Here is a 56,588-nt window from a genome sequence, read left to right as displayed (position 1 = left end):
TGATTGGCGGCCGCGGTGACGTTTTGTAGCTCGGCGAGTGTGATGTACCACTCGTAGTCACCATCGGCCATACCTCTACCTCCGTTTATGCGTGAATCGAATTATAAATCTACAAATTGCTCATTTCCGCAATATGCCTGATCCGGAGCAGCATTGAGATCCATGGCGATGGCTCCGAGTACCCGCGGCACCACCTCGAACGTGTACGGCGCAGATCCGGTGCCGCACCGGACGGGTACTGCCGGATACCGCAGGCTCACCGGCGCGCTGTTCGCCGCCGGTCTTGCCACCTTCGCGGCGCTCTACGGAACACAGGCCGTGCTGCCGGCGCTGTCCGCGGACCTCGGAGTCAGCCCCGCCGCGTCTGCGCTGACGGTCTCGGTGACCACCGGGATGCTCGCGCTGTCCATCATTCCGGCCAGTGTCCTTTCGGAACGATTTGGCCGCACGCACGTCATGCTGGTGTCGGCCATCGCCACCACCATCATCGGATTACTGCTCCCGGCCAGCCCGACATTTGCGGTGCTACTGATCGGCCGTGCTGCCGAAGGTGTTGCACTGGCAGGCATTCCGGCGGTGGCGATGGCCTTTCTGGCCGAGGAGGTTCATCCGGGATCGCTTGGTTCGGCGATGGGCAGATACATCGCGGGGACGACGGTCGGCGGGCTTGCCGGACGCCTGGTGGCTTCTTCGGTGCTCGATGTGAGCAACTGGCGGATCGCGCTACTGGGCAGCGGTGCTATGACTTTGGTGTGCACGGTGCTGTTCGCCGCGTTGCTTCCCAAGTCGCAGTTCTTCGTGCCGAAGAAGGTCAGGGTGGGCACCACGGTGCGGATCCTCGGGATGCACCTGCGAAATCCGGTCCTGCTCATCATGTTCGGGCTGGCGTTCCTGCTCATGGGCGGGTTCGTCACCGTGTACAACTATCTGGGCTATCGGCTGGTCGCGCCGCCGTTCGGGCTGCCCACGGCCGTCGCCGGACTGCTCTTTCTGCTCTACCTGGCCGGAACCATGTCCTCGGCGGTGGCCGGACGGCTGGCGGATCGCCGGGGCAGGGGACTGGTTCTCATCGCCGCGATCGTCATTACCGCCATCGGGTTGGCGTTGACCGTCCCCAACTCTCTTGCCGCGGTGATCGTCGGGGTGGGTGTGTTCACGGCCGGTTTCTTCGCCGCGCACACCGTCGCGAGTGGCTGGGTCGGTGCCGTCGCGCAGCGCGACCGGGCCGAGGCGTCGGCGTTGTATCTGTTCAGCTACTACCTGGGGAGTTCGGTGGCGGGTGCGGTGGGCGGGCTGGCCTATCAGGCCGGTGGCTGGGCGCTCACGGTGCTCTTTGTGGGCACGCTACTGGCAATTGCCCTGGTCCTGGCGGCTGTCATGCTGCTCCGAAACCGGTTTGGCCATATCAACGCACCCGAATAGAATCGCCGGTATAGACACCGATCCGGCCATCACCGGGGAGTCTCCGGAAGAAAAGTTCCGTGCCGTGCGCGGATACCCAGTAGAACCGGACGGGCAGGCCCGTCACAGCCGTCAGTGAGCGGCCCCGGGCAGTGTGGGGCAAGCGGGGTGGTACCGCGGAGGTACGCCGACGGCGTCCCATCGTCCCCGTGCCAGCGAGCACAGGGAGATGTACCGACTATGTCTGATGGTCTTAGCGCAAGCGGCTCATCCACAGACGCGTACCCGCGGACCGAGCTAGGCGCCGATCAGCGCAGTGGATCCCCGAATCTTCCCGCGCTGGAAAAGCAGGTGCTGCGCTACTGGGAAGCCGACGACACCTTCCGCGCCAGCATCGCCCATCGCGACGGTTCCCCGGAGTACGTCTTCTATGACGGTCCGCCGTTTGCCAACGGGCTGCCTCACTACGGGCATCTGCTCACTGGATACGTCAAGGACATCGTTCCGCGTTATCAGACTATGCGGGGCTTTCAAGTGGATCGCCGATTCGGTTGGGACACTCACGGTTTGCCCGCCGAGCTGGAAGTCGAGCGGCAGCTGGGCATCACCGATAAGTCCCAGATCGATTCGATGGGCATCGCCGAGTTCAACGAGGCCTGCCGCGAATCGGTGCTGCGCTACACCAAGGAATGGCGCGAGTACGTAACCCGGCAGGCACGCTGGGTGGACTTCGACAACGACTACAAGACGCTGGACCCGACCTTCATGGAATCGGTCATCTGGGCGTTCAAACAGTTGTGGGACAAGGGTTTGGCGTACGAGGGCTATCGCGTGCTGCCGTACTGCTGGCGCGACGAGACGCCGCTGTCCAACCATGAACTGCGCATGGACGACGACGTCTACCAGAGCCGTCAGGATCCCGCCGTCACGGTCGGCTACCGGATCGCCGGCAACGAGAACACCCGATGGGCGACACTCGACGGCGCGCGGTTGCTGATCTGGACCACCACGCCATGGACATTGCCGTCCAATCTTGCCGTTGCGGTGAATCCCGAGGTCACCTACGCGGTAGTGAAACCGGAAGATTCCGAGGATCGCTATTTGTTGGCGCAGGCCCGGATTGGCGCGTACGCCCGTGAGTTGGGCGAGGAGCCCACGGTGTTGGACACCTACACCGGTGCGGAACTGCTGGGGCTGCGGTATGTGCCGCCCTTCCCCTATTTCCAGCAGGATGCCTCGCCCAACGCCTTCACCGTGCTGTCCGGGGACTACGTCACCACCGACGACGGCACCGGCATCGTGCACATGGCTCCCGCTTACGGTGAAGAGGACAAGAACGTCACCGACAAGGCGCAGATCACCCCGGTCACGCCGGTTGACTCCAAGGGCCGATTCGACGCCACCGTGCCCGATTACCAGGGGCAGCAGGTGTTTGATGCCAACGCGCAGATCATCAAGGACCTCAAGAACGGGACCGGTGCTGCGGGTGTCAATGGCGCGGTTCTGCTGCGCCACGAGACCTATGACCACTCGTACCCGCATTGTTGGCGTTGCCGAAACCCGTTGATCTACCGGGCGGTCTCGTCGTGGTTCATCAAGGTGACCGAGTTCCGCGATCGTATGGTCGAGCTCAACGAGCAGATCACCTGGTACCCGGAGCACGTCAAGCACGGTCAGTTCGGCAAGTGGCTGGAGGGGGCGCGGGACTGGTCCGTTTCCCGTAACCGCTACTGGGGCAGCCCCATTCCGGTGTGGAAGTCCGACGATCCGGCCTACCCCCGCATCGATGTGTACGGCAGCCTCGACGAGCTGGAACGCGACTTCGGGGTGCGGCCGGACAATCTGCACCGTCCGTACATCGACGAGCTGACCCGCCCGAACCCGGACGACCCTACGGGCAAGTCCACCATGCGCCGAATCCCCGACATCTTCGACGTCTGGTTCGACTCCGGCTCAATGCCTTACGCGCAGGTGCACTACCCATTCGAGAACGCGGAGTGGTTCGAGAAGCACTTCCCGGCCGATTTCATCGTGGAATACATCGGTCAGACCCGTGGCTGGTTCTACGTCATGCACGTGTTGGCGACAGCGCTCTTCGATCGGCCGGCGTTCCGTACCTGTGTGTCACACGGCATTGTGCTGGGCAACGACGGCCAGAAGATGAGCAAGTCGCTGCGCAACTATCCGGACGTCAACGAGGTGTTCGACCGCGACGGTTCCGATGCGATGCGCTGGTTCCTGATGGCATCGCCGATCCTGCGCGGCGGCAACCTCATCGTCACCGAACAAGGCATCCGCGAGGGCGTGCGGCAGGTCATCTTGCCGCTCTGGAACGCGTGGAGCTTTTTGCAGCTGTACGCGCCCAAACCCGGTGTGTGGCGCACCGATTCAACCCAGGTGCTCGACAAGTACATCCTGGCCAAATTGGCGCGGCTGCGCGATGACCTCACAAAATCCATGGATGACTGCGATGTTTCCGGTGCCTGCGAACAGCTGCGGCAGTTCACCGATGCGCTCACCAATTGGTATGTGCGACGGTCACGTTCGCGGTTCTGGGATGAGGACCCGGATGCGATCGACACCCTGCACACGGTGCTGGAGACGACGTGTCGCCTCGCGGCACCGCTGCTGCCGATGACCACCGAGGTCATCTGGCGGGGATTGACCGGGGAGCGCTCGGTGCATCTGACCGACTGGGTATCGGAATCGGTGCTGCCCGCCGATGCTGATCTGGTGGCCGCCATGGACGAGGTGCGCAACGTGTGCTCGGTGGCGTCGTCGTTGCGTAAGGCCAAGAAGTTGCGAGTACGCCTGCCGCTGCGCACCTTGACGGTCGCGGTACCCGATCCGAAGCGGTTGGAGCCGTACACCGCACTCATCGCCGATGAGCTCAACGTGAAATCCGTGGAACTGACCGACGATATCGCGGCCTACGGCAAGTTCGAGCTGACGGTCAACGCACGTGCGGCGGGCCCGCGCTTGGGCAAGGACGTGCAGACGGTCATCCGGGCCGTCAAGTCCGGCGATTGGAGCCAGCAGGCCGACGGCACTGTCGTCGCAGCCGGCATTACCCTGCTGGAGGGCGAGTTCGACTCGAAACTTGTTGCTGCCGAGCCAGATTCCACAGCAGCGCTGCCCGAGGGTGGCGGGCTGGTCATCCTGGACGACACCGTCACCGAGGAGTTGGAGGCCGAGGGCTGGGCCCGCGACCTGATTCGCGAGCTGCAGGATCTGCGCAAGTCCACCGGCCTAGAGGTGTCGGACCGCATCGAGGTCGTGCTGGACGTTCCGGCCGAACGTCGCGCGTGGGCGCATCGGCACCGTGATCTGATCGCCGGCGAAATTCTCGCCACCACATTGGAAGTCAGTGAAGACGGCGCGAACATGCCATCGCCCGCCACCGATCTCGGTGACGGGGTTCGGGTGTCGTTGCAGAAGGCGGCTGGCTGAGCCCGCGCGGCCGGAGTCTCCTGCGCCCGGCTACGAGCGACAACGATGGCACGTCGACGTGCTTGTCGCTCGTAGCCGGGCACCCCGGCGACTGCTGAGCCGGACCCCCAGCCTTAGGCGGCTTTCACGGCGCGCCAGCGCTGATTACCGCCGTCGAGATGGTGTTCGATGTTGGTGAAACCGGCCGCGCGCAGGCGAGCCGGTAGCGAGGTGGTCGGCACCGGGTTGTAGGTGTCTCCGATGTGCAACAGCCGGAAGAATGTGGAGTGCACGCCATCGCTACCCGCGAAGACGCCGCCCGGCGCCAACACTCGGTGGGCCTGCGCGAACAGTTGATCTTGTAGGTCAGCGGTGGGGACGTGGTGCAGCATGGTGAAGCACACCACCGAGCTGAATCGATCGTCGTCGAACCCCAGCTTGGTGCCATCGCCCTGGATCACCGTCGCCTGGTCGCCGTAGAGCCGCTGGAGCCGCGAGGCCATCACATCATCGATCTCTACCGCCGTGAGCTGCGGTGTGCGCTTGGTCAGCACGCGCAGGTTCGCACCGTAACCCGGGCCGATCTCCAGGGCGTCCGCACCGAGTTCGACTCCCTGCAGCGCCCACGGGAGGAGCTGCGATTCGGTCTTGCGGGCCCACATATCCGAGCTACAGCACCACCGATGCACCAAATTCATTGCCATGACATCAGGCTAGGGACGCGGCCGCTGTCCGAGTACCGTGATTCGGCCATATCTTGTCGAGGTTCGGTCACGGGGGTGTCGGGGCTGCGCAATACGATGATCGCGTGTGTGCTGCCGGTCGATGGGTTCTGCACCTCGACATGGACGCCTTCTTTGCCTCGGTCGAGCAGTTGACCAGGCCAACTCTGCGTGGCCGTCCGGTCCTGGTCGGCGGAACCGGTGGCCGTGGCGTGGTGGCCGGCGCCAGTTACGAGGCCAGGGTGTTCGGCGCCCGGTCGGCGATGCCGATGCACCAGGCGCGGCGGCTGGTGGGTATCAATGCCGTGGTCTTGCCTCCCCGCGGTTCGGTGTATGGCGTGGCCAGCAGGCATGTGTTCGCGACGGTGCGCTCGATGATTCCCGTGCTGGAACAGCTGTCCTTTGACGAGGCGTTCGGGGAGCCCGTCGAACTAGTAGGTGCTGCAACAGGTTCAGTCGCGGAATACATCGCCGAGCTGCGGGCGCGCGTGCTGAAAGACACCGGGCTGACCGCGTCGGTTGGAGCGGGCTCGGGCAAGCAGATCGCCAAGATCGCGTCGGGATTGGCCAAACCCGACGGGGCGCGGATCATCGCGCCGGAGGAAGAGCGATCGCTGCTCGACGGCCTACCGGTGCGCAAGTTGTGGGGCATCGGCCCCGTCGCGGAAGAGCGCCTAAACAGGCTGGGCATCACCACCATTGGCCAGTTCGCGGCGCTCCAGCCCAGCGAGGCCGCCTCGGTGCTGGGCGCCACGCTGGGTCCGGCGTTGCATCAACTGGCCTGCGGAATCGATGAACGCCCGGTGGCCGAGCGGGCCGAGACCAAACAGATCAGCGCGGAGTCCACGTTCCCGGACGACCTGACGACTCTCGATCAACTTCGCGAGGCCATCGAGCCCATCGGTGTGCATGCCCACCGGCGCCTGATCAAACACGGCCGGGGCGTCCGGACGGTGACGGTGAAGCTGCGCCGTTCGGACATGAGCATCCTGACCAGGTCGGCAACCTTGCCTTACGCCACCACGGAACGCGCGATATTGATGTCGGCGGCACGCCGGCTGCTACTCGACCCGGTCGAGATCGGACCCATTCGCCTTGTCGGCGTAGGATTTTCGGGGTTCTCTGATGTGCAGCAGACCTCGCTGTTCCCCGATCTGGAGCAGACCGACGCCATCGCACACACCGACGAGGCGCCGTCCGCCGCCGCGCCTGTCCGGAAGGTTGCCACCTGGGGGATCGGGGACGATGTCGACCATGCTCATTTCGGGCACGGCTGGATACAGGGCACCGGCCATGGCGTGATGACGGTCAGATTCGAGACGCGAAGTAGCGGACCGGGAATCGCCCGCACCTTCGCGGTCGATGACCCCGAGGTGGCCCGTGCCGACCCGGTGGCCAGCCTGGACTGGCCGGGGGAGTCAGCCGAGGCGCTCGACGACGGAGACGAGATCGGAGCCGGTGGCTAGGGCCGCCATCAACAGCACGCGAGCCTGCCCGGCGCGAAGATGGGGCACCATCACCGCCCCGGCATCGACCAACCGCTGGCCCGGCGCATAACCCGGAGTCAGGGTGCCACCGGGCACCCGGGTGGTCACCAAGACGTGCATACCGTTCTCGACCTGGCGGGAAACGGAGTCGATGACAACATCATTGGAATTGCCCGCACCCATGGACTCCAGCACCAGGCCCTGTGCGCCCGCATCTGCGTAGGCGTCCAGCGCGACCGCGTCGGCCCCCGGGTAGAGGCTCACCACGTCGACGCGCGGCAGGGCGGGACGGGTCACGGTGCCCAGGAACGCCGGGGGTGCCTGGGCGCTACGGACGAACTGGCCATCGCGCACCTGGCCGATCGGTGCGACTCCGGCGAATCCGGCGGCATCGGTCAAATCGACCTTGCGGATACCCGCGGCCGGGTACACCCCTCCGGCGAAGCACACCACCACGCCGAGCGCCTGGCCGCTCGCGGCCACGGTCAACGCATCACGCAGATTGCCGGGGCCGTCGGATTCGGGGTGGTCGCCGCTGCGTTGGGCGCCGGTCAGGACGACGGGCACCGACACCGCGCATGTCAGCGCGAGCCACAGGGCGGTCTCTTCGAGCGTGTCCGTGCCGTGCGCGATCACCACGCCGGTCGCGCCACCGGCCACATGACCACGGACGGCGGCGGCGATCTGCTGCCACCGTTGCGGTGTCATCTCCGCGCTGTCGATTGCCATCAGATCGTCGACGCGTACGTCGCCGCACCCGGTCACCGCCAGCAGATCGTCCCCCGAACTGGCGTGCCGGGCGATGCCGTCGGTACCGACTTCGGTCGCGATGGTTCCGCCGGTTGTCAGCAGGACAAGGGCCGGTGAGGAGTCTTGTGAGCCAAGAGCGGGGGACACAGCGGCGATCATCGCAGACAGGCTGCGCAAAGCGTCCCGCCGAGTAGGGGATGATGGGGGATGTGAGTGATGAGCCCGAAACCGCCCCGAAGCCCCAGCGGCGGATAAAACTGCTGCTCATCGTGGCAGCGGTCGTGCTCGTGTTGGACGTCGTCACCAAGGTCCTTGCCGTCAGATTGCTGCAACCAGGCAAGCCCGTGCCCATCATCGGCGACACCGTGACCTGGACGCTGGTGCGTAACTCGGGTGCCGCGTTCTCCTTCGCCACCGGCTACACCTGGGTGCTGACGCTGATCGCCATCTCGGTCGTGGTGGGAATCCTGCTGATCGGTCGACGGTTGGTCTCCACGTGGTGGGCAATCGGCTTGGGCATGATTCTTGGCGGCGCACTGGGCAATCTGGTGGACAGATTCTTCCGGGGCCCCGGACCGCTGCGCGGGCATGTGGTCGACTTTCTCTCGGTCGGCTGGTGGCCGGTGTTCAATGTCGCGGATCCCTCGGTGGTGGGTGGAGCGATTCTGTTGGTGGCGCTGTCACTGTTCGGCTACGACTACGACCGCGAAGGGCGTTCCACGCCCGGAGCATCGGATTCCGAAGGGCGTTCGACGCCCGCACCGGAGGCGTCCAGCGGCGACCACGCGGACGTAAAAACGGACCAAGAGGACAGCGAGAGCGCCGACGCGCAGGCTTCCCAGACCAATCCGTCATGACCTCGCGTTCTCTGCCGGTGCCCGACGGCCTGTCCGGTATGCGTGTCGATGCCGGGCTGGCCCGACTCCTGGGACTGTCGCGCACTGCCGCGGCAGCCCTGGCCGAAGAGGGCGCGGTGCTGCTGGACGGGGTCGCCGTCGCCAAGTCCGAGAAACTGACCGCGGGCACGTGGCTGGAAGTCACGCTGCCCGAGCCCAAGGCCCCTCCGGAGAACCGCGTCGAGGCCATCGAGGGCATGAAGATCCTTTACGCCGATGACGACCTGGTTGCCGTGGACAAACCGGCAGGTGTGGCCGCCCATGCGTCGGTCGGCTGGACCGGCCCGACCGTGCTCGGTGGGCTCGCCGCGGCGGGGTTCCGGATGACCACCTCCGGCGCGCCCGAACGCAAGGGGATCGTGCACCGTCTGGATGTCGGGACCTCCGGAGTGATGGTTGTCGCGCTCTCGGAGAAGGCTTATACCGAGCTGAAGCGCGCCTTCAAGTACCGTCGCGTCGAGAAGCGGTATCACGCGCTCGTGCAAGGGCATCCGGACCCATCCAGCGGCACCATCGACGCGCCCATCGGCCGCCATCGCGGCCACGATTGGAAGTTCGCGGTCGTCGAGGACGGTCGCCATTCCATCACCCACTACGACACCCTTGAGGCCTTCGTGGCGGCCAGTCTGCTCGACATCCACCTGGAAACCGGCCGCACCCACCAGATCCGGGTGCATTTCTCGGCGATCAAGCATCCCTGCTGTGGTGATCTGACCTACGGCGCGGATCCGACGCTGGCGGCCAAGCTTGGGCTGGAACGTCAATGGCTGCACGCCAAGTCATTGGCGTTCGCACATCCGGGAGACGGTCGCTGGATGGAGATCACCAGCGAATACCCCGAGGATCTGGCCCACGCGCTCGACACCCTGCGATGAGTGGTGCTGCCACCGCCGTTGAACAGAGTCGCCGCCTGAAGTCCGGGTATCTGTTCGGCGCCGCCGCCTACTTGATATGGGGACTGTTCCCGGCGTTCTTTCCGCTGCTGGGACCCGCCACCGCCGCGGAGATTCTGGCGCACCGGATGGTGTGGACGCTGCTGTTGATGGTGTCCGTGGTCGCCCTCTCGCGACGGCTGCGTGAGCTGGTCACCATGGGGCCGCGGAACTGGGGCTTGCTCGTCGGCGCCTCGGTGCTGATCGCCCTCAATTGGGGCGTGTACATCTACGCTGTCAACGCCGGACATGTGCTGGACGCCGCGCTGGGGTACTTCATCAACCCGCTGGTGACGGTGCTGCTGGGTGTGTTGATCTTCCGGGAACCGCTGAGCCTATGGCAACTGCTGGCTCTTGTGTTGACCTTCACCGCGGTCGCGGTGCTGACCATCAGCTACGGTCAGCTTCCGGTCATCACCTTGATCCTTGCCGTTTCGTTCGCGGGCTACGGGGCCATCAAGAAAACCGTGACTGTCGATCCACGGGTGAGCCTGACCGCCGAGGGCATCGTCGCCGCGCCCTTCGCGCTCGCCTACCTGGTGTTTCTGGGCATGACCGGGCAGCAACATTTCTTGGGGCATGGTCACGGGCATACCGCGTTGCTGGTGCTCAGCGGTGTGGTGACAGCTCTGCCATTGTTGATGTTCGGTGTTGCGGCACAGCGCATTCCCTTGGTCACCCTCGGGTTGCTGCAGTATCTGACGCCGTCCTTGCAGATGCTGTGGGGTGTGCTGGTCAAACACGAGGCGATGCCGCCTGAGCGCTGGGCGGGATTTGTCTTGATTTGGGCGGCACTGGTGATTTTCACCGTCGACACCGTGCGCGGCTCGCTGATCTTGCGACGCCGGGCGAGCACACAAGCTACGGTTCCGCAGAGCGATATGGCTCGGGCAAACGGGAGGGACTGAACGTTGCGACAGATGATCATCGGGGTGGCCGTTGTCGCCGCCGCGTTATCCGGCTGTGCGTCACCGCAAGCGCAGCCCAACACGGCCGAGCCGCGGGCCGCGGACGCGCGCATCGCAGCCGCGACGGCAGATGCGATACCGGCGCAGAACACGGTGCGGGCTTTGAAGGTAGGGGGCAAGCAACCCGGTTTCGTACCGTCGGGCGACGCGAGGGTCACGGTCGACGGCACGGTGTTGAACATGCCTGGCCCCGTCTACTGCTTTACCAACAAAGGTGTGACCCAGTTGCTCATCAACGTCGGACCGAAGAAGGTTTCCGGGGGCCACGCGATGGTGAAGCTCGACCCGAATTCGCAGGCGGTCCAGATGTTCGATATCCAGACAGCTGAACTCATCATTTTGCTTCGCGAGGAAGACAACGTCGGCGAGCAGATCACGGCGACCAAGGACGGCGACAGCTTTCATATCGAGGGAGAAGGGCCCGCCATCGACAGCGGTGTCAAGAAGACCATGACCTACGTGGTCGACGTCAATTGCGCGCCGGGCTGGAACGCGGGCTGACCGTTGCTGGCGGGACTTTTGTGACCGTTGTGAATCGGGTAGCTGGATGAGCCTGACGACACACCCCCGACACGCCCGGGTCTGTCAGACCTCCGCAATAAACTGACCCCTCTAGCGATTGACGCCCCAATCCTGGGTCGGTACGAAAGGCACGTGTGAGCTCCTCGAATTCTTCGTTCGTGCACCTGCACAACCACACCGAGTACTCGATGCTCGACGGTGCGGCGAAGATCAAGCCGATGCTGACCGAGGTCGAACGGCTGGGCATGACCGCGGTGGGTATGACCGACCACGGAAACATGTACGGGGCCAGCGAGTTCTACAACGTCGCGGCGGCCACCGGCGTCAAGCCCATCATCGGTATCGAGGCCTACATTGCTCCGGCGTCGCGCTTCGATACCAAACGTGTCTTTTGGGGCGACCCGGGCCAAAAGTCCGATGACGTCTCCGGCTCGGGTTCGTACACCCATATGACGATGGTTGCCGAGAACGCCACGGGCCTGCGCAACCTGTTCAAGCTGTCCTCGTTGGCTTCCTTCGAGGGTCAGCTGGGCAAGTGGGCGCGCATGGACGCCGAGCTCATCGCCGAGCACGCCAGTGGCGTCATCGCCACCACCGGATGCCCGTCGGGTGAAGTGCAGACCCGGCTCCGGCTCGGCCAGGAAGCAGAGGCACTCGCCGCCGCGGCCAAATGGCAGGAGATCTTCGGCAAGGAGAACTTCTTCCTGGAGCTGATGGACCACGGGCTGTCGATCGAACGACGGGTGCGCGAAGGTCTGTTGGAGGTGGGCAAGAAACTCGGCATTCCGCCGCTGGCCACCAATGACTGTCACTACGTCACCAAGGACCACGCGCACAACCACGAGGCGTTGTTGTGTGTGCAGACCGGGAAGACGCTGTCGGATCCCACGCGCTTCAAGTTCGACGGCGACGGCTATTACCTCAAGCCCGCGTCGGAGATGCGGGACCTGTGGGATGACGCCGTTCCCGGTGCCTGCGACAACACGCTGTTGATCGCCGAACGTGTGCAGTCCTATGAGGATGTCTGGAACTTCAAGGATCGGATGCCGGTGTTCCCGGTACCCGACGGCGAGGATCAGGACTCCTGGCTGCGTAAGGAAGTCGATCGCGGGCTGGCGCGTCGCTTCGAGGGCATCGCCGGTGGAGTGCCCGACGAGTACTTCACCCGTGCCCACTACGAGCTGGATGTCATCAAGCAAAAGGGCTTCCCCGCATACTTTCTCGTCGTCGGCGACCTCGTCTCGCACGCGAAAGAGGTCGGCATCCGTGTCGGGCCCGGTCGTGGTTCGGCGGCGGGATCGCTCGTCGCCTACGCGCTCGGTATCACCAATATCGACCCGATACCGCATGGCCTGCTGTTCGAGCGCTTCCTCAACCCGGAACGTCCGTCGGCGCCCGATATCGATATCGACTTCGACGACCGCCGCCGCGGTGAGATGGTCCGTTACGCCACCGATAAGTGGGGCAGTGATCGGGTCGCGCAGGTCATCACGTTCGGCACCATCAAGACCAAGGCCGCGCTGAAGGACTCGGCGCGAATCCACTACGGGCAGCCGGGTTTCGCGATCGCCGACCGCATCACCAAGGCGCTGCCGCCGCCGATCATGGCCAAGGACATCCCGGTATGGGGTATCACCAACCCCGAACACGAGCGGTACAAGGAGGCCGCCGAGGTTCGCGGTCTGATCGACACCGATCCCGATGTGCGCAACATCTATCAGACGGCGCTCGGCCTGGAGGGTCTGATCCGTAACGCAGGCGTGCACGCCTGCGCGGTCATCATGAGCTCGGAGCCGCTGACCGAGGCCATCCCGCTGTGGAAGCGCGCCCAGGACGGCGCCATCATCACCGGCTGGGACTATCCGTCGTGCGAGGCCATCGGCCTGTTGAAGATGGACTTCCTGGGTCTGCGCAACCTCACCGTCATCGGCGATGCTCTGGACAACATCAAGGCGAACCGGGGCATTGATCTTGACCTCGATCATCTGCCGCTCGATGATCCGGCGACCTACGAATTGCTCTCCCGCGGTGACACACTGGGTGTTTTCCAGCTGGACGGCGGGCCGATGCGTGACCTGCTGCGCCGCATGCAGCCCACCGGGTTCAACGACATCGTCGCCGTGCTGGCGCTGTATCGCCCGGGCCCGATGGGCATGAACGCCCACAACGATTACGCCGACCGTAAGAACGGCCGTCAGCCCATCAAACCGATTCACCCCGAGCTGGAAGAGCCGCTCAAGGAAATCCTCTCCGAGACCTATGGCCTGATCGTCTACCAAGAGCAGATCATGTTCATCGCCCAGAAGGTCGCCTCGTACTCGATGGGTAAGGCCGACGCGCTGCGCAAGGCCATGGGTAAGAAGAAGCTGGAAGTCCTCGAGGCGGAATACAAGGGCTTCTATGAGGGTATGACGAACAACGGTTTCTCCGAAGGCGCGGTGAAAGCGTTGTGGGACACCATTCTTCCGTTCGCCGGCTATGCGTTCAACAAGTCGCACGCCGCCGGCTACGGCCTGGTGTCTTTCTGGACGGGCTACCTCAAGGCGAACTACCCGGCTGAATACATGGCAGGCCTGCTCACGTCGGTCGGTGACGACAAGGACAAGGCGGCCGTGTATCTCGCCGACTGTCGCCGCCTGGGCATCACCGTGCTGCCACCGGATGTCAACGAGTCCGTGCATAACTTCGCCTCGGTGGGTAAGGACATCCGCTATGGGCTGGGCGGTGTACGAAATGTCGGTGCCAACGTGGTGCAGTCGCTCATTGCGACCCGCGAGGAAAAGGGCGCCTTCACCGACTTTTCGGATTATCTGCACAAGATCGATATCGCCGCCTGCAACAAGAAGGTCACTGAATCGCTGGTGAAGGCGGGTGCCTTCGACTCGCTCGGGCATCCCCGCAAGGGGCTTTTCCTTGTGCAATCCGATGCTGTCGACTCGGTGCTCGGCACCAAGAAGGCCGAAGCCATGGGGCAATTCGACTTGTTCGGCGGTGGGGATGACAGTGCGGAGTCTTCGTCTGTGTTTGCGATCAAGGTGCCCGACGACGAGTGGGAAGAAAAGCACAAGCTGGCCCTGGAGCGCGAGATGCTGGGCCTGTACGTGTCCGGGCACCCGCTCAATGGGGTGGCGCACCTGCTGGGCCGTCAAACCGACACCCAGATTCCCACGATCCTCGAAGGCGATATCGCCAACGACACCCAGGTACGTGTCGGCGGCATCCTGGCCTCGGTCAACCGTCGTGTCAACAAGAACGGAATGCCCTGGGCCTCAGCTCAGCTCGAAGATCTGACCGGTGGTATCGAGGTGCTGTTCTTCCCGCAGGCCTACTCGGTGTACGGGGCGGATATCGCTGACGACGCCGTGGTGCTCGTCAGCGCGAAGGTCGCGATCCGGGATGACCGCGTCTCGCTGATCGCCAATGATCTGGTGGTCCCGGATTTCTCGCAGGCGGCCGATGACCGCCCGGTCGCGGTGACCATGCCCACCCGGCAGTGCACCATCGATAAGGTGACCGCGCTCAAGCAGGTGTTGGCGCGGCATCCCGGTACCAATCAGGTGCACCTGCGATTGATTAGTGGAGAGCGCGTCACCACGCTGGAGCTCGATCAGTCGCTTCGGGTGACCCCGTCGTCGGCCTTGATGGGCGATCTCAAGGCGTTGCTCGGTCCGGGCTGTCTGGGCGGCTAACTCGCGGCGTCGTCGGTGCCATCGAGCCATTCGGCTTGATGGGCCACCACGCCGGTCAAAATTGTGCGCGCGGTCGCCAACAGTTCGGCGACGCGTGGCGAGGTCAAGGTGTACAGCACCGATAAACCCTCGCGACGGGCCGTCACCAGGCCAGCGCGCCGCAGCACGGCGAGCTGCTGCGAGAGGTTCGCCGCCTCGATGCCCACTTCCGGCAGCATTTCCGACACTGCCTGGTCGCGCTCGCTGAGCAGCTCCAGCACCCGGATACGCACCGGATGACCAAGTGTCTTGAAGAAGTCCGCCTTCATTCGGTACAGCGGCTGACGTGCGTCCATAGCAAGCTCATCTCACCACACAACAATGTGCAAAGATTAGCAACCCGGCAATAATGCTGGATAGAGGCACTTGTATAGTTCCTGACGGCTCTCGCCGGGGCCTTACCTGTATTCAGCAGGGCTGTCTGCTGCCCACTCCGGCGAGAGCCGCCTAGCGCTCAGGAGTTCTGTATGACGACCGACCGGCCAAGTATCGGACAGTTCATCACCTACGCCTACGGACGGCGGCTGCCCGACTCGATGCGGGACTGGGTGGCCAACGATCTGTCCGGGCCCGGCGCGATCCGGCGGCACATGGTCCGATATGTGATCCCGCCGCACTTCATTCTCGCGCCGTTCTGGCTCTTACCCGGCGGAACACTGTTGCACGTCGCCATCACCCTGCCCATCTATGTCTGGGCGATCCTGATGACCCACGCACTCAACAAGATCTGGCGCCGCTACCGGTTGGCTCAACACGATCTGGATCCGAAGTTGGCCGATATCGGTAACCGGGAGAAGCATGCACGTAAGCACGAGGCATATGCCCAGCGTTACGGAGCTCGCCCCGAGTCCAGCGATACCTACTCCAGCAGCGACCCCATCTGAGTTGTGATCAGCGCTTCGCCTCGGTCCACGGCTCGTCATTCTTCTTGCGTCGCGCCGCCTCGTCGCGGCGGTCCTTGGCCCACTGCTGCTCGAATGTCAGTCCGGGGCGTGCGCTGGGGATGCGATTCATCGCCGTGCTGAGCCAGCGTGGTGGGGTGGCCGGTTCCCATTGTGGAAATGTGGTGCTCAACGAGTACATGGTCTTGAGGGCGACAAATACGCTGAACAAGGCCGACGGCGCATCGGTGACCGCGACGGCGAACATTCCGAAGATCAGCGTCAGATGCACCACGGCCACTCGCAGAAATCCGCGACTCGCCAGCACCTCCAGCTGCCAAAAGGTCCACCGGCGTAGTGAGGGAAGGTCGACAAGAAAGTCGGCGGCAAGCGCGATGAGTACCTGAAGGCATCCGAAACCCACACTGCGCCAATCAATACCGATCAGTTCTGCCTTCCCGTTGTGGGTGAGTAGGAGCACGATCACTGCCAGAAAGAATCCGTGGGCTGCCGAGAACACGAGAGTGGTGAACAGGAACCCCGTGACGAAAGAGGTGCGTGCGTAGCGGCGATCGGGCCCCGGCGCCTCATACCGGAAATGCCCACGGCGGGGGTTCCACCGTTTGTGCAGCAGCGCGCGAAGGGCGACGAACAGCGACGCCACCACGGTCTCGAACCAGTAGACGGCGAGGGTTGTCCCGGCGGTCCACCCCCCGATGAACCATCCGGTCAGGGGAATCGCGTTCACCACGATCATCGTGGCCAGGTGAAGGATTCGGTTGAAGGTTCCTGGTGTTTCCCGTCCCGGAACCCAATCCTGGGAGATCATCGCTAGCTCAGAATGTTCACGGCACGGGCCAGCACCAGCGCGACCGTGGAGAGCGCCACCATCGACTGCAGGGTCATCAGCATCTTGGCCCACCGTGACAGCGGCATGGTGTCTGTGGGGGAGAAGGCCACCACATTGGTAAAGCTCACGTAGAGATAGTCAGGGAACTTCGGTCGCCAATCCGGCGGTGCGAGTTCGGGATTGGCCATCTGCGGAAACATGAAATCAGGATGTGGCCGCTGGGTGGTGCGCCGCGCGAACGGGCCGCCGCGGTCGAACTCCCAGTACCACATGCCGAAAACGATCACGTTGGTGATGAAGATCGCCAGCCCGCTGCCCAGCAGCACGCGGGGATTGTCACCCATCTGGCCGGTCACGATCTTGTAATCCAATAGCGCCGCCGAGATGGTGTTGTCGGCCGTGATTGCCGCGATCAGCAGATATGTCGCCCAGCGGCCGAGTGTTGTTGAGCGCGTGAACTTTATCGGATTCAGGATTACCAGCACCACGAGCAGCGCGGACTCGAGAACGGGTAGGGGCCAGCGTGGTGTGAGGTTGAACTGGGCGGGTATGGCCAGCTGAAGACAAATCGCCGCGACTAGGGCGATGAGAACCGGGATCCGGCTCTCCGGTGCGCCGGGCCGAAGCCACGACGGTAGGTGCTTTTCGGCCGCCAGCACGTCATCGGACATCTCGTGGGCGATTCGTTCGATACGGTGCCCACCCGAATGTGCGGCAGCCGATTCACTGGGTGAAGACATGGGGATGTATTACACCCCGTGGTGCGCTCCTGCTCAGTGAATGAGTGAGCCTGTGAGCCAGCCAAAGCTGGCCACGGCGGCGGCGGCGAGTACGGCTGTAGACATCGAGGCGATGAGCACGAGCGTGACGACGAATACCGCCGCACCGGCTCCGAGTGCCAGTAGCTGGTAGGCGGGCCACGCGGAGACGTCCACGGTGCGCACCTGCTGTGCGGCGCGTTCAAAGGTCGTCATGAATACAGGATATGCCTAACCAAGAAGTTCGGTCAACCGAACACGCGCCTACGGGCCGATAAAGATGAATGAGCAGGCATGTCTCATTCCGCGCACGACTATATGCGTGGAACAACCGCGCCGAGCGGCGATACAGTTGTCGCCATGCCATTAACCGGTGATTACGAACCCAGTGGACTCGATTGGTCGCAGAAGCAGGTGGCCAGGATTATTGAGAGCGGGACCACCGACGGCATCACCATCGCGGACATGCCGGTGATCCTGCTGACCTCGCTGGGTGCCAAGTCCGGGAAGCTGCGCAAGATCGCCTTGATGCGGGTTGAACACAACGGCGAGTACGCCATCGTCGCCTCGCTCGGCGGCGCCCCCAAGAACCCCGTCTGGTACTACAACGTCAAAGAGAACCCCCTCGTCGAGCTGCAAGACGGCACTGTCACCAAGGACTATCAAGCCCGCGAGGTCGTCGGCGACGAGAAGGCGTCATGGTGGGACCGCGCCGTCGAGGCGTACCCGCCCTATGCGGAATACCAGACCAAGACGGACCGTCAGATCCCGGTGTTCGTGCTGACGCCGGTCTCTTGAGCACGCCACAGTTGGTGACCGCTGCCGACATCGATGCCGCGGCCAAGCGCATCGACGAGGTCGTCCAACCAACACCCCTGCAGCACGCCGACAGGCTCTCGGCGCTCACCGGCGCCAACGTCTATCTCAAGCGTGAAGACCTCCAGTCGGTACGTTCGTACAAGGTGCGCGGTGCCTTCAACCTGCTGATGCAGCTCAGCGACGAGGAGAAGGCGGCCGGCGTGGTGTGTTCCAGCGCCGGTAACCACGCTCAGGGATTCGCGCTGGCGTGCAAGTCGATGGGTGTACACGGCCGCGTTTACATCCCCAGCAAGACTCCCAAGCAGAAGCGGCAGCGAATCATCTACCACGGCAATGGATTCGTGGATCTGATCGCTGTCGGACATGGCTACGACGAGGCAGCGGCGGCGGCCAAGGCTGATGCCGCACGTACCGGTGCCACATTGGTACCGGCCTTCGACGATGTGCGAACCATCGCGGGACAGGGCACCATCGCCGCCGAGATACTCGATCAATTGGACAGCCCGCCGGACGTGGTGGTGGTCCCGGTCGGTGGTGGCGGCTGTATTTCCGGGATCGTGACGTACCTGCGGGAACGGGCGCCGCAGGTACGTGTGGTGGGAGTGGAGCCGGCGGGAGCCGCCTGCATGGCCGCTGCCATGCGCGCGGGCGGCCCGGTTCCGCTCGACCACGTGGATCTGTTCGTCGACGGCTGTGCCGTACAGGTCGCCGGGGCCGCGCCATACCGGCAACTTGCCACGGCGGGGGAGATGCTCTCGCTCACCACGGTCGATGAGGGCGCGGCTTGCACCGCGATGCTGGAGCTGTATCAGAACGAGGGGATCATCGCCGAACCTGCCGGTGCCCTGTCTGTGGCGGCGTTGGCGGAGCGTTCGTTCGAGCCGGGATCCACCGTGGTCTGCCTGATTTCCGGTGGCAACAACGATGTTTCGCGCTACGGCGAGATCCTGGAACGTTCGTTGGTACACCTGGGACTCAAGCATTACTTCCTGGTCGACTTCCCGCAGGAGCCGGGCGCGCTGCGCCGCTTCCTCGGCGAGATACTCGGCCCCAACGACGACATCACGCTGTTCGAGTACGTCAAGCGGAACAACCGCGAGATGGGGGCCGCGCTGGTCGGTATCGAACTCAGCAACCCCGACGATCTCGCGGGCCTGTTGGACCGGATGCAGGTCTCTGATCTGGATATCGAACGGCTGGAACCGGATTCGGCGGCTTTCCGCTATCTGACGTAAGGGCGGCTAACCGCTCTTACGGAGCACCACCAGGGCGCGATCCTGTACTCGCACCGCCTTACCCGCATCGACCACCGCCGAGCATCGGCCGTCGGGTTCGGCGGTGTCGAGTACCGCCGTCCACTGGGCCGCGTAGTCCCCGTCGGGTGTTACGAAATCCAGCGGCTCGTCGAATGCGTTGAAGCACAGCAGGAACGAGTCGCCGGACACGCGTTCACCACGTGCGTTCGGTTCGGGAATCGCGTCGCCGTTGAGGAACACGGCCAGGCTCTTGCCGAACCCACTGTCCCAATCGGCGGTGGTCATTTCCTCGCCCGCCGGGGTCAGCCAGGCGATGTCGCGTACTTCCTCGCCTTCGCGGATCGGGCGCCCCGCGAAGAAGCGGCGCCGCCGAAACACCGGGTGCTGTTTGCGCAGCGCGATCACGGATCGGGCGAACTGCAGCAGATCGGAGTTCGTACCGGCGAGCTCCCAATCCATCCAGGACAGCGTCGAGTCCTGGCAGTAGACATTGTTGTTGCCCTGTTGAGTACGGCCGATCTCATCGCCGTGCGACAGCATCGGGGTGCCCTGGCTCAGCACCAGGGTGGCGAAGATGTTGCGCATCTGGCGGGCGCGCAGCGCAAGGATCCGCGGATCGTCCGTGGGTCCTTCCACGCCGCAGTTCCACGAGCGGTTATAGGTTTCGCCGTCTTGGTTGTTCTCGCCGTTGGCCTCGTTGTGCTTCTCGTTGTAGGACACCAGATCTCGCAGGGTGAAGCCGTCGTGCGCGGTGACGAAGTTGATGCTCGCGCTGGGCCTGCGCCCGGTGGCCTCATACAGATCCGATGAACCGGTGAGCCGGGAAGCGAACTCGCCCAGCGTGGCGGGCTGCCCACGCCAGTAGTCGCGGACGGTGTCGCGGAACTTCCCGTTCCACTCGGTCCACAACCCCGGGAAGTTGCCCACCTGGTATCCGCCCTCGCCGATATCCCAGGGCTCGGCGATCAGCTTGACCTGGCTGACGATCGGGTCTTGCTGCACCAGGTCGAAGAACGCCGACAGCCTGTCGACATCGTGCAATTCCCGCGCCAGGGTGGAGGCCAAGTCGAAGCGGAAGCCGTCGACGTGCATCTCGGTCACCCAGTAGCGCAGCGAATCCATGATGAGCTGCAACGTGTGCGGGTTACGGGCATTGAGGCTGTTACCGGTGCCGGTGTAGTCGGTGTACCGAGCCAGATTGTCGTCGTTGAGCTTGTAGTAGGCGCGATTGTCGATGCCGCGGAAGCTCAGCGTCGGGCCGATGTGATCACCTTCGGCGGTGTGGTTGTAGACGACGTCCAGGATGACCTCGATACCCGCCTCATGAAATGCCCGCACCATGGCCTTGAACTCGGCCACCGCGCCGCCGGCATGAGGCGACGACGCATACTCCGCGTGGGGCGCGAGGTATCCAAAGGTGTTATATCCCCAATAATTTCGCAGCCCCAAGGCGATCAGTCGGCTGTCGTGGAAGAACTGGTGCACCGGCATCAATTCGATCGCGGTGACGCCGAGGGAACGCAGATGATCGATCACGGCGGGATGCGCCAGACCGGCGTAGGTGCCTCTGAGTTCCTCGGGTACCCCGGGATGTGTCTTGGTCATGCCCTTGACGTGGGCCTCGTAGATGACCGTCTCGTGGTACGGGGTGAGCGGGCGCCGGTCCGAGCCCCAGTCGAAGTAAGGGTTGATGACGACGGTGCTCATAGTGTGGCCCAGGGAGTCTCTGGCCACCCGTGTCTCGGTGTCCAGCGGATCTATTTGATAGGACAGCAGCGGTGGCGCGGTCTCGGGGCTGTAGTCGAACTCGCCGTGGAAGGCCTTGCCGTAGGGGTCGAGTAGCAGCTTGCTGGGGTCGCATCGGTGCCCGTTTTCCGGATCCCACGGCCCGTGCACGCGGAAGCCGTAACGCTGGCCGGGGGAGATGGTCGGCAGATAGCAGTGCCAGACGTACCCGTCGACCTCTTCCAGCGGGATTCGGGTTTCGGACCCGTCCTTGGCGATCAGGCACAGCTCCACGGAGGTGGCGACCTCGGAGAACAGCGAGAAGTTGGTGCCTGCGCCGTCGTAGGTGGCGCCCAATGGATAGGGGTTACCCGGCCATACCTGAAGCGGTGGCAGGGTCATGCTGATAGACCCTATCGGTCCAGGGCGGGCGCCGCGCGCCTCACTGGCCCGGTTGCGGCGGACGCCACCAGCCGGTGGCCAGCGCGATCTGCCGTCCCAGCTCCTTGGTCATGGTGCGCATGTAGGTGGCCGAGATGTGGTGAGAATCGTGGTATACCAACACGTTTCCTTCAACCACCCGGCATTTGTCGGGCCGGCAGACGGCCCGGGTCATGTCCAGGATCTTCAGCAACGGGAACCGGTTCGCGATGGCCAGGGTCGGATTCACATCATCGAGCGCGCGGTTGCGATCCATGGCGCACGAGTCGGCGTTTCCGCCTGCCGAGATGCAGTCGGCGGCGGTGTACGTGGTGCCGTCCTTGTCGATGAGCCAAGGCGTGTCGCGCATCCCCAGGACCGGGATACCGGCTTCATCGAATGCCGACCAGATGCCCATATAGCTTTCGGGCATCACATCGCCGTCGCCGAATGCGGACCGCGGCCGGGTGGTTGTGGTGAAGACGTAGTCGGGGTGTTCGTTGATGAGGCGCGACATCACCTCATCAACCCATTTCTTGCAGTCCGGATACGGATCATTGGACCCGGCGATACGTGGAACTTCTTCGGTGCTGAGCGGGCAGCCCATCTTCAGATAGGTGGTGATCTTGAAGTTGTGCTGGCGCCCCAAAATGTCGAGCGCGGTAATCCAGTGCTCGGCGTGCGAGCCGCCGGCCAGTGCGATGGTTCTGGTGGCATGCGGGTTGCCGTAGGTACAGGTGATCACCGCGCGGTTGCGGAAGTCACTGATGCAGTCCTGCTCGGTGGTGATCGGCAGGTCATCGGAGGCCTCGAGCGTGGTGGGGCGCATCGGTAGTTCGGGTACCCGATCGCCGTACAACAGCGCCCCGGCGCCCGGGTAGTCACGGGGGCGCAGACCGGAGAGCTCCTTGCCGTTGGAGCGCTGCACGGTGACATGCTCCAGCCAGGTGAACGAGGTCGCGGTCAGTGCCACCGCCATCAGCACTATCGCGGTCCCCAGCGCCAGCGTGGGGCGGCGCAGACGGGCCCACAGCGATGAGGTCTTGGGCATGACCCGGGCATAGCGCAGGGGAGTCTCGACGTACTTGTTGGTCAGATAGGCCAGTGCCAGTGAGATACCGAGGATGGCGGCGCCTTCCCCGAAGGAGACCTTCGGCTCACCGGTGTAGACCAGCCAGTAGACCAACAGCGGCCAATGCCACAGATACAGCGAATACGCCAGCGCGCCCAGCTCGACCAGGGGGCGGGTGGCCAGGAATCGGTTGGCCACCGGCTGCGGGGTACCCGCGGGCAGGTTCGCCGCGGACAGGATGAGGACCAGGGTGGCAACGACGGGCACCAGGGCCAACGGACCCGGGAACTCGCGCACACCATTGATGAGTGCGCCGCAGGACAGGATCACGGCGACAGCCACGACGCCCAACAGCTGTCGCAGCCACATCGGCCAGCGGGTGCTGGCTACCAGCGCGCCCACCAGTACGCCGAGCAGCAACTCCCACGCACGGGCGAAGGTGTTGTAGTAGGCGATCGATTGGAAATCGAGATGCGCGTAGATCGCGTATCCGAAGGATGCCGCGGACAGGGTCGCGATCACCGCGATCAGTACGGTGCGGATATGACGGCCCAGAGGCTTGCGCAGCATCACTGCCAGCAGATAAACCAACGCCAGAAAGCCGACATAGAACTGTCCCTGCACCGACATCGACCACAGATGCTGCAGCGGGCTCACCGACTCGCTGGCCGCCAGATAATCGGCGGCGGTGTTGGCAAGCTCCCAGTTCTGGTAGTAGCCCAGGCTGGCCAGGCTCTGCTCGGCAAACGTCTCCCAGCGGGTTTCCGGCTGTACCAGCACGGTGAGCACCGCGCAGGCCGCCAGCACCAGAATGAGTGCGGGCAGCAACCGCCGAACCAATCGTTTCAGCACGGGCACCGGGTTGAGGGAAGCTCCCTGTGTAGTCGCTGTGCGTAGTAGCTTGCTGCCGTAGAAGAAGCCCGAAAGGGTTAAGAAGACGTCAACTCCACCCGACACCCGGCCGAACCACACATGAAAGACGGCGACCAGAAAAATTGCGATACCGCGCAAGCCATCCAAGTCGTAGCGATAAAACGCCTTGTCGCCCTTGGTTTTTGGGGTAGCGTCCATCGCCGCGGTGGGTGGCACCTCGGGATCTGTCATTGGCTTAGTTGCTGAGACGAAGAACATTTTCGGCCCCCAATGTACCCATGGTTGCCGAGAGTCTTGGCAGTTGCGCGCCAACGGCGTGTGCGCGTGAGGCGAATGACCCGCTCGCGCGCGGCTGTGACAGGCTCGCTGACTGTGCCGAAGTTGACACCCGATGAGGTCGAAACCATCGATGCCGCACATCTATGGCATCCGTACAGCAGGATCGGCGGCCCCGACACCGCGCAGCGGCCGCTGGTCGTGACGGGCGCGCACGGCCCGAACATCACCGTCGTGCGCGATGGACAGCCGGTCGAGGTAATCGACGGGATGAGCTCCTGGTGGTCCTGCATCCACGGCCACGGGCACCCGGAATTGGACCGCGCGGTGACCGAGCAGGTCGCCTCGATGAGTCATGTGATGTTCGGAGGCCTCACCCACGAGCCCGCCGCCCGGCTAGCCCAGCTGCTGGTCGAACTCACCCCGGCAGGGCTGGAGACGGTGTTCTTCTGCGACTCCGGATCGGTGTCGGTGGAAGTGGCCATCAAGATGGCGTTGCAGTACTGGCGCAGTCTTGGACTGCCCGCCAAGCACCGCCTGATGACCTGGCGTGGGGGCTATCACGGCGACACCTTCGCGCCGATGAGCGTGTGTGACCCGGAGGGTGGCATGCACTCGCTGTGGACCGACGTTCTGGTCGAACAGGTCTTCGCCGAGCGTGTGCCCAGTGCCTACGACGACGAGTACATGCGACGTTTCGAGGCGCAACTATCCGAGCACGCCGCCGAACTCGCGGCGGTCATCGTCGAGCCCATCGTGCAGGGGGCGGGTGGGATGCGTTTTCACGATCCGCGCTACCTCGCCGAGCTGCGCGCGATGTGCGATCGGCACGGTGTACTGCTGATCTTCGACGAGATCGCCACCGGCTTCGGCCGCACTGGCGAGCTTTTCGCCGCCGATCATGCGGGCGTGAGCCCCGACATCATGTGCGTAGGCAAGGCGTTGACCGGCGGCTATCTGACCCTGGCCGCCACCCTGTGTACTGCCAAGATCGCACAAACCATCAGTGAGAGCGCCGCGGGTGCATTGATGCATGGGCCGACCTTCATGGCCAATCCGTTGGCGTGCGCGGTGGCGGTCGCATCCCTTGAGCTGCTGCTCTCCGGTGATTGGAAAGCGCGGGTGGCGCAGATATCGGCGGCCCTGCACGAGGGACTGGCCCCGGCCGCGTCACTCGACGGTGTCGCGCAGGTGCGGGTTCGTGGCGCGATCGGTGTCATCGAGATGGCCCAGCCGTTAGGGGAGCAGGGCATGCGGATCGCCACAAACGCCGCACTCGATGCGGGAGTGTGGCTGCGCCCCTTCCGGACGTTGATCTACACCATGCCCCCGTATATCTGCGATGACGACGAAATCCGCAGGATCACCGGCGCGATGGTGCATGCGGCGATGGCGGTCTCGGCTGACATCGGGCAGCGAACGCAATGACGAGATTCTCCGCGCGTGCGCTAACCTGAACACCGTTCAGGAGAGGAGGTGCCGGTGGTCGAGGCATCATCACCGCTTGCCTGGTTGGATGAGGTAGAGCGTCAACGAGAAGCGGCGGGGCTGCGTCGGCGGCTGCGTACTCGCAGTGCTGCCGAGCCCGAGATCGACCTGGCCTCCAACGATTACCTGGGTCTCTCCCGGCACCCGCAGGTCATCGAGGCCGGTGTCGAGGCGCTGCGGATATGGGGCGCTGGATCCACCGGTTCGCGCCTGGTCACCGGCAACACCGAGCTGCACGAAGCGCTGGAGCACGAACTCGCGGCCTTCATGGGTGCACAGTCGGCGCTGGTGTTCTCTTCGGGGTACACCGCCAATCTCGGTGCGGTCGTGGCACTTTCCGGGCCCGGAACGCTTATTGTCTCGGACGCGCGCACCCATGCCTCGTTGATCGACGCCTGCCGTTTATCGCGGGCACGTGTCGTGGTGACCCCGTACCGCGACACGCACGCGGTGGCGGCGGCGCTGGCACAACGCCCGGAGGATCGGGCATTGGTGCTCACCGACGCCGTCTTCAGTGCCGACGGTGCGCTGGCCCCATTGCTCGAACTTCACACGGTGTGCCGTAGCCATGGCGCGGTGCTGCTCGTTGACGAGGCCCACGGGCTCGGTGTGCGCGGACCGGGCGGCCGTGGTCTGGTCGCTGAGGTCGGTCTTGCCGGCCTGGATGACCTCGTCGTCACCGTCACACTGTCTAAGGCCCTGGGCAGCCAGGGTGGTGCCGTGGTGGGATCTGAGGCGGTGCGCGCGCACCTCATCGACGCCGCGCGTCCGTTCATCTTCGACACCGGGCTGGCCCCTGCCGCGGTTGGATCGGCGTTGGCGGCGCTGCGCTTGATGGCCGATGAGCCCGAGCGGGTACGCGCCGTCCTCGACCACGCGGTGACGCTGGGGCAGTGGTGCGGTGTGCCCGACAGGCCGGAATCGGCCGTCGTACCGGTGGTGCTGGGCGACCCGACCGTCGCGTTCAACGCCGCCATGTCGTGTCTGGAGCAGGGCATCCGTGTCGGATGTTTCCGCCCGCCCTCGGTGCCCGAGGGCCAGTCGCTGCTGCGGCTGACGGCCCGCGCCTCACTCACCGAGACAGATATGGATCGTGTGCACGAGGTACTCGCCGGCGTGCTGGCGCTGGCCCGCCGGTGACGATCCTGTTGGTCACCGGCACCTCGACCGGGGTGGGCAAGACGGTGGCGACGGCGGCGCTGGCCGCGGCAGCAGTCAGTCAGGGCATCGATGTCACGGTGTGTAAACCCGTGCAGACCGGCGAAGACCGCGATGCCGACGAAGTGGCACGGCTCTCCGGGGTGACGCGAGTCGAGACTCTGGTGCGGTATCCCGAACCCCTGGCACCGGTAGCCTCGGCCGCGCGGGCGGGTCTGGAGCTGCTGGACCACGTGCAGATGGCCACCGCGATCTTCGCCCTCGATCGGCCCGGCGCCTTGACCTTGGTCGAGGGTGCCGGCGGCCTCTTGGTGGAGCTGGCGGCCGGGGGTAAGACATTGCGTGATCTGGCGATCGTGCTGGACGCGCCGGTCCTGGTGGTGACAACAGCAGATCTGGGCACCCTCAATCACACCGCTCTGACGCTGGAAGCCCTTGCCGCGCAATCTGTTCCCTGCGCAGGACTGGTGGTGGGCAGCTTTCCCGCGGAGCCTGATCTGGCGCAACGGCTCAACCGTGAGGATCTGGCACATCAGTTCCAGACGCCGGTGCGTGCGGTGATTCCAGAGGGTGCGGCGCGTCTCATGCCGGCGGTGTTCGCCGAGCTCAGTGTCGCGCTGTTCGATCCGCAGTGGATCGCCGCGCTGGTGGCCTAACCGATCTTGCTGGATTCGCGGGCCAGCTGGCCGATGCCGTCCATCAAAAGACGTGTGCCGAAACTGAACTGTGCGGTGGGATCGGTGAATCCCGCGCCGTCGGCGAGGAAGAATTCGCCGTCCCCGAGCGCGCCCGCGGAGTCCCATTGCAGCCGCGACTGTTCGTCGGCCACGTAACCGAGCACGTAATAGACGATGCTGCGGGCGGCGAGGGCTGCGGGGACCTCACCCAGACCTGCGGTGGCCGCGGCCTCGGCGAGACGATCGAGCACAGCGATCATGTGCGAAGTCTGTCCAGACGCGAAGCTCGCCGACACCAACTCCGCGCCGTCCTTGTGCGAGAGGAGTGCATCGCGCAGTGCCGAGCACAAGTAATCGATGCGTTCCTGCCAGGGCACGTCACGACGGTCTGATTCGGCCAGCGGGGCCAGCACATGATCGGCGACCGCGCCGAGCAACTGCTGCTTGTTGGCGAAATGCCAGTACAGCGCGCTTGGCGCGATATCGAGCTCGCGGGCCAGCCGGCGCATCGTCAGATCCGCGATCCCGTAATCGTCGAGAATCGCGGTGGCCCGGCGCACCAGGTCCTGTCGGTTCAGCGGAGCTGCGCGCCCCTTGTTTGGCTCAGTGATGGCCATACTCTAACCTGAACACCGTTCAGGATTGAGTATCAGGTTTGGACCTAGTGAGGAGCGCTGCGTGACTGAGACAGCCGAGCTGACAGCCGCGACGGACGCCGATGTATTGGCCGTCGCCCGTGAGCAGGTTTTGGAGCAGGGCGTTGGCCTGACTCAGGACCAGGTACTACGTGTCCTCCAGCTTCCTGATGATCGTCTTGAGGAACTACTGGCGCTTGCCCACGAGGTGCGGATGCGCTGGTGCGGGCCAGAGGTCGAGGTCGAGGGCATCATCAGCCTCAAGACCGGTGGCTGCCCTGAGGACTGCCATTTTTGCTCGCAGTCCGGTCTGTTCGCCTCCCCGGTGCGCAGTGCGTGGCTCGACATTCCAAGTTTGGTCGAAGCGGCCAAGCAGACCGCCAAGTCCGGTGCCACCGAGTTCTGCATCGTGGCCGCCGTTCGCGGGCCCGACGAGCGGCTACTTGCTCAGGTTGCCGCCGGTATCGAGGCGATCCGCAACGAGGTCGACATTCAGATCGCCTGCTCGCTGGGCATGTTGACGCAGGAACAGGTCGATCGGTTGTCGGCGATGGGCGTGCACCGCTACAACCACAACCTTGAGACGGCCAAGTCGCACTTCCCGAATGTGGTCACCACGCACAGCTGGGAGGAGCGTTGGGACACGCTGAAGATGGTCCGCGAGGCGGGCATGGAGGTCTGCTGCGGCGGCATCCTCGGCATGGGTGAAACGCTGGAACAGCGCGCGGAGTTCGCCGCGAACCTGGCGGAGCTGGAGCCGGACGAGGTTCCGCTGAACTTCCTGAACCCTCGTCCCGGAACGCCCTTCGGAGATCTCGAGGTGCTCCCGGCCTCGGACGCGCTGCGTGCGGTGGCGGCCTTCCGCTTGGCATTGCCGCGCACCATGCTGCGGTTCGCCGGTGGACGCGAGATCACTCTCGGTGATCTGGGTGCCAAGCAGGGCATCCTGGGCGGAATCAACGCCGTCATCGTCGGCAACTACCTGACCACGCTGGGCCGTCCGGCCGAAGCGGATCTGGAACTGCTCGATGATCTGCAGATGCCGATCAAGGCGCTGAACAGCAGCCTGTGACCAATAGTCTGTACCTCATGGGTACCGAACCGGTGGCTGCCGGTAAGTACAACGTGTACACCGGGATCGAGATCGATGGTGGCGTTGCCGGTTCGATACTGCCTACCGCGGCTCAGCTGGGACTGGAGCCGCCACGCTTCTGCGCGGCGTGTGGACGGCGCATGATTGTGCAGGTGCGGCCGGATGGCTGGCACGCGAAGTGCTCGCGGCACGGCGAGGTGGACTCCAAGCAGCTTGAGCAGCGATGAGTGCAAGCGAAGACCCGGCGGTCCAGATGAACGCAAGCGTAGAGCCGGCGATTCCGGTGAGTACTAGTGGGCAGCCGGCGGCTTCGGTGAATAGCGTTGCCGCGCCGCGTTTCTCGCACTTGCGCGCGGCGGCCGTGGTTTTTGTCGGGTTGGCGTTGTCCGGTGTGCTGGTGGGGGCGCTGTGGAGCGCCATCGCACCCGGTATTCACGGTGCTATCGCCGATACCCGCGATAACGGACGGGTGTTCGTGCACTTGGGCAATCAGGCCGACAACTTCTTTGTCGGCACGACCCTGCTCGTGGGGATGGCCACCGTGGTTGCGGTCATCGTGTCCGCCGCGGCGTGGCAGTGGCGGGCGCATCGCGGCCCGATGATGGTCGGCGCACTGGCTCTCGGCGCCTTGGCATGTTCGGCGGTGGCGTCGGGCATCGGAGCAGTACTGGTCCGGATGCGTTACGGCGCATTGGATATCGCCGGTGCTCAGCTCGGTGAAGGGCACCGGATCAAGTACGTCGTCCAGGCCCCGGCGGTTTTCTATGGCCACACCGAGGCGCAGATAGCCGTCACGCTGGCGCTCGCACCGTGCCTGGCCGCTGTGGTCTACATGTTCTGCGTGGTCGCCTGTGCCCGTGATGATCTGGAGGCCTGGCCACCCGCGCCGGTACCTATTTATCGCGCTCCGGTGGCCGTGCCGCCCGTTGAGGGTGCTAACTCGACGGTCTAGCGTCGTCGAGCCGCAATGACCGGGCGGTGCTGCGGGCCGAGTTGATGACCGTCGCGGTATCCCAGACGGTATCTCCGGTACCCGGCATGGCATCGGTCATGGTGTGCCCCCATGAGCTTTCCCATTGTTCGGGGAAGCAGCGTGCAAGCGCATCAAGCATGATCGGGACCGCGGTCGACGCGCCCGGCGAGGCGCCGAGAAGTCCGGCGATGCTCCTGTCGGCGCTCACGACGAGTTCGGTGCCCTGCTGCAACACTCCGATATGTCGGGGATCCGGTTTGATCAGTTGTGCCCGTTGACCCGCCGGGAAAAGTTTCCAGTCGTCGGATTCGGAGCCGGGGTAGTACCGCCGAAGTTGCCTGAGCCGCTGGCGCGGACCCGCGATCACTTGCCCTACCAGGTATCTCACCAGATCGAGATTGTGCAGTAGCGCGGCCGCGATCACGTGCAGGTTGTGCCAGCGGACTGTGGTGAAGACGTCGGTCCACCGTCCGTGTGTGAGCAGTTTGGTGCTGAATGTCGCGTACGGCCCGAACATCAGGTAGGACCGTCCGCCGATGACACGCTTGTCCAAGTGCGGCACCGACATCGGTGGCGCACCCACGGGGGCTTGTCCGTACACCTTGGTGGCGTGCTGGGCCACCAAGGTCTGATTGTCCGAGCGCAGGAATGCGGCGCCGACGGGCAGCACGGCGTAGCCCCGGACCTCAGGAAGTCGAGCGCGCTGCAGGATCCACAGCGCCTGCCCACCCGCACCCACGAATACCTTGGGTGTGCGTATGGCGAAGTCTCCATGGGAGTTACGCCCGGTCACCAACCAGGAGCCGTCAGCATCCTGGCGCAGAGCACGGACGTGGTGACCCAATCGGACCTGCCCACCGCGGTCGGCGACGATGCGTGTCAGCGCGGCGGTGAGCGCACCGAAGTCGATATCGGTGCCGTCCGGGTGCAGGGTGGCGGCGATAGGTTCATTCGGGACGCGACCACGCATAATCAGCGGAGCCCACCGTTCAATGGTGGCGGGGTCATCTGTGAATCGCATGCCGGTGAACATTGGCTCCGCGGAGAGCGTTTCGTACCGTTTGCGCAGATAGTCCACATCGCGGCGCCCGAAGACCACGTCCATGTGCGCCGCCGGGTGGATGAACGCGTCGGGCCGCAGTAGTGCGTTATCGGCCAGATACGACCACCACTGCCGACTGAGATGAAATTGACGAGCAACCGCGGCCGCTTTCGCTCCATCGCTGGCATCGGGCATGTAGTTGAGCTCGCAGAAGCCAGTGTGTCCGGTACCCGCGTTGTTCCAGGGGCCGCTGCTTTCCGTCGCCAGTTCATCTGCCCTTTCCAGCAATATGATTCGCAACTCGGGTGCCAACACCGACAGCATGGAGCCCAGCGTCGCGGACATGATGCCGCCGCCGATGAGCACGACGTCGGCTTCGACAGGTGATGTGTCGGGCGCACTCGGGATTCGGGTCATACGGTCACGATCCGCCGTTCTCATTCGATCCGTCCAATGAATGATTGGGCAAGTATCATCCATAAATGGATCAATGGACATCGCAGCTGGCTCCGCAGCTACGGGCGCTGGTTGAACTTGCCGCTCACGATGGGCACATGACCCAGGCGGCGCTTGCGCTGGATATCCCGCAGTCATCGATGAGCCGCCGCATACACGCGTTACAGGCGGCTTTGGGGGTGCCTTTGCTCATTCACGACGGTAGGGCTGTGCGGCTCACACCGGAGGCGTGCCGGCTGGCCGCCCGCACGCGTGAGCCGTTGGCCGAGCTCGAGCACACGCTCGCTGAGCTCACCGGGGGCGCAGATGGTGAGCACGGAACCGTGCGGTTCGGCTTTCCTCTAACCATGGGATCTGGGCACATCCCCGATCTGTTGGCCGCGTTCCGGCATCGGCACCCGGGCATACGGGTACTCCTCAAACAGGCGCATGGCACTCAGTTGGGTGCCGAACTGCTTACCGGCCACCTTGATCTCGCCGTGGTGATTCCAGCGCCAGAACGTTTGCATCACAACCTGATTGGGGTTCAGCGTATACATCTCGCGGTCCCCGAGGATCACCGGCTGGCCGGAGCGGCGCGAGTGGGTCTGGATCAGCTCGCCGGCGAGACGTTCGTGGCAAACCCGCCCAGCTACAACCTGCGGCAACTTACCGAAATGTGGTGCCGCGCTGCGGGCTACACCCCCAATATCGCGATCGAGGTAACCGAATTCAGCACCATCCGCGAGCTCATCAGTCGCGGCCTGGGCGTGGCCCTGTTGCCGCACGATGACCGCACACCCCCGGGCATCCGGGAAATACCGCTCATCGGCGGCCACTACCATCGCTCCATCGCGCTGGCCTGGGGAACTGCCACTCGCGCGGCATCTACGACGAGTCTGGCCGACTTTCTACTGCACAATTTTTCGCAGCACGCTGTCAACAGCATGGTGACCCGCGAGGGCTAGTGGTGGCTGCCGCCGCCTGACTTCGAACCTTCACCACCGGATTTCGATGAGTTGCTGCCGGAACCCGACGATTTGCTCGCCGAATCATGGGCGGACGCGGTGCCGGAGGATTTTGTGTTCGAGGTCTTGGACTCGGAGGACTTCGTCTCGGAAGCCTTCGGCTTGGAATCCGTGGTTTTGGTGTCGGACGTCTTCGTATCAGTTGTCTTCGTGTCGGCGGTCTTGGTGCCGGTGTTTTTGGTGTCGGTGGTCTTGGTCTCGGCGATCTTCGTGTCGGGCGCGGCGGCGTCCGTCCTCTGGGTATCCGATGTCTTGCCCTCGGATACCTTGGACTCGGTGCTCTTGGCTGCCGGTGCCGACGATCCCGGCTGCCCCGAGGTTGTCGACTGCGAGACGGGGCCCCGGACAATGCCCTGAGCGCTGATGGCTCCATGCTCGGTCGTGCTGGCCGTGGGCACCTTCGCCTTGACCGTCTTGTCTTGCTTGTCGACGGTGGTGGCGCCGATTGCCGGCGTGGTCTCCTTCGTCGAATCCTTCTGGTCTTCAGTCTCCTTTACCGGCTTGCTGGTCTTGACCGGCTCCCCGGAAGTCCCCGCGGCGTCGGTGGAGGTGGCGCCTTCCTTGGGTGTGTCTTTGACGGTTTCCTTGGTGACCTCGGTTGCCGCGATGGCGGTCTCCTTGCCGTCCGCCTTGGGCTTGTCGCTCGCCTGTTTTTCTACGGCGGGGACAGTCTTGTCTTTGGCGGGCGTTTTGCCGTCGCTGGATTCCTTCGAGTCCGGTGTCTCCGTGGCGCCGGTGGTACCAGCGGCCTCGGTGGTCCTGCCGTCTTCCTTGGAGATTTCCTTGGTCGGCTCTTTGCCGGATTCGGTACTGGTTTGTGTTGCGGTGCCGGCCTTTTCCGCGGTCGTAAGCTTCGGGTCGGTCTTCGTCAGGCCCAATGCTTCGGCGAAGTGCGCCTCGGCATCCTTGAAGGCCTTGGCGAATGGCGCCAATGCCTCGTGGACCGTGGCGGACGCCGCTGCGTCGGCCGGTGTCGTCGCCTGCAAAGCCAGGCCGGGCAGCGGCGGTAGGGGAGGCAGGAAGTAGCGCACCTCGGCCCAGGCCAAGTTGATGACGGAATTCACGATGTCACCGCCGAACCGGCCGAATGAATTCACGATGTTGGAGAAGCTCGGGTCGTTGATGATCGGGTCGACAAGGTTGTAGACAAAGCTGTTGGCGATGGGGCGCACCAGGTTGTCGTAGACGATGCCGATCTGGGCGCTGACGAGTCCGCCGATCACGGGAACGAAGCCCGCGCCCCACTGTGCGAGATTGACGCCATAGTCAACCCAGTATTGGACGAACTGGTAGGCCTGATCGATCCCGTTGGTGATGGAGTTCGCGACGGCGGGGCCCGCCGTCGCCGAGGCAGATGCCGGGCGCGGTTGAGCGGCCGCGCCGGTGGGCGCGGGTGCGGCCGCTCTCGGCTGTATCGCGGACGTGAGCGGGCTGATTGGCGTCAGTGTGCGGGGGAGGGTGCTCGCCCCGGGCGCGGCAGCCGCGGGAGGCGAGAGCGGGAGTTTCAGTGCGGCCAGCGGGCTGACGGGAACGTCGGCACTCTGCGGTGTGAACGCAAGCGAACTCAGGCGCACCGTGGCGGATCGGATGTCGGGCAGTGAGATTGCTTGCCGTGTGGGTGGAGCCACCGTGGGCGCGACCACCAAGGTGGTTGCGGTGATAGCGGCCATACCCGCCTTGAACAAGGGATTGGCGGTCCGGTCCATCTCACTCCTCGGTGTTCTGTTGTGGCGACCCGGACGTCAGCGTACGTGGTGCGCTGCCCCAGTGTGGCGCGCCCGATGCGGGAGTGTCGCGCAGCAACGTGACAACAACTGCCTCCAATGATGTTCTGGCTCTTGTTGATCCGTACCCCGGCTAACGCGCTAGTGATCGGCTAGATGCAGGTAGTCGCGGATGGTGAAGGTGTCGTGGATATTCAATCGGCGCGCCGCCACGAGCCGGGACAGCGTGTGGGCCAGTGGTGATGGCAAATGCTGGAGGATTCGTGCACCGTGAACCAGAGCCAGAAGGCCCAGGCGGCTCTTGGGTACCAGGGTGCCGGATGCGGTAAGTGCCAGCTGCCGGCTGCGGTGCACGTAGTCACGCAGTGCTGCTTCGTATGCGAGGTAGGCGCGGGTGTGATCCCCTTCGGCTGCCGCGATTTCCCCGGCGAGCACGTATGCCCCGACTATGGCAATACTGGTACTTCCACCGACGGCCGGACCGGGGCAGTATCCCGCGTCGCCGACGAGCGTGATGCGGCCCTTGGACCAGGTGTCCATCCGCAGCTGTGTGATGGAGTCCATGTAGAAAGCGTCCGTGGCATCTACTTCCGCGAGCATCCGCGGTACCTCCCAACCGAAGTCCGCGTAGAGGTGTTTGAGGATCTGCTTCTGCCGGTCGACGTCGCGGTGGTGGTAGTCAAGCTGTTCTGGCGTGCGGAAGAGGAAGAACGCCCGGGCATCCTGAACTTGCTTGGCGCTGTATATGCCCGCCAACCGGTCGACGCGCGGGAACATCAGCGCGTGATCGTCGAGATCGAGATAGTTCGGTATGGACGCGACGGCGAGATACTCGCCGAGCCAATGCGAATAGCTCGACTCGGGACCGAATATCAGAGTACGGACGTTCGAATGCAGCCCGTCGGCACCGACGACAAGGTCGAACCGGCGATCGGCGGCCTTGTCGAAAGAGACGTGTACGCCGGTGGGTTCTTCGGTGAGTGCCGCGATGGAATCACCGAAGATGTACTCCGCGGTGGGTGAGCTCGCGTCGTAAAGGATTTCGCTGAGATCGTCCCGCATGATCTCGATGTGGCGTTGTGACACGGCGGAGGTGATCAGTGCCTCCGGCAGCTCGACCAGACCGCGATTGCCCTCGCGCTGAATGGAGATGATGTCGGTGCCGGCCTCGTGCGCTTCGATGCGGTCCAGGACGCCCATCTTCTCGACGATGTCCATCGCGGGCTTGAACAGGTCCACGGCGTGACCGCCCGACTTCCGCGGACTGGGTGAGCGCTCCACCACGGTGACGTCAAACCCATAGCGCGCCAGCCAAAAAGCCAGAGTGGGGCCTGCGACGCTCGCCCCGGAAACGAGAACCCGCATGGCGACTCCTTACTTAACGATAGGTAAGTACATCGAGCATACTGCTTACCTGCCGGAAAGTCAGGCGCTAATATCGGCGGATGGTCCCCGAGGCTGCGGTCGCACCGAACACCAGGGAGCGCATTCAAACCGTCGCTCGCGAGCTGTTTGCCGAACACGGGCTGCGCAACACCAGCCTGCAAGACATCGCGAGCCGCCTGAAGATCACCAAACCTGCTCTCTACTACCACTTCTCGTCACGTGACGAGCTGGTGCTGAGCATTGTCCAGCCGATGGTTGATGACCTACAAGCGTTCTTGACGGCGGGCAATGCGGGGGATACCCGGCAACTACTCGAGGGCTACTTCGATGTGTTGTGGGCTCATCGGGTTGTCATGGGCATCATCGTGCGAGATCTGGCCACGCTGGGGCAGCTCGAGCTGGGTGAATGGATGATCGAATGGCGCCGCAAGCTGATCGTTCTGCTAGCGGGCAGTAAACCTTCGGCAGCGCAGCTGATTCGGGCAACCGTCGCCCTTGGCGGATTGTCGGATTGCACCATCGAGTATGCGGACCGCTCGCAGCGGCAAGTGAAGAAGACGGCCGTGGATGCGGCCATCGCCGCACTGCGGAGCTGAGGCCGGCTACAGAGAACGGCCGCCGATCACCTTGGCGCTGATCCACCCCAGCTTCAACAGGCCGAGGTAAGTCGAGGGTTTGAATGCCAGCGGCCAGCTGGTGCGGCGCGGTCCGGTCGGGAGTGCTTCGCCATGCAACCGGGCGCTCAGCCAATCCATCGACATGGGTGCGGACATGGGGTGCAGCAGGATGTGCTCGTTGAGCAGATCCCGGTGATACTCCACATGGGCGCCACCACTGCGGTAAGTGCTGGCAAGTTCGTCGATGCATGACGTCGAGATGATCTCGTCATGCACGGCCTGAATGATGAGGACCGGGGGTGTGGGGACGGTCTTGCCGAGCTTGGTGCTGTCGAAGACGTGTTGCACCTCGGGTGTCTGCAACAGCTGCTCCAGTGGCTTGTCCACCAGGTCGTCCATGTCCTTGAAGGCCATCGCCATGATGGCCCGCAGGGTGGTCAACTCTTCGAGCCGGCCGAGGAACTTCTTGCCCTTGGCCGTGGCATGCTCGTCGATCACCCGTTCCAGGCCCGGATACACATGCGACAGCGCGGCCACGACAAGGCCGGGCAGTGCCGCGAACAGGCCACCGTTGAGGCGGCGGAAGGTGTGACCCAGATCGCCCACCGGAGAACCCAGCACCACGCCGGAAATCTCCAATTCGGGCGCGTAGTCGGCGCTGACCTCAGCCGCCCAGGCGCTGGCGAGGCCTCCGCCGGAGTAGCCCCACAGCCCGATGGGGGCCTGGCGCGAGAGCCCCAGCCTGTCGCAGTTGAGCGCCGCGCGTATGCCGTCGAGGGTCCGGTATCCCGGCTCCTCGGGTGCGCCCCAGATCCCGTCGGCGCCCTCGTGATCGGGAATGGAAACCGCCCAGCCCCGGGACAGCAGCGCGGCGATCAGCAGGAGCTCGAACTGCGCGAAGGAGCCGAACGCGTGCGCGCCGCGGCGCAGCGCATATGAGGGGAAACACCGGTCGGTGACGGCGTCGATGGCGCACTGGTACGACACGATCGGCATCGGCGTCGCCGGATCGGTCTGCTCGGGGGTAAGGATGGTGGTCACCGCGGCGTCCGCGGCCAGGTTCAGATCATTGCTGCGGTACAGCAGCTGGGTCGCGGTGAAGCGCTGAGGAATGAGGCCGAGGAAGGCCAATTCGACGTCGCGGCTGCGCAGCACGGTGCCGGGCGCGGCGTGCTCGAATCCGAGGGGTGGCAGATAGAACGAGTCATCGGTGGGCAGCTGCGGCGCGGTATTGCGTTCGATCTCCTGGTGGGGCGCTTCGCCGATCCACTTGATGTCGGCAGATATCGCCAGGTCGTGCGGTGCCATACCTGCGCTCCCTTCAAGGTCTCTGGCATTCATACCCTAAGAAGACTCTAAGAAGCTAGTCGAGTCAGCTGGGAGGGCGCAGCGCGGCAAATTCATCAGTGACGCGGTACCTGTCATCGGTGTATCGATACAGGGCGGCAGGGCGGCCGCCGCTGCGGCCCGATCGCGCGGTGGTTCCTGTGGGGGTCAGCACGCCGCGCCGAACCAGCACCCGCTGCAGATTGGTGGCGTCGACGGGGTATCCGAGCGTGGCGCAGTAAATATCGCGCAGCGTTGAAAGCGTGAATTCCTGTGGCGCCAAGGCAAATCCGATATTCGTATAGGACATCTTGGCGGCCAGGCGGGTGTGCGCGTGCACGACCATCACCTGATGGTCGAACGCCATCGCGGGCAGATCGCTCACGCGGTGCCACTGGGTGTCGGCGGGAAGTTCGGGGGTGGCAGGGAAGGGGACCAGCCCAAGAAACGTCGATGCGATGGTGCGGGGACCGGGTACGCGGTTCGGTTCAGAAAACACCGCCAGCTGTTCGAGGTGTGCCAGCTCACGAACGTCCACCTTCTCGGCGAGTTGGCGGCGGATGGAGGACGGCAGATCTTCATCGGTGCGCACCCGACCACCGGGAAGGGCCCATGCGCCACGATGTGGTTCGAGCGCGCGCTGCCACAGCAGCACCGCGAGCTCGGGGGCCTGACTGTCGCCAAAGTGACGTACTTGGAACACCACGGCTAACACTTCATGTTCGGTGCTAGTATGGACCATGTTTTCGATCATAAGTCGAAAACCTCGGTCATCCAAGCCTAGTCCGGCAAGAGATCGAGACCCGAGGCGCGAGGAGGCGGCCATGACCGCAGCTGACGTAGTACTTGACGGTGTGATCGATGGGCCCGGTGGATACACCGGAGTGGAGGGCGATGCTCGCTGGGCTGAACAGGTGCGCCAGCTAGCCAAGCAGCGCGGCGCCACACTGCTCGCGCATAACTACCAGCTTCCGGCGATTCAGGACGTGGCCGACCACGTCGGCGATTCTCTGGCGCTGTCCCGCATCGCCGCCGAAGCACCTGAAGACACCATCGTGTTCTGCGGCGTGCACTTCATGGCGGAAACGGCGAAGATCCTCAGCCCCGAGAAGACTGTGCTCATCCCGGACCAGCGCGCCGGATGCTCGCTGGCCGACTCCATCACCGCCGACGAGCTCCGGGACTGGAAGGCCGAGTTCCCCGACGCGGTCGTCGTGTCTTACGTCAACACCACGGCGGCCGTGAAGGCGCTCACCGACATCTGCTGCACGTCGTCCAACGCCGTGGATGTGGTCGCGTCGATCGATCCCGACCGCGAAGTGCTGTTCTGCCCGGATCAGTTCCTCGGTGCACACGTGAAGCGGGTGACCGGGCGGGAGAATTTGCAGATCTGGGCGGGAGAGTGCCATGTGCACGCCGGAATCAACGGTGACGAGCTCGCCGGCCAGGCGCGTTCGCACCCCGACGCCGAACTGTTCGTACACCCCGAATGTGGTTGCGCGACATCGGCCCTCTACCTCGCGGGCGAGGGGGCCGTACCTGACGACCGGGTGAAGATCCTCTCCACGGGGGGCATGCTTGACGCCGCTCGCGAAACCCGGGCGCGCGAGGTGCTGGTGGCCACCGAGGTGGGCATGCTGCACCAGTTGCGCAAGGCGGCGCCCGACGTGAATTTCCTGGCGGTGAACGACAGGGCCTCGTGCACGTACATGAAGATGATCACCCCGGCGGCGATGTTGCGGTGCCTCGTCGAGGGGCGCGACGAGGTTCACGTGGATCCCGAGACCGCACGACGGGCCCGGCGCAGCGTGCAACGGATGATCGAGATCGGGCAACCCGGCGGCGGAGAATGACGCCACCGGCGGGGACCACCTGGAGCGCTGATGCGGATGTGGTTGTCGTCGGTGCGGGTGTAGCCGGACTGGCGGCCGCGTTGGCGGCCCATCGGCGTGGCCGAAAAGTGCTGGTGCTCAGCAAAATCGGTGCGACTGCGACTCATTTCGCGCAGGGTGGCATCGCGGTGGTACTGCCGGACTCGGAAGATTCCGTCGAGGCGCATGTGCGGGACACGTTGGCCGCGGGAGCGGGTCTGTGCGATGCGGACGCGGTGCTGTCGATCGTCACGGACGGCTATCGGGCCGTGCGCGATCTGGTGGCAGACGGCGCACGGTTTGATGAGACCCGTTCTGGCAAATGGGCGTTGACGCGTGAGGGTGGGCACAGCGCGCGGCGAATCATTCATGCCGGTGGCGATGCGACGGGCGCCGAGGTGCAGCGGGCACTCGATCGTGCCGCGGCGACCTTGGATGTGCGGCGCAGCCATGTGGTGCACGACATCCTCGTCGGACCCGATGGGGTGGGCGGTGTCCTAGTCGCAAATGGCGATGGGCTCGGTGTGATTCATACCGGCGCCGTAGTGCTTGCCACCGGGGGTCTGGGACATCTGTACTCGGCCACCACCAATCCCGACGGTTCGACCGGAGACGGCGTTGCGCTGGCCTTGCGGGCGGGTGTGGCGGTGGCCGACATCGAGTTCATCCAGTTCCATCCGACCATGTTGCATACCCCGCACGCCAGTGGGTGCCGGCCACTCATCAGTGAGGCGGTGCGTGGAGAGGGCGCCGTTTTGGTTGACAAGCACGGTGATTCGGTGACCGCCGGGGTACATCCGTTGGGAGATCTGGCACCGCGCGATGTGGTGGCCGGGGCAATCGCCCGGCGTCTGCGCGAGACCGGAGATGAATGCGTCTACCTTGACGCTCGGGGCATCGCCGACTTCGCGGGCCGTTTTCCCACCATCACCGCGGCATGTGCCACGGCGGGTGTTGATCCGTCGGTGCAGCTGATACCGGTAGTGCCCGGTGCGCATTACAGCTGCGGCGGTGTCGCCACGGATACCAACGGGCAGACGGCGTTGACGGGCCTGTTCGCGGCGGGTGAAGTCGCACGTACCGGCATGCACGGTGCGAACCGGTTGGCCTCCAACAGTTTGTTAGAGGGTCTTGTGGTGGGTAGGCGTGCGGGCGAGGCTGCCGCGCAGATACACGGCCGGTCGGTTGTTGCCGGAGAGCCCGAGGGCGCGGCACCACGCCTGGACCGGCGGCGGCTTCAGTCGGCGATGACGCGATGGGCGTCGGTATCGCGGGATGCCGATGGGCTCGGCATGTTGGCTGCCGAATTGCGTTCGGCGACCGCATCGCCGGCCGCCGCCAACCGCATGACACCTCATGAGGTGGAGGATGCCGCACTGACCTTGACGGCGCAGGCGGTGGTCGCGGCCGCGACCGCGCGCACGGAATCGCGTGGATGCCACGCTCGCTCGGACTGGCCGGAGACAGATCCCCGGTTTGCCGCCACCATTCCGGTGCGCCGCGACGCCGAGGGATGCGACGTTGCGCTAGCGTCTGGGGTGCCATGCTGACCGGGACATTGACGGAAACCGAACTCGCCGAGGCACGTTCGGTGGTGGAGCGCGCCCTTGCCGAGGACTTACGGTACGGGCCGGACATCACCAGTCAGGCGACCGTGCCGGCGGATGCCGAATGCACCGCATCGATGGTGACGCGGTCCGGGGGAGTGATCGCCGGGGTCGACATTGCCCTCATCGTGCTCGACCAGGTTGTGGGGGCAGGTAATTACCGGGTGGAAAGTCGCCTGACCGACGGTGCCCGAGTCGGCACCGGCACATCCCTACTCACGGTCACCGCTCCCACCCGTGACCTGCTGACTGCCGAGCGCACCATGCTCAACCTGGTGTGCCATCTCTCCGGCATCGCCACCACCACTGCCGCCTGGGTAGACGCCGTCGATGGCACCAGCGCCCGGATTCGTGACACCCGCAAAACCCTTCCGGGGCTGCGGCTCCTGCAGAAGTACGCGGTGCGCGCCGGCGGCGGGGTCAATCATCGGCTCGGCCTCGGCGACGCGGCCCTGATCAAGGACAATCACGTAGTGGCCGCGGGCTCGGTGGTGGCCGCACTACGCGCGGTTCGTGCGGTGGCGCCGGACATCGAATGCGAGGTCGAGGTCGACTCGCTGGAACAGCTCGACGAAGTCATGGCCGAGGGCGCAGAGCTGGTACTGCTGGACAATTTCCCGGTCTGGCAGACCCAGGTCGCGGTGCAGCGCCGGGACGCTCAGGCGCCGCGGCTCAAGCTCGAGTCCTCTGGGGGACTGTCGCTGGAGACTGCGGCCGCGTACGCCAAGACCGGTGTCGATTACCTGGCGGTCGGGGCGTTGACCCACTCCGCCCGGGTGCTCGACATCGGTTTGGACATGTAACGCGCCACCTCGGCGCCCGGATTACTCCGCGATATCCGCGACGAAGACACCCGCCCGCTTGTTCACCTGGCGCGTAGACCGGGTCAGCGCGGGATCACCCTGGCCTTGCTCGACGATGCGCGGGTTGACCACGTGAATCTGCTTCCCGCCGAACAGCCGGATGTCGGCTCCGCCCGCGGCGATCACGTTCTTGGTCCAGTTGGTCTTGCCGTGGATGAGACCGATGGAGATGGCGTTGCCTTTGCGGAAGGCATTCACTGTGGTCTCGTACTTGACGCCAGAGGTGCGCCCGAAGTGCGTGACGGTGGCGAACGAAGGCAGAAAACGCGCGATGGGGGCCACCAGCGGGTTTATGTACTTGATCTGAGCTCGTTCAAGCCACTCGGGCAGGAGCATGGGAACGCCGGGCTGGTTATTTGCTGACATCGATATTCCGATCGTTTGTGTCGGTACGGGAGTCGTGCGCAAGAGTCTAGTTAGACATGCGTCACACACAACCGGTGACTGCGTGGTAAATGCTATTGAGCAGCTCTGGGACAATGGCTTATGTGAATGACGCCGCACCTGTTCTGCTTCGCCGTATCGACATGCGTGGTGCGAGCCTGTCACCCTCCCATCTGCGCTCTGCCCTGCCCAGGGGCGGCACGGACGTCGACGCGGTGTTACCGCGGGTGCGGCCCGTCGTCGAGGCGGTTCGCGAGCGGGGCGCGGAGGCAGCACTGGATTTCTGCGCCGAATTCGACGGTGTCCGGCCCGAGACCGTTCGGGTTCCGGTCGCCGAGCTGCGGCGCGCCCTGGCCGAGCTGGACCCCAAGGTGCGCGACGCGCTCGAGGTGGCAATCCTTCGTGCCCGGGCCGTACACGCCGACCAGCGTCGGCAGGACACGGTAACCACCGTGGCCGACGGCGCCACGGTGACCGAGCGGTGGGTGCCTGTCGAGCGCGTGGGTCTGTATGTGCCCGGTGGCAATGCCGTGTATCCGTCGAGTGTCGTGATGAACGTCGTTCCAGCCCAGACGGCGGGAGTGGGTTCGCTCGTCATCACCTCACCGCCCCAGGCCCAGTTCAGTGGTCTACCGCATCCGACCATTCTGGCGGCGGCGCAGTTGCTCGGTGTCGAGGAAGTCTGGGCGGTCGGCGGCGCGCAGGGCGTGGCGCTGCTGGCCCACGGTGGCACCGATACCGACGGAGGCGAGCTCGCGCCGGTCGACATGATCACCGGACCCGGCAACATCTATGTGACCGCAGCCAAGCGGCTGTGCCGGTCGCTGGTGGGTATCGATGCCGAGGCGGGGCCGACCGAGATCGCGATACTGGCCGATGAGACCGCCGATCCGGTACACGTGGCGGCGGATTTGATCAGTCAGGCCGAGCACGATGTGCTGGCGGCCAGTGTGTTGGTCACCACCAGCGTGGCGCTGGCGGACGCGGTGGTCACGGAGGCGGCCGCACAATTGCGGACGACGGTCCACGCCGAACGCGTCACCGCCGCGCTCACCGGTACCCAATCCGGGATCGTGCTCGTCGACAACATCGACGCGGGCATCAAAGTGGTGAACGCGTACGCGGCCGAGCACCTGGAGATTCAAACGGCCGAGCCGGTACCGGTGGCCGCACGGATACGCAGCGCCGGTGCGATCTTCCTAGGACCGTGGTCACCGGTGAGCCTGGGCGACTACTGCGCCGGCTCCAATCACGTGCTGCCCACCGCCGGGTGCGCGCGGCATTCCAGCGGGCTGTCCGTGCAGACCTTCCTGCGCGGAATCCACATCGTGGACTACACCGAGGCGGCTCTCAAAGAGGTTGCCGGGCATGTGATCACACTCGCCAACGCCGAGAACTTGCCCGCACACGGTGAAGCTGTTCGACGCAGGTTCGAGCGATCATGAGCGCTCCGATCGGCGGTTCGGCCCGCCTGGAGGACCTGCCGTTGCGTGACAGCCTGCGCGGTAAGAGTCCCTACGGCGCACCGCAATTGACGGTGCCGGTGCGGCTGAACACCAACGAGAACCCGCATGAGCCGTCGGCCGGACTGGTCGATGACGTCGCCGCATCCATCCGCGAGGTGGCCGCGGAGCTGCACCGCTATCCGGATCGCGACGCGACGGCTCTGCGCGCGGATCTGGCCGGGTATCTGACGGAGCAGACCAGTGTGCCGGTCGCGGTAGAGAATGTGTGGGCGGCAAACGGTTCCAACGAAGTGCTGCAGCAGCTGCTGCAGGCCTTCGGCGGGCCGGGGCGCACCGCGCTGGGGTTCACGCCTTCCTACTCGATGCACCCCATCATCTCGGACGGAACTCAAACCGAATGGCTGCAGGCGCGGCGCGCGGAGGATTTCGCACTGGATGTGGGCGCGGCGGTGGCGGCGGTGCGGGACCGTCAGCCCGATGTGGTCTTCGTGACGAGCCCCAACAACCCAACGGGGCAGTCGGTTCCGCTGGATGACCTGCGCCAGATCCTGGATGAGGCGCCGGGCGTAGTAATCCTCGACGAGGCCTACGGTGAGTTCTCGGCGGCGCCCAGTGGTATCACCCTGGTGGATGAGTATCCGGCAAAACTCATCGTGAGCCGCACCATGAGCAAGGCATTCGCTTTTGCGGGAGGCAGGCTCGGATATCTGGTGGCGGCACCGGCGGTGATCGACGCGCTGTTGCTGGTGCGGCTGCCGTACCACCTCTCGGTGCTGACCCAGGCTGCCGCACGCGCCGCGGTGAAGCACCGCACCGAGACCCTCGGCAGTGTCGCGACATTGGTCGCCGAGCGTATCCGGGTGTCTGAGGCGTTGTCAGCCAGCGGTTTCCGGGTGATACCCAGTGATGCCAACTTCGTCCTGTTCGGCCGGTTCGCGGATTCCGCGGCAAGTTGGCAGCGATATCTCGATGCGGGAGTTCTCATCCGGGATGTCGGCATTCCGGGCTATCTGCGCGTCACCGTCGGACTGGCGAGCGAGAATGATGTGTTCCTGAAAGTCAGCGACAGTCTGGCAGCGACCGACCTAGAAGTGGAGGCATCATGACTGTTCCAGCCCAGGCGCGCATAGCGCGCGTGGCACGGGCCACCCGTGAGTCGGACATCGTGGTGGAACTGAACCTGGATGGAACGGGACAGGTGCATATCGATACCGGCGTGCCGTTCTACGACCACATGTTGAACGCCTTGGGTACGCACGCCAGCTTTGATCTGAAGATCACGGCCAAGGGCGACACCGAGATCGAGGCGCACCACACGGTTGAAGACACTGCTATCACGCTGGGGCAGGCACTGGCAGAGGCACTGGGGGACAAGAAGGGAATCCGCAGGTTCGGCGATGCCTTCATCCCCATGGATGAGACCCTGGCCCACGCCGCGGTGGATGTGTCGGGCCGCCCCTATTGTGTGCACACTGGAGAGCCGGATCACCTGCTGCACACCACAATTGCCGGTTCATCGGTTCCGTACCACACCGTCATCAACGCGCATGTGTTCGAGTCGCTCGCGCTCAACGCGCGCATCGCGCTGCACGTACGCACGCTGTACGGCCGCGACCCGCACCACATCACCGAGGCCCAGTACAAGGCAGTGGCCCGCGCGCTGCGCCAGGCCGTCGAGCCTGACCCCCGGGTGACGGGTGTGCCGTCGACTAAGGGCAGCCTGTGACCGGTGCTGGACCGAAAGTCGTTGTCCTCGATTACGGCTCGGGCAACCTCAGGTCCGCGCAGCGCGCCCTGGAAAGGGTGGGCGCCGATGTCACGGTGACTGCCGACGCCAACGTCGCGCTCAACGCCGACGGACTGGTGGTGCCCGGTGTGGGCGCTTTCGCAGCGTGCATGGAGGGCTTGCGCGGCATCGATGGTGAACGCATCATCGACATCCGGCTATCCGGCGGGCGCCCGGTGCTGGGGATCTGTGTGGGAATGCAGATCTTGTTCAGCCACGGCATCGAGTTCGGCGTCGACACACAGGGCTGCGGCCAGTGGCCGGGCGTGGTCAGTCGCCTTGACGCGCCGGTGATTCCGCACATGGGGTGGAACACCGTGGACGCGGCAGCGGGTTCCGCACTGTTCGCCGGGCTGGACTCCGATACGCGTTTCTATTTTGTGCACTCCTACGCGGTGCAGAAATGGGAGCTGGAAACCCCGGCAGAGTCGCCCATCGCGCGGCCGCTGGTGACCTGGGCGACCCATCACGTGCCGTTTGTCGCGGCGGTGGAGAATGGGCCACTTGCGGCCACGCAATTCCATCCGGAAAAGAGTGGTGATGCGGGGGCCGTGTTGTTGAGCAATTGGGTGAAGGGAATCTCTTGAGTCTCGTTCTATTACCGGCCGTTGATGTGGCCGACGGTCAGGCCGTACGCCTCGTGCAAGGCAAGGCGGGCAGCGAAACCACCTACGGCTCACCGCGGGACGCGGCGCTGGCGTGGCAGAACGACGGCGCCGAGTGGGTACATCTGGTGGACCTGGATGCGGCGTTTGGGCGTGGCTCCAACCGCGAGTTGCTCGCCCAGGTTGTCGGCGAACTCGACGTCAAGGTGGAACTCTCCGGCGGCATCCGCGACGACGAGTCGTTGACCGCCGCGCTGGCCACCGGTTGCGCCCGGGTGAATCTGGGTACGGCCGCGCTCGAGGACCCCGAGTGGTGCGCTTCGGCGATCGCCCGGCACGGCGAGCGCGTGGCAGTGGGGCTGGATGTCGAAATTGTTGACGGCGCACACCGTTTACGCGGCCGTGGCTGGGTCAGTGACGGGGGTGACCTCTGGGAGGTGCTCGAACGTCTGCGTGCCCAAGGGTGTTCACGTTACGTGGTCACCGATGTGACCAAGGACGGCACCCTTACAGGGCCGAACCTGGAACTGCTGGCGCAGGTCGCTGGGGTGGCCAACGCTCCCGTGATCGCTTCGGGCGGGGTATCGAGCCTGGACGATCTGCGCGCCATTGCCGAGCTGACCGGAGCCGGCGTCGAAGGCGCGATTGTCGGAAAGGCCCTCTATGCGGGTCGGTTCACTCTGCCCGACGCAATAGCAGCCGTTTCCTGACGTGACTACCACCGCTGAACTGGAAACGCTGGTACGCGAGGCGGCCGTGATTCTGGATACGGCGGCCGAGCGTTTCGTGGCCGGACACGGGGCCGATGGCGTGGTTTTCAAGGGGGGGAAGGACTTTGCCACCGAAGAGGACCTCGCCATCGAGCGCATGGTGGTGCAGGCGCTTACCGAGCGCACCGGCATCGGAGTGCACGGTGAGGAATTCGGCGGCCCGGCAGTAGATTCCGGCCTCGTCTGGGTGGTCGACCCGATCGATGGCACCGTCAACTACGCCGCGGGTTCGCCGATGGCCGCGATCCTGCTGGGGTTGATGCGCGACGGGGAGCCGGTGGCCGGCCTGACCTGGTTGCCGTTCATGGGGGAGAAGTACACCGCTGTCACGGGTGGCCCTTTGTTCCGCAACGGTGTCGCTATGCCGCCACTGCCACCGGCCGATCTCTCGGACGTGGCGGTAGGCCTGGGCACTTTCAACGTTGATTGGAAGGGCAGGGTCCCCGGCCGTTACCGCCTCGCTGTGCTGGAGAAGCTGAGCCGGATCACCTCGCGCCTACGGATGCATGGCAGCACCGGTATCGATCTGGCGTTCACCGCAGGCGGGATACTCGGTGGGGCCGTGAGCTTCGGCGCGCATGTGTGGGATCACGCCGCCGGGATCGCCTTGGTGCAGGCCGCCGGGGGTCATGCGACCGATCTGAGCGGGGCCTCCTGGACGCCGGACTCTCCCTCTGTGCTGGTCGCTGCGCCCGGCGTGCATGAGCAGATTCTCGAAGTGCTTGCTGAAGTCGGAGATCCGGAGGACTACCGATGAGTGTCGCTACCCGTGTCATCGCCTGTCTGGACGTCGACGACGGCCGGGTGGTCAAGGGCGTGAATTTCGAAAACCTCCGGGATGCGGGCGACCCGGTCGAGTTGGCGGCCGCGTACGACGCCGAGGGCGTGGACGAGCTGACCTTCCTGGACGTCACCGCGTCGTCGTCCGGGCGCGCCACAATGTTGGACGTGGTCCGGCGTACCGCCGAGCAGGTGTTCATACCGCTGACGGTGGGTGGCGGCGTGCGATCGGTCGATGACGTCAATGTGTTGTTGCGGGCCGGTGCGGACAAAGTAGGTGTGAACACCGCGGCCATCGCACGCCCGGAACTGCTGGCCGAGTTGGCGCAGCGGTTCGGATCGCAGTGCATCGTGCTGAGTGTCGACGCCCGACGCGTCCGTGATGGCGATGTGCCCACCTCGTCCGGTTGGGAGGTGACCACTCATGGCGGACGCCGGGGCACCGGTATCGACGCGATCGAATGGACAAGTCGTGGAGCAGAATTAGGGGTAGGCGAGATCCTGCTCAATTCCATGGACGCCGACGGCACCAAGGCGGGATTCGACCTGGAGATGATCGCTGCGGCGCGCGCCGCGGTCGACGTCCCGGTGATCGCCAGCGGTGGAGCGGGTGCCATCGGCGACTTCGCGCCCGCGGTGCAGGCCGGTGCCGATGCGGTGTTGGCAGCAAGTGTCTTTCACTTCCGCGAGCTGACCATCGGCGAGGTGAAGGCCGCGATGGCAGCAGAAGGGATCACGGTGCGATGAGCGAACTGGCCCCAGATATCGCCGCCCGTCTGAAGCGCGATGGCGCTGGTCTGGTGACCGCGGTGGTGCAGGAACACGGCACGGGCACCGTCCTCATGGTGGCCTGGATGAATGATGAGGCCCTGGCGCTGACGCTGTCCACGCGGAAGGGCACCTATTTCTCGCGGTCCCGCCAGCGCCTGTGGGTCAAGGGTGAGACGTCGGGGCACACTCAGTACGTGCGTTCGGTGCGGCTGGATTGCGATGGCGACACGCTGGTCCTGGAAGTGGATCAGTCCGGACCCGCGTGCCACACCGGCGCGCACAGTTGCTTTGACGCCGGCGAACTCTTGGGCGAGGCGCCCTAACTACTTGCGGGCGCGCAGGAACTCCAGAGCCTTGTCCGCGTGTGCGTTCATATTGAGCTCGCTGGCAAAGACTTCCAGAATCGTCTTGTCCGTGTCGATGATGAACGTGGTCCGTTTGACCGGCGCGAGCTTGCCCAGCAGCCCGCGCTTGACGCCGAAGGCTGAGGAGATCTTGCCGCCGGTGTCCGAGAGCAGCGGGTAATCGAACTTGCGCTTGTCGGCGAAATCGGCCTGCTTCTCCACGGAATCGACACTGATACCCACCCGGGAAGCCCCAACTTCCTTGAATTCGCTTGCCAAATCACGGAAATGGCAGGCCTCGGCGGTGCAGCCGGGAGTATTGGCGGCCGGATAGAAGAACAGCACGACAGGTCCGTCGGCCAGCAGGGCGGACAGGCTGCGGGAAGTTCCGGTCTGATCCGGAAGCTCGAAGTCCGCGACGCGATCACCAGGTTTCATGAACCGCACGCTACCCGTGCCCGGTGACGGGCCGCCATACCATCGGTGGCGTGGACGTATATGACGCGGTGGCTTCCCGGCGTTCGGTCCGGGAGTTTCTTGATCGCCCGGTGAGTCCTGCCACGCTCACGAGGGTTCTGACGGCGGCCGCGCGGGCCCCATCCGGAGGGAATCTGCAGCCATGGCATGTGTATGTGCTGAGCGGCGCGCGTCTCGCGGAGCTCAAGGAGCGGATCGCCCGGCGCGTGATCGCCGGGGATCGCGGCGATGCGCTGGAGGTAGCGATGTACCCGCAACCGCTGGACAGCCCCTACCGGGAACGCCTGTACGACTTCGGACACCGGCGCTACGGCGCCCTTGGCATCGATCATGACGACCAGGACGCCCGGGCTGCTGTGCGAGCGGGCAACTGGGCTTGCTTCGGCGCCTCGACGGCGCTGTTCTGCTATCTCGACCGCGATATGCCGCCGCCTCAGTGGGGTGATGCTGGCATGTATCTACAAACCATCATGCTGTTGCTGCGTGCGGAGGGGCTGGACAGCTGCCCGCAAATCGCGTGGGCGGAGTATCACCGCACGGTCGCAGAAGTCATTGCGCCACCACCGCAGCGGGTCCTGTACTGCGGCATGTCGATTGGTTACAGGAATCCAGAAACGAAGGCCCCAGAGATGCCGCGGGCAGCGCTGTCGGAGACCGTCACATTTCTTTGACGTCGAGTGCCGCGCACAGCCTGTTTCCCAGAGCCGCGATGGTGCGCGTATCGCCGCGCACCCCCGGGGTCCACGGCAACCGCAATCCGTCCCTGGATTTGTCGGTGTACCGCGGGATCACGTGCAGATGGAAGTGGAACTCCGTCTGCCAGGCCTGCGCCCCACAGCAATTCAGCAGGTTCACCCCGTCGGCGCCGAGCTCGGCGACTGCCGCTTTGGCGATGCGCTGCGCCGCCAAAGCAACGGCGCTGAGGTCGTCCGGCGGTATCTCGAGCAGATCCGTGCTGTGCCGCTTCGGAACCACCAGCAGATGTCCGTCCGATCCGGGGTTGATGTCCATGAACGCGTACGTTTCGGCGTCCTCGGAGACCCGCACGCTGGGCACTACACCGGAGATGATCCCGCAAAACAAGCAGTCGTCGGCCATCGTCCCACGCTAGATGCGTTGGCCTTTCGAATGCATGTTCGATAGTATCGGCCGGTCTGGATGGCTTTGAGGTGATGAGGTGTGCGGTGCCATCGAAGAACATCACGGTGTACCTGCCCGGCGGTACGGTGTGGGCATTTCACTGGGAGGCGTACCGCCGAGCCAGATCAACTGGACTGCACCGTGGTTCCCCGATACGTCGCAGGCTTCGGGCGTGCGGGAATCAGCCGGGGCCACCAGAACAGCGGCCCCAGAAGGCGGGCGATCGCGGGGGTGATGAAGGAGCGCACAATCAGGGTGTCCAGCAGCAGGCCCAACCCGATGATGGAGCCCAGCTGGCCGACCGAGAGCAGGTCGCTGGAGAGCATGGCCATCATGGTCGTCGCGAACACGATGCCCGCGGTGGTCACCACCTTGCCGGAGTTGGCGACCGCCCGGATCAGGCCGGTGTTGAGCCCGGCCTTGCTTTCCTCCAGATAGCGCGAGATCAGCAGAAGGTTGTAGTCCGACCCCACGGCCACCAGGATGATGAACGTGATGGGCAGGTTCAACCAGCTCAGCGGTATGCCCAGGAAGTGTTGCCAGACCAGCACCGATAAGCCGAAGGCGCCAGAGTAAGAGAACGCCACTGTGCCGACGATGACGAGTGCCGCCACCACACTTCTGGTGATCACCAGCATCACGAGGAAGATCAGGGCGAATGCCGCGATCGCCGCGATCAGGAGATCGGTCTTGGTGGCATCCTGGATGTCCCAGTAGGTCGCTGCCGCACCGCCCAGGTAGACGCGCGATCCGGCCAGTGTGGTGCCCTTGAGCGCTTCCTTGGCCTTGGGCAGGTAGGCCTGCGCATGATCAATGCCCTCCTGGCTCAGCGCCTCGCCATCGTGATAGATCATGTAACGCGCGGATTTTCCGTCCGGCGACACAAAGTACTTCAAGTCGATCTGGAAGTACGGATTGTCGAAGGCATCGGGTGGCAGGTAGAAGAACTCATCGTTCTTCGAGCTGTCGAATGCGTATCCGAGATCCATCATCTGGCGGCCCAGTTCACTCATCTGGGTCAGCATCGGCCGCATGGTGCTCTGCTCGGTGAGCACCACCTTTCTCATGTTGTCCAGTTCGGCGGCGCTCTTGCCGATGACCTCGACCAGCTGCGGGGTGACGGCATCCTGGATCACCGCGGCCTTGAGGCTGTCGTCCACCGCATCGGTCATCGAATCGACCTGGTCGGTCATGTCGAACAGTGATCTCATGGCCCAGCACATCGGGATATCGGCGCAGTGCGGTTCCCAATAGAAGTAGTTGCGCAGCGGCCGGAACTGATCGTCAAAGTTGGCCAGGGTGTCCCGCATGTTCACGGTGACGTCTTTCAATTCCTGCGCGCCCTTCAGCGAGATATGCGCGGATCCGGCCTGCTGCCCGGTGAGGTCCTGCTGCTGGCGCATCAGCCCGGACATCCGGTCGGTGATATCGGCCATCTGGGTGAACCGGTCGGTGAGATCGGTAAGGAACGGCAGGATTTCGTTGATCTTTGTGCCCATCGTTCCCATCGTGTAGGTGAACGACGAGTGCTCCAGCGGCGTGCCCAACGGTCTGGTGACGCTTTGGATCATGGCGACGCCGGGGGTATGGAACACCTCGCGGGCCACCTTGTCCAGCGCGATCATGTCCGTCGAATTGCGCATGTCGTGGTCGGATTCGATCATGAGCATGTCGCTGTTGAGCTTGCTCACGGGGAAATGCCGATCCGCCGCCGCGTATCCCTGATTCGCCGGGACGTCGTCGGCGATGTAGATCCGGTCGTTGTAATTGGGCTTGTATGACGGAAGCGTGATCGATCCGATCATCACCACCACACTGCTCACCACCAGAATGCGCCCCGGCCATCGCACCGTGACAGTGCCGACCGTGCGCCATATGCCATGGCCTGCCTTGACTTTCGGTTCAAAAACCCCGAAGCGGCTGCCCAGGGCCAACATGGCGGGCCCGAAGGTGAGAGAGGCGGCGACAGCGACGAGCGTGGCCACCGCACAAGGCATGCCCATGGTGTTGAAGTAGTTGAGGCGGGTGAACTGCAGGCAGAATGTCGCGCCCGCGATGGCCAGGCCCGACCCCAGTATGACGTGCGAAACACCTTTAACCGCTGAGTAATACGCTGTTTCCCGGTCCTCACCAGCGTGACGCGCCTCTTGATACCTGCCGATCAAGAAGATTGCGTAGTCGGTGCCCGCGCCCAGAATCAGCGACACCAGGATGTTCGATGCGAACACCGAAATGCCGATGATCTTGTGGTAGGCAAGAAATGCGACGACGCCTCGCCCGCAAGACAATTCCACCATCACGATCAGCAGCGTCAGAAATGCCGTCGTAAATGACCGGTAGACGATGAGCAGCATCACCGTGATGATCACGATGGTCACGTACATCAACCGGATCATGCTCTGGTTACCCACCTGCAGCATGTCCGTGGACAGCGGGGCGGAGCCGGAAACGTAGACCTTGACCCCGTTGGGGGGCTGGACCTCGCCGACCAGTTCACGCACTGCGCGAATGGACTCGTCTGAGACCGTAGAGCCTTGATCGCCGGCGACGCGCACGAGCGTGTAGGCCGCCTGACCGTCGGAGCTCTGCACGCCTGCCGCGGTGGTTCCCTGGCCCCACAGATTCATCACGTATTGAACGTGCTTCTTGTCGTTTTCCAGCTTGCTTGCCAGCACGTCGTAGAACTTGTGGTCGGCATCGTTCAGTTTGTGATCACCCTCCAGGATGACCATGGCCAGGCTGTTGCTGTCGGACTCCTGGAACGATTCACCGATGTGAATGAGCGCCTTGGACGACGGCGCGTCGAGCGGGACCAGCGGCCCTTGATTCGCGTCGGTCACCGGTTCGAGCTGTGGCACCACCACATTGATCACCACGGTGAACGCAACCCACGCGAGCACCACAAGTATCGAGTACTTCCGAATCATCCTGGCGAACCGCGGTTTCTGTGCGGAATGTGCGCTCATGCCGACAGCACCTGGCACCAGACGCCCGCGTGCTCACCGGTGGCGGTGTGCTCGGAGCGGACCAAGCCGTCAACAGTGATGCGGCAACCCACATTTTGACCCGCGACTTGCGCAGTGATGTCACCGGTCGCCGTGGTCAGCACTGTGGTCTCAGTATGCGTCCACGGCAGGGAGGTGGGCTGGATCTCGACGGGTCTGTTGTTGGTATCCCAGTAGCTAACTCGTGCCCAACCGCCGTAGTCGCCGAACACTTCGTAGACGATGTTCTTGGGATTGAATTGGACTACCGCGAAATTGCCTCCGGGACTGTGCGTTCGGTCCTGTGAGCCGAAAATCCCGTGCGCGAACTTGATGGCGAGCCCCGCTGTGGTGACTACGACAATCGCCAACACGGGCAACCAGATCTTGTTGACCACACGACGGCTTCGGGAAATGCTCATGGCTGCACCTTTCGAGGGTCCAAGGTCCGCGGGACCCGCGGCATCCGGGCGATATCGGCTTGCTTCATCGCTTACCGAGCGGTGTGGAACTGGTTGTCACCGATGACGATGGATGAGCCCGACGCGCGGTTCGTATAGCTCGTTAAAGCTTTGCGAGAGCGGAAGTAGGGTTCACGCGTGACAGATACTATACAAGTTATGTATTGAGACAAGGATCTCTCCGGTGAGATCCTTGTCTCAGGGATTGGTACGCACATTCGGGGAATAAATTCCGACACACCGGCAGGCCGATGTTCCGAGCTGGCCGATGGCGGTGCCGGGGTTTCGATAGCCTGGGCCCGATCACGTTTACCTGGCACACCTGGAGCGAGAGGCACGATGGCCGTCCACGAGAGCTCGATCACCGCACGCGACTGGGCGCTGAACAGGCCTGAGCTCGACACGTCGGCAATGGAGGTGATCGGTGCGCTCAAGCGCACGACGGGAATGCTGGCCCGTCTACTCGAACCTCTCTTCGCGTCCTCCGCTATCGCAGAACCGGAACACGATGTTCTGGTGGTGCTGCGCCACCGCAAGGGGCCGGTGATCGCGCGCCACGTGGCCGAGGAGCTCGGCGTATCGCAAGCCTGGGTGAGCAGAATGCTCCGCAAGCTGGAAGAGCGTGGCTACGTGCGCCGGGAGGCGAACGCCAATGACAGGCGCGCCGCAATCATCACGATGACGGACAGCGGGCGCGAGGTTGTAGACGAACTGTTTCCCGAGCGGCTACGCATCGAAGCCGAAGCTCTGGCCGGGCTGGGGGACGAGCGGGCCTCGGTCGTCGCGGCGCTGGAGCGGCTGGTGGCGACCCTCAAGGAACACCAGGGGTAACTCCAGATACCCACGCGGCCGGTGGCATGGCCAAATCGCCTGGCGCCGGTCTGGGAGAATGGCCCCATGCATAGCACCGTCGGCGGCGCCGCCACCACGACCAGGGAGGAATTCAACGCCCTGGCGGCGGTGCACCGGGTTGTACCGGTGACTCGAAAGGTATTGGCGGACAGTGAGACTCCGTTGTCCGCGTATCGGAAACTGGGCGCGAACCGGCCGGGCACCTTCCTGCTCGAGTCGGCCGAGAACGGCCGTTCCTGGTCACGGTGGTCTTTCATCGGTGCGGGATCGCCGTCGGCGCTGACGGTGCGCGACGGTCATGCGGCATGGTTGGGCGCAACGCCGGAGGGCGCTCCCGTCGGTGGCGATCCGCTCGACGCGCTGCGCGCCACCATGGACCTGCTGGCCGGTGAGTCCCTCGCGGGCCTGCCACCCTTGTCCGGCGGCATGGTCGGATTTCTCGCCTACGACATCGTCCGGCGACTGGAGAAGCTTCCCGAACTCGCCACCGATGACCTCGGACTTCCGGATCTGTTGCTGCTGCTCGCGACCGATATGGCGGCGGTCGACCACCACGAGGGCACCATCACGCTCATCGCCAACGCCGTCAACTGGGACGACACCCCCGAGCGCGTCGCCGAGGCCTATGACGGCGCCGTCGCACGGCTCGATGTGATGACGGCGGCCCTGAGTCAACCGCTGCCTTCCACCGTCGCCCATTTCGACCGGCCGGCACCCACCTATCGCAGCCAGCGGACGGTGCAGGAGTACAGCGCCATCGTGGACAAGCTGGTCGGTGATATCGAAGCCGGCGAGGCCTTTCAGGTCGTGCCGAGCATGCGCTTCGAGATGGAGACCGATGTCGATCCGCTCGAGGTGTATCGAATCCTGCGCGTCACCAATCCCAGTCCTTATATGTACCTTCTGCACGCACCGGACTCGGCTGGCGGAACGGCTTTTTCTATCGTCGGATCCAGCCCGGAGGCGCTCGTCACCGTGAAGGACGGGGTGGCGACCACCCACCCGATCGCGGGCACACGCTGGCGCGGCGCCACCGACGAGGAAGACATCTTGCTCGCCAAGGATCTGCTGGCCGACGAAAAGGAGCTCTCCGAGCATCTGATGCTGGTGGATCTCGGCCGAAACGATCTCGGCCGGGTGTGCACCCCGGGCACCGTCAAGGTCAGCGATTACAGCCACATCGAGCGGTACAGCCACGTCATGCACCTGGTGTCGACGGTCTCCGGATCGCTCGCCGACGGCAAGACGGCACTGGATGCCATTACCGCGTGCTTCCCGGCGGGCACGCTGTCGGGGGCGCCGAAGGTGCGCGCCATGGAACTGATCGAAGAGGTCGAGCTCACTCGACGAGGTTTGTACGGCGGGGTGTTGGGGTATCTGGACTTCGCCGGCAATGCCGATTTCGCCATCGCGATCCGAACTGCCCTCTTCAAGGACGGCCGCGCTTACGTGCAGGCCGGCGGCGGTGTGGTCGCGGACTCGACAGGCGAATACGAGTACAACGAGGCGCGAAACAAGGCGACCGCGGTGCTCAATGCCATAGCCGCTGCCGAAACCCTCACTGGCGCCGCGGATGTCTGACCCCGCCCCGCCGAGTCCGGGGCGCAGGCAATTACTCGCGGGTGCCGGGCTGCTCGTGGTCGCGGCGGGTGGGCTGTGGGTGGCCTCGAAGTGCACCTGGGTCCGGTTGCATTCCTTCGACGGACTCGGTGAACCGAAAACACTGCTGGTTTCCGGTGCCCAGTGGTCCGCGGCGCTGGTGCCGCTGGCCGTCGCGTTGATGGCCGCGGCCATCGCCACCCTCGCGGTCCGCGGCTGGGCGCTGCGTGTCTTGGCCGTACTGGTGGCGGTCATCGGCGCCGCCGCGGCTTACCTCGGCATCAGTTTGTGGACGGTTCGCGATATGGGCCTGCGGGCCGCTGAGGTCAAGAATGTCGCGGTATCGACCCTCGTCGGAGCCGACCGGATCTCGGGCGGCGCCAGCATCGCACTGATCGCCGCCATTGTGTCGGTGCTGGCCGCCATCACGCTGCTGCGGGGCGCGCGGGGCGCATCGGCCTCCAAGTACCAGACCCCGGCG

54 protein-coding genes (2 of these 54 cut by a window edge) are annotated in these 56,588 nt (G+C 64.5%); 34 read left to right on the top strand and 20 right to left on the bottom strand.

The genetic code is table 11. From position 1 onward, the window contains the following. Positions 1–71, bottom strand: partial view of a LysR family transcriptional regulator gene (locus ABG82_RS14505; protein ID WP_043075641.1) — the start only. Its footprint begins 802 nt before the window's first position; the window shows 71 of its 873 coding nt (coding positions 1–71); it begins with the start codon at positions 69–71; its stop codon lies beyond the left edge, outside the window. Positions 72–162: 91 nt separating this feature from the next. Between ABG82_RS14505 and ABG82_RS14500 the strand changes: the two genes are divergently transcribed. Together ABG82_RS14500 and ileS are read left to right on the top strand one after the other, a co-directional pair. Continuing rightward, on the top strand, positions 163–1,422 hold the full coding sequence (locus tag ABG82_RS14500) for an MFS transporter (RefSeq protein WP_043075642.1): 1,260 nt from the start codon (positions 163–165) through the stop codon (positions 1,420–1,422). A 219-nt stretch (positions 1,423–1,641) separates the two neighbouring features. Then, positions 1,642–4,851: an isoleucine--tRNA ligase gene (gene ileS / locus ABG82_RS14495; protein WP_043075643.1), complete on the top strand. Its 3,210-nt coding sequence runs from the start codon at positions 1,642–1,644 to the stop codon at positions 4,849–4,851. Positions 4,852–4,964: 113 nt separating this feature from the next. Here the strand turns inward: ileS and ABG82_RS14490 are convergent, their stop codons facing one another. After that, positions 4,965–5,534: a class I SAM-dependent methyltransferase gene (locus ABG82_RS14490; RefSeq protein ID WP_179948704.1), complete on the bottom strand. Its 570-nt coding sequence runs from the start codon at positions 5,532–5,534 to the stop codon at positions 4,965–4,967. Between the two features lie 104 nt (positions 5,535–5,638). On the opposite strand from ABG82_RS14490, the gene ABG82_RS14485 reads away from it, so the two are divergent. Then, a complete protein-coding gene (locus ABG82_RS14485; protein ID WP_078343210.1) occupies positions 5,639–7,018 on the top strand; it encodes a DNA polymerase IV in 1,380 nt (459 codons plus the stop codon). Here the strand turns inward: ABG82_RS14485 and ABG82_RS14480 are convergent. Then, positions 6,971–7,888, bottom strand: coding sequence for an asparaginase (locus ABG82_RS14480; protein ID WP_043075806.1), 918 nt, complete (start codon positions 7,886–7,888; stop codon positions 6,971–6,973). The genes ABG82_RS14485 and ABG82_RS14480 overlap by 48 nt on opposite strands. A gap of 98 nt (positions 7,889–7,986) precedes the next feature. Here ABG82_RS14480 and lspA point away from each other — a divergent pair, with 98 nt between their 5' ends. The 5 genes from lspA to dnaE all read left to right on the top strand — a co-directional run bounded on the left by lspA (position 7,987) and on the right by dnaE (position 14,796). After that, positions 7,987–8,646 carry a signal peptidase II gene (gene lspA, locus ABG82_RS14475; protein ID WP_043075646.1) on the top strand — a complete coding sequence of 220 codons (660 nt, stop codon included), beginning with the start codon at positions 7,987–7,989 and terminating at the stop codon, positions 8,644–8,646. Further along, a complete protein-coding gene (locus ABG82_RS14470; RefSeq protein WP_043075647.1) occupies positions 8,643–9,560 on the top strand; it encodes an RluA family pseudouridine synthase in 918 nt (305 codons plus the stop codon). The genes lspA and ABG82_RS14470 overlap by 4 nt, the downstream gene beginning before the upstream one ends. Further along, a complete protein-coding gene (gene rarD / locus ABG82_RS14465; protein ID WP_043075648.1) occupies positions 9,557–10,525 on the top strand; it encodes an EamA family transporter RarD in 969 nt (322 codons plus the stop codon). Before ABG82_RS14470 ends, rarD begins: the two co-directional genes overlap by 4 nt. A gap of 12 nt (positions 10,526–10,537) precedes the next feature. Then, the gene (locus ABG82_RS14460; RefSeq protein ID WP_043075649.1) at positions 10,538–11,086 is read left to right on the top strand and encodes a lipoprotein LpqH; all 549 of its coding nucleotides are present in this window, start codon (positions 10,538–10,540) and stop codon (positions 11,084–11,086) included. Positions 11,087–11,241: 155 nt separating this feature from the next. Then, a complete protein-coding gene (gene dnaE / locus ABG82_RS14455; RefSeq protein ID WP_043075650.1) occupies positions 11,242–14,796 on the top strand; it encodes a DNA polymerase III subunit alpha in 3,555 nt (1,184 codons plus the stop codon). Here dnaE and ABG82_RS14450 read toward each other — a convergent pair. Further along, positions 14,793–15,131, bottom strand: a complete 339-nt coding sequence (locus ABG82_RS14450; RefSeq protein ID WP_043075651.1) for an ArsR/SmtB family transcription factor — start codon at positions 15,129–15,131, stop codon at positions 14,793–14,795. The genes dnaE and ABG82_RS14450 overlap by 4 nt on opposite strands. A gap of 171 nt (positions 15,132–15,302) precedes the next feature. Between ABG82_RS14450 and ABG82_RS14445 the strand changes: the two genes are divergently transcribed. Then, a complete protein-coding gene (locus tag ABG82_RS14445; RefSeq protein ID WP_043075652.1) occupies positions 15,303–15,719 on the top strand; it encodes a DUF5313 domain-containing protein in 417 nt (138 codons plus the stop codon). A 7-nt stretch (positions 15,720–15,726) separates the two neighbouring features. Here ABG82_RS14445 and ABG82_RS14440 read toward each other — a convergent pair whose 3' ends face one another. Genes ABG82_RS14440 through ABG82_RS14430 form a run of 3 tightly spaced genes read right to left on the bottom strand, consistent with a single transcriptional unit; the run spans position 15,727 to position 17,540 of the window. Continuing rightward, positions 15,727–16,545 carry a DUF6498-containing protein gene (locus tag ABG82_RS14440; RefSeq protein WP_043075653.1) on the bottom strand — a complete coding sequence of 273 codons (819 nt, stop codon included), beginning with the start codon at positions 16,543–16,545 and terminating at the stop codon, positions 15,727–15,729. Positions 16,546–16,547: 2 nt separating this feature from the next. After that, entirely contained in the window at positions 16,548–17,306 is a 759-nt protein-coding gene (locus tag ABG82_RS14435; protein WP_043075654.1) for a hypothetical protein, read from the bottom strand. Positions 17,307–17,339: 33 nt separating this feature from the next. Further along, entirely contained in the window at positions 17,340–17,540 is a 201-nt protein-coding gene (locus tag ABG82_RS14430; protein WP_043075655.1) for a hypothetical protein, read from the bottom strand. A gap of 144 nt (positions 17,541–17,684) precedes the next feature. Here ABG82_RS14430 and ABG82_RS14425 point away from each other — a divergent pair, with 144 nt between their 5' ends. Continuing rightward, positions 17,685–18,122, top strand: a complete 438-nt coding sequence (locus ABG82_RS14425; protein WP_043075656.1) for a nitroreductase family deazaflavin-dependent oxidoreductase — start codon at positions 17,685–17,687, stop codon at positions 18,120–18,122. Positions 18,123–18,136: 14 nt separating this feature from the next. After that, positions 18,137–19,378: a threonine ammonia-lyase IlvA gene (gene ilvA, locus ABG82_RS14420; RefSeq protein WP_043075657.1), complete on the top strand. Its 1,242-nt coding sequence runs from the start codon at positions 18,137–18,139 to the stop codon at positions 19,376–19,378. Between the two features lie 6 nt (positions 19,379–19,384). Here the strand turns inward: ilvA and glgX are convergent, their stop codons facing one another. Both glgX and ABG82_RS14410 read right to left on the bottom strand, forming a co-directional pair. Then, entirely contained in the window at positions 19,385–21,526 is a 2,142-nt protein-coding gene (gene glgX / locus ABG82_RS14415; protein ID WP_043075658.1) for a glycogen debranching protein GlgX, read from the bottom strand. A 40-nt stretch (positions 21,527–21,566) separates the two neighbouring features. Next, positions 21,567–23,747 (bottom strand): acyltransferase family protein, encoded by a 2,181-nt coding sequence (locus tag ABG82_RS14410; protein ID WP_043075659.1) that lies wholly within the window; start codon positions 23,745–23,747, stop codon positions 21,567–21,569. Between the two features lie 123 nt (positions 23,748–23,870). Between ABG82_RS14410 and ABG82_RS14405 the strand changes: the two genes are divergently transcribed. From ABG82_RS14405 to bioD, 3 genes are read left to right on the top strand one after another with little or no spacing between them, the layout of a single operon-like run. Further along, positions 23,871–25,193, top strand: coding sequence for an adenosylmethionine--8-amino-7-oxononanoate transaminase (locus ABG82_RS14405; protein ID WP_162269259.1), 1,323 nt, complete (start codon positions 23,871–23,873; stop codon positions 25,191–25,193). Positions 25,194–25,247: 54 nt separating this feature from the next. Beyond that, positions 25,248–26,393, top strand: coding sequence for an 8-amino-7-oxononanoate synthase (locus tag ABG82_RS14400; RefSeq protein ID WP_043075807.1), 1,146 nt, complete (start codon positions 25,248–25,250; stop codon positions 26,391–26,393). Next, positions 26,390–27,067, top strand: a complete 678-nt coding sequence (gene bioD / locus ABG82_RS14395; RefSeq protein WP_043075661.1) for a dethiobiotin synthase — start codon at positions 26,390–26,392, stop codon at positions 27,065–27,067. Before ABG82_RS14400 ends, bioD begins: the two co-directional genes overlap by 4 nt. Here bioD and ABG82_RS14390 read toward each other — a convergent pair. Further along, positions 27,064–27,705 carry a TetR/AcrR family transcriptional regulator C-terminal domain-containing protein gene (locus ABG82_RS14390; protein WP_043075662.1) on the bottom strand — a complete coding sequence of 214 codons (642 nt, stop codon included), beginning with the start codon at positions 27,703–27,705 and terminating at the stop codon, positions 27,064–27,066. The genes bioD and ABG82_RS14390 overlap by 4 nt on opposite strands. 61 nt (positions 27,706–27,766) lie before the next feature. Between ABG82_RS14390 and bioB the strand changes: the two genes are divergently transcribed. The 3 genes from bioB to ABG82_RS14375 are packed head-to-tail and all read left to right on the top strand — an operon-like array spanning position 27,767 to position 29,768. Further along, positions 27,767–28,795, top strand: coding sequence for a biotin synthase BioB (bioB, locus tag ABG82_RS14385; protein ID WP_078343206.1), 1,029 nt, complete (start codon positions 27,767–27,769; stop codon positions 28,793–28,795). Further along, on the top strand, positions 28,792–29,043 hold the full coding sequence (bsaP, locus tag ABG82_RS14380; protein WP_043075663.1) for a biotin synthase auxiliary protein BsaP: 252 nt from the start codon (positions 28,792–28,794) through the stop codon (positions 29,041–29,043). The genes bioB and bsaP overlap by 4 nt, the downstream gene beginning before the upstream one ends. Continuing rightward, on the top strand, positions 29,040–29,768 hold the full coding sequence (locus tag ABG82_RS14375) for a DUF2567 domain-containing protein (RefSeq protein ID WP_043075664.1): 729 nt from the start codon (positions 29,040–29,042) through the stop codon (positions 29,766–29,768). Before bsaP ends, ABG82_RS14375 begins: the two co-directional genes overlap by 4 nt. Here the strand turns inward: ABG82_RS14375 and ABG82_RS14370 are convergent. Then, positions 29,752–31,248: a malate:quinone oxidoreductase gene (locus ABG82_RS14370; RefSeq protein WP_043075665.1), complete on the bottom strand. Its 1,497-nt coding sequence runs from the start codon at positions 31,246–31,248 to the stop codon at positions 29,752–29,754. The two genes, ABG82_RS14375 and ABG82_RS14370, sit on opposite strands and share 17 nt — an antisense overlap. 65 nt (positions 31,249–31,313) lie before the next feature. Here ABG82_RS14370 and ABG82_RS14365 point away from each other — a divergent pair, with 65 nt between their 5' ends. Continuing rightward, complete coding sequence (locus ABG82_RS14365; RefSeq protein WP_043075666.1) at positions 31,314–32,234, top strand: LysR family transcriptional regulator; 921 nt, start codon at positions 31,314–31,316, stop codon at positions 32,232–32,234. On the opposite strand, the gene ABG82_RS14360 is transcribed toward ABG82_RS14365, so the two are convergent. After that, complete coding sequence (locus ABG82_RS14360) at positions 32,231–34,000, bottom strand: hypothetical protein (RefSeq protein ID WP_043075667.1); 1,770 nt, start codon at positions 33,998–34,000, stop codon at positions 32,231–32,233. The genes ABG82_RS14365 and ABG82_RS14360 overlap by 4 nt on opposite strands. 159 nt (positions 34,001–34,159) lie before the next feature. Then, complete coding sequence (locus ABG82_RS14350) at positions 34,160–35,383, bottom strand: FAD-dependent monooxygenase (RefSeq protein ID WP_043075668.1); 1,224 nt, start codon at positions 35,381–35,383, stop codon at positions 34,160–34,162. A gap of 80 nt (positions 35,384–35,463) precedes the next feature. Here ABG82_RS14350 and ABG82_RS14345 point away from each other — a divergent pair, with 80 nt between their 5' ends. Continuing rightward, entirely contained in the window at positions 35,464–36,000 is a 537-nt protein-coding gene (locus ABG82_RS14345; RefSeq protein WP_043075669.1) for a TetR/AcrR family transcriptional regulator, read from the top strand. 6 nt (positions 36,001–36,006) lie between these two features. On the opposite strand, the gene ABG82_RS14340 is transcribed toward ABG82_RS14345, so the two are convergent. Then, positions 36,007–37,329 carry a lipase family protein gene (locus tag ABG82_RS14340; RefSeq protein ID WP_043075670.1) on the bottom strand — a complete coding sequence of 441 codons (1,323 nt, stop codon included), beginning with the start codon at positions 37,327–37,329 and terminating at the stop codon, positions 36,007–36,009. Positions 37,330–37,393: 64 nt separating this feature from the next. Further along, positions 37,394–38,089: an NUDIX hydrolase gene (locus tag ABG82_RS14335; RefSeq protein ID WP_043075809.1), complete on the bottom strand. Its 696-nt coding sequence runs from the start codon at positions 38,087–38,089 to the stop codon at positions 37,394–37,396. Positions 38,090–38,171: 82 nt separating this feature from the next. On the opposite strand from ABG82_RS14335, the gene nadA reads away from it, so the two are divergent. The 3 genes from nadA to nadC are packed head-to-tail and all read left to right on the top strand — an operon-like array spanning position 38,172 to position 41,628. Then, positions 38,172–39,200 (top strand): quinolinate synthase NadA, encoded by a 1,029-nt coding sequence (gene nadA, locus ABG82_RS14330; protein ID WP_043075671.1) that lies wholly within the window; start codon positions 38,172–38,174, stop codon positions 39,198–39,200. Continuing rightward, a complete protein-coding gene (locus tag ABG82_RS14325; protein ID WP_043075672.1) occupies positions 39,197–40,768 on the top strand; it encodes an L-aspartate oxidase in 1,572 nt (523 codons plus the stop codon). The genes nadA and ABG82_RS14325 overlap by 4 nt, the downstream gene beginning before the upstream one ends. Further along, positions 40,762–41,628 (top strand): carboxylating nicotinate-nucleotide diphosphorylase, encoded by an 867-nt coding sequence (nadC, locus tag ABG82_RS14320; protein WP_043075673.1) that lies wholly within the window; start codon positions 40,762–40,764, stop codon positions 41,626–41,628. Before ABG82_RS14325 ends, nadC begins: the two co-directional genes overlap by 7 nt. 21 nt (positions 41,629–41,649) lie before the next feature. Here nadC and ABG82_RS14315 read toward each other — a convergent pair whose 3' ends face one another. Beyond that, the gene (locus tag ABG82_RS14315; protein ID WP_043075674.1) at positions 41,650–42,024 is read right to left on the bottom strand and encodes a nitroreductase family deazaflavin-dependent oxidoreductase; all 375 of its coding nucleotides are present in this window, start codon (positions 42,022–42,024) and stop codon (positions 41,650–41,652) included. A gap of 143 nt (positions 42,025–42,167) precedes the next feature. On the opposite strand from ABG82_RS14315, the gene hisD reads away from it, so the two are divergent. Genes hisD through hisI form a run of 8 tightly spaced genes read left to right on the top strand, consistent with a single transcriptional unit; the run spans position 42,168 to position 48,573 of the window. After that, positions 42,168–43,517, top strand: a complete 1,350-nt coding sequence (gene hisD / locus ABG82_RS14310) for a histidinol dehydrogenase (protein WP_043075675.1) — start codon at positions 42,168–42,170, stop codon at positions 43,515–43,517. After that, positions 43,514–44,644: a histidinol-phosphate transaminase gene (locus ABG82_RS14305; RefSeq protein WP_043075676.1), complete on the top strand. Its 1,131-nt coding sequence runs from the start codon at positions 43,514–43,516 to the stop codon at positions 44,642–44,644. Before hisD ends, ABG82_RS14305 begins: the two co-directional genes overlap by 4 nt. Next, positions 44,641–45,264, top strand: coding sequence for an imidazoleglycerol-phosphate dehydratase HisB (hisB, locus tag ABG82_RS14300; RefSeq protein WP_043075677.1), 624 nt, complete (start codon positions 44,641–44,643; stop codon positions 45,262–45,264). The genes ABG82_RS14305 and hisB overlap by 4 nt, the downstream gene beginning before the upstream one ends. After that, positions 45,261–45,911: an imidazole glycerol phosphate synthase subunit HisH gene (gene hisH, locus ABG82_RS14295; protein ID WP_043075678.1), complete on the top strand. Its 651-nt coding sequence runs from the start codon at positions 45,261–45,263 to the stop codon at positions 45,909–45,911. Before hisB ends, hisH begins: the two co-directional genes overlap by 4 nt. After that, positions 45,908–46,639, top strand: coding sequence for a bifunctional 1-(5-phosphoribosyl)-5-((5-phosphoribosylamino)methylideneamino)imidazole-4-carboxamide isomerase/phosphoribosylanthranilate isomerase PriA (priA, locus tag ABG82_RS14290; protein ID WP_043075679.1), 732 nt, complete (start codon positions 45,908–45,910; stop codon positions 46,637–46,639). Before hisH ends, priA begins: the two co-directional genes overlap by 4 nt. Position 46,640: 1 nt before the next feature. Next, positions 46,641–47,456 (top strand): inositol monophosphatase family protein, encoded by an 816-nt coding sequence (locus ABG82_RS14285; protein WP_043075680.1) that lies wholly within the window; start codon positions 46,641–46,643, stop codon positions 47,454–47,456. Continuing rightward, complete coding sequence (gene hisF, locus ABG82_RS14280) at positions 47,453–48,226, top strand: imidazole glycerol phosphate synthase subunit HisF (RefSeq protein ID WP_043075681.1); 774 nt, start codon at positions 47,453–47,455, stop codon at positions 48,224–48,226. Before ABG82_RS14285 ends, hisF begins: the two co-directional genes overlap by 4 nt. Beyond that, entirely contained in the window at positions 48,223–48,573 is a 351-nt protein-coding gene (hisI, locus tag ABG82_RS14275) for a phosphoribosyl-AMP cyclohydrolase (protein WP_005111201.1), read from the top strand. Before hisF ends, hisI begins: the two co-directional genes overlap by 4 nt. On the opposite strand, the gene ABG82_RS14270 is transcribed toward hisI, so the two are convergent. Then, positions 48,574–49,032 (bottom strand): peroxiredoxin, encoded by a 459-nt coding sequence (locus ABG82_RS14270; RefSeq protein ID WP_005111199.1) that lies wholly within the window; start codon positions 49,030–49,032, stop codon positions 48,574–48,576. 50 nt (positions 49,033–49,082) lie between these two features. Here ABG82_RS14270 and ABG82_RS14265 point away from each other — a divergent pair, with 50 nt between their 5' ends. After that, positions 49,083–49,742, top strand: a complete 660-nt coding sequence (locus ABG82_RS14265; protein ID WP_043075682.1) for a nitroreductase — start codon at positions 49,083–49,085, stop codon at positions 49,740–49,742. Here ABG82_RS14265 and ABG82_RS14260 read toward each other — a convergent pair. The 3 genes from ABG82_RS14260 to ABG82_RS14250 form a co-directional block, all read right to left on the bottom strand. Then, positions 49,729–50,169 carry an HIT family protein gene (locus ABG82_RS14260; protein ID WP_043075683.1) on the bottom strand — a complete coding sequence of 147 codons (441 nt, stop codon included), beginning with the start codon at positions 50,167–50,169 and terminating at the stop codon, positions 49,729–49,731. The genes ABG82_RS14265 and ABG82_RS14260 overlap by 14 nt on opposite strands. Positions 50,170–50,336: 167 nt before the next feature. Further along, positions 50,337–53,177, bottom strand: coding sequence for an MMPL/RND family transporter (locus tag ABG82_RS14255; RefSeq protein ID WP_043075684.1), 2,841 nt, complete (start codon positions 53,175–53,177; stop codon positions 50,337–50,339). After that, on the bottom strand, positions 53,174–53,617 hold the full coding sequence (locus ABG82_RS14250; RefSeq protein ID WP_043075685.1) for an MmpS family transport accessory protein: 444 nt from the start codon (positions 53,615–53,617) through the stop codon (positions 53,174–53,176). Before ABG82_RS14250 ends, ABG82_RS14255 begins: the two co-directional genes overlap by 4 nt. 378 nt (positions 53,618–53,995) lie before the next feature. Here ABG82_RS14250 and ABG82_RS14245 point away from each other — a divergent pair, with 378 nt between their 5' ends. The 3 genes from ABG82_RS14245 to ABG82_RS14235 form a co-directional block, all read left to right on the top strand. After that, positions 53,996–54,487, top strand: a complete 492-nt coding sequence (locus ABG82_RS14245) for a MarR family winged helix-turn-helix transcriptional regulator (protein WP_043075686.1) — start codon at positions 53,996–53,998, stop codon at positions 54,485–54,487. Positions 54,488–54,553: 66 nt separating this feature from the next. Further along, the gene (locus ABG82_RS14240) at positions 54,554–56,089 is read left to right on the top strand and encodes an anthranilate synthase component I (protein WP_043075687.1); all 1,536 of its coding nucleotides are present in this window, start codon (positions 54,554–54,556) and stop codon (positions 56,087–56,089) included. After that, positions 56,082–56,588 carry the 5' portion of a TIGR02234 family membrane protein gene (locus ABG82_RS14235; RefSeq protein ID WP_043075688.1) on the top strand. The gene runs 111 nt beyond the window's last position, so the window shows 507 of its 618 coding nt (coding positions 1–507); the start codon lies at positions 56,082–56,084; its stop codon lies beyond the right edge, outside the window. The genes ABG82_RS14240 and ABG82_RS14235 overlap by 8 nt, the downstream gene beginning before the upstream one ends.

The organism is Mycobacteroides immunogenum (genome assembly GCF_001605725.1).
GTDB classification, from domain to species: Bacteria; Actinomycetota; Actinomycetes; order Mycobacteriales; family Mycobacteriaceae; genus Mycobacterium; species Mycobacterium immunogenum.
The sequence above is the reverse complement of the archived record's forward strand: the minus strand, read 5'-3'. Positions and strand labels throughout refer to the sequence as shown.

Coding starts and splice junctions, on each gene's coding strand:
- ABG82_RS14270 (WP_005111199.1), bottom strand. CDS start 49,032: ATGAAACCTGGTGATCGCGTCGCGGACTTCGAGCTTCCGGATCAGACC.
- rarD (WP_043075648.1), top strand. CDS start 9,557: ATGAGTGGTGCTGCCACCGCCGTTGAACAGAGTCGCCGCCTGAAGTCC.
- ABG82_RS14445 (WP_043075652.1), top strand. CDS start 15,303: ATGACGACCGACCGGCCAAGTATCGGACAGTTCATCACCTACGCCTAC.
- ABG82_RS14255 (WP_043075684.1), bottom strand. CDS start 53,177: ATGAGCGCACATTCCGCACAGAAACCGCGGTTCGCCAGGATGATTCGG.
- ABG82_RS14450 (WP_043075651.1), bottom strand. CDS start 15,131: ATGGACGCACGTCAGCCGCTGTACCGAATGAAGGCGGACTTCTTCAAG.
- ABG82_RS14375 (WP_043075664.1), top strand. CDS start 29,040: ATGAGTGCAAGCGAAGACCCGGCGGTCCAGATGAACGCAAGCGTAGAG.
- ABG82_RS14410 (WP_043075659.1), bottom strand. CDS start 23,747: ATGTTCTTCGTCTCAGCAACTAAGCCAATGACAGATCCCGAGGTGCCA.
- ABG82_RS14335 (WP_043075809.1), bottom strand. CDS start 38,089: ATGGTCCATACTAGCACCGAACATGAAGTGTTAGCCGTGGTGTTCCAA.
- hisF (WP_043075681.1), top strand. CDS start 47,453: ATGAGTGTCGCTACCCGTGTCATCGCCTGTCTGGACGTCGACGACGGC.
- ABG82_RS14325 (WP_043075672.1), top strand. CDS start 39,197: ATGACGCCACCGGCGGGGACCACCTGGAGCGCTGATGCGGATGTGGTT.
- ABG82_RS14340 (WP_043075670.1), bottom strand. CDS start 37,329: ATGGCACCGCACGACCTGGCGATATCTGCCGACATCAAGTGGATCGGC.
- ABG82_RS14470 (WP_043075647.1), top strand. CDS start 8,643: ATGACCTCGCGTTCTCTGCCGGTGCCCGACGGCCTGTCCGGTATGCGT.
- ABG82_RS14305 (WP_043075676.1), top strand. CDS start 43,514: ATGAGCGCTCCGATCGGCGGTTCGGCCCGCCTGGAGGACCTGCCGTTG.
- ABG82_RS14430 (WP_043075655.1), bottom strand. CDS start 17,540: ATGACGACCTTTGAACGCGCCGCACAGCAGGTGCGCACCGTGGACGTC.
- ABG82_RS14350 (WP_043075668.1), bottom strand. CDS start 35,383: ATGCGGGTTCTCGTTTCCGGGGCGAGCGTCGCAGGCCCCACTCTGGCT.
- ABG82_RS14245 (WP_043075686.1), top strand. CDS start 53,996: ATGGCCGTCCACGAGAGCTCGATCACCGCACGCGACTGGGCGCTGAAC.
- ABG82_RS14315 (WP_043075674.1), bottom strand. CDS start 42,024: ATGCTCCTGCCCGAGTGGCTTGAACGAGCTCAGATCAAGTACATAAAC.
- hisB (WP_043075677.1), top strand. CDS start 44,641: ATGACTGTTCCAGCCCAGGCGCGCATAGCGCGCGTGGCACGGGCCACC.
- ABG82_RS14435 (WP_043075654.1), bottom strand. CDS start 17,306: ATGTCTTCACCCAGTGAATCGGCTGCCGCACATTCGGGTGGGCACCGT.
- ABG82_RS14260 (WP_043075683.1), bottom strand. CDS start 50,169: ATGGCCGACGACTGCTTGTTTTGCGGGATCATCTCCGGTGTAGTGCCC.
- ABG82_RS14460 (WP_043075649.1), top strand. CDS start 10,538: ATGATCATCGGGGTGGCCGTTGTCGCCGCCGCGTTATCCGGCTGTGCG.
- ABG82_RS14370 (WP_043075665.1), bottom strand. CDS start 31,248: ATGACCCGAATCCCGAGTGCGCCCGACACATCACCTGTCGAAGCCGAC.
- hisI (WP_005111201.1), top strand. CDS start 48,223: ATGAGCGAACTGGCCCCAGATATCGCCGCCCGTCTGAAGCGCGATGGC.
- nadA (WP_043075671.1), top strand. CDS start 38,172: ATGACCGCAGCTGACGTAGTACTTGACGGTGTGATCGATGGGCCCGGT.
- ABG82_RS14360 (WP_043075667.1), bottom strand. CDS start 34,000: ATGGACCGGACCGCCAATCCCTTGTTCAAGGCGGGTATGGCCGCTATC.
- ileS (WP_043075643.1), top strand. CDS start 1,642: ATGTCTGATGGTCTTAGCGCAAGCGGCTCATCCACAGACGCGTACCCG.
- ABG82_RS14345 (WP_043075669.1), top strand. CDS start 35,464: ATGGTCCCCGAGGCTGCGGTCGCACCGAACACCAGGGAGCGCATTCAA.
- nadC (WP_043075673.1), top strand. CDS start 40,762: ATGCTGACCGGGACATTGACGGAAACCGAACTCGCCGAGGCACGTTCG.
- ABG82_RS14390 (WP_043075662.1), bottom strand. CDS start 27,705: ATGGCCATCACTGAGCCAAACAAGGGGCGCGCAGCTCCGCTGAACCGA.
- lspA (WP_043075646.1), top strand. CDS start 7,987: ATGATGGGGGATGTGAGTGATGAGCCCGAAACCGCCCCGAAGCCCCAG.
- ABG82_RS14250 (WP_043075685.1), bottom strand. CDS start 53,617: ATGAGCATTTCCCGAAGCCGTCGTGTGGTCAACAAGATCTGGTTGCCC.
- hisD (WP_043075675.1), top strand. CDS start 42,168: ATGGCTTATGTGAATGACGCCGCACCTGTTCTGCTTCGCCGTATCGAC.
- glgX (WP_043075658.1), bottom strand. CDS start 21,526: ATGACCCTGCCACCGCTTCAGGTATGGCCGGGTAACCCCTATCCATTG.
- ABG82_RS14240 (WP_043075687.1), top strand. CDS start 54,554: ATGCATAGCACCGTCGGCGGCGCCGCCACCACGACCAGGGAGGAATTC.
- ABG82_RS14500 (WP_043075642.1), top strand. CDS start 163: ATGGCGATGGCTCCGAGTACCCGCGGCACCACCTCGAACGTGTACGGC.
- ABG82_RS14490 (WP_179948704.1), bottom strand. CDS start 5,534: ATGGCAATGAATTTGGTGCATCGGTGGTGCTGTAGCTCGGATATGTGG.
- ABG82_RS14440 (WP_043075653.1), bottom strand. CDS start 16,545: ATGATCTCCCAGGATTGGGTTCCGGGACGGGAAACACCAGGAACCTTC.
- ABG82_RS14425 (WP_043075656.1), top strand. CDS start 17,685: ATGCCATTAACCGGTGATTACGAACCCAGTGGACTCGATTGGTCGCAG.
- ABG82_RS14365 (WP_043075666.1), top strand. CDS start 31,314: ATGGATCAATGGACATCGCAGCTGGCTCCGCAGCTACGGGCGCTGGTT.